General features: G+C 64.0%; 54 protein-coding genes and 1 tRNA gene (1 of these 55 only partly in view). 20 read left to right on the top strand and 35 right to left on the bottom strand.

Annotated elements, in window-relative coordinates:
• The 20 genes from BW994_RS09335 to hemE all read right to left on the bottom strand — a co-directional run.
• Positions 1-123, bottom strand: the 5' end (the start) of a protein-coding gene (locus tag BW994_RS09335) for an adenine nucleotide alpha hydrolase family protein (protein WP_029313980.1). It extends 603 nt beyond the left edge of the window; the window shows 123 of its 726 coding nt (coding positions 1-123); it begins with the start codon at positions 121-123; the stop codon falls past the left edge of the window.
• Positions 120-1187, bottom strand: a complete 1068-nt coding sequence (locus BW994_RS09340; protein ID WP_076454503.1) for an electron transfer flavoprotein subunit alpha/FixB family protein — start codon at positions 1185-1187, stop codon at positions 120-122. The genes BW994_RS09335 and BW994_RS09340 overlap by 4 nt, the downstream gene beginning before the upstream one ends.
• Positions 1184-3013 (bottom strand): DUF3483 domain-containing protein, encoded by a 1830-nt coding sequence (locus BW994_RS09345; protein WP_029313982.1) that lies wholly within the window; start codon positions 3011-3013, stop codon positions 1184-1186. The genes BW994_RS09340 and BW994_RS09345 overlap by 4 nt, the downstream gene beginning before the upstream one ends.
• The gene (locus BW994_RS09350; RefSeq protein ID WP_029313983.1) at positions 3013-5052 is read right to left on the bottom strand and encodes an oxidoreductase; all 2040 of its coding nucleotides are present in this window, start codon (positions 5050-5052) and stop codon (positions 3013-3015) included. Before BW994_RS09350 ends, BW994_RS09345 begins: the two co-directional genes overlap by 1 nt.
• Positions 5049-6050, bottom strand: a complete 1002-nt coding sequence (locus BW994_RS09355; protein ID WP_076454505.1) for a GlxA family transcriptional regulator — start codon at positions 6048-6050, stop codon at positions 5049-5051. Before BW994_RS09355 ends, BW994_RS09350 begins: the two co-directional genes overlap by 4 nt.
• Before the next feature lie 2 nt (positions 6051-6052).
• Entirely contained in the window at positions 6053-7141 is a 1089-nt protein-coding gene (locus BW994_RS09360; RefSeq protein ID WP_029313985.1) for a 2Fe-2S iron-sulfur cluster-binding protein, read from the bottom strand.
• On the bottom strand, positions 7138-8394 hold the full coding sequence (locus BW994_RS09365; protein WP_029313986.1) for an aromatic ring-hydroxylating oxygenase subunit alpha: 1257 nt from the start codon (positions 8392-8394) through the stop codon (positions 7138-7140). The genes BW994_RS09360 and BW994_RS09365 overlap by 4 nt, the downstream gene beginning before the upstream one ends.
• 140 nt (positions 8395-8534) lie before the next feature.
• Complete coding sequence (locus tag BW994_RS09370) at positions 8535-9626, bottom strand: GlxA family transcriptional regulator (RefSeq protein WP_051657641.1); 1092 nt, start codon at positions 9624-9626, stop codon at positions 8535-8537.
• Positions 9627-9975: 349 nt separating this feature from the next.
• Entirely contained in the window at positions 9976-11514 is a 1539-nt protein-coding gene (betC, locus tag BW994_RS09375; RefSeq protein ID WP_076454506.1) for a choline-sulfatase, read from the bottom strand.
• 11 nt (positions 11515-11525) lie between these two features.
• Positions 11526-12353 carry a phosphodiesterase gene (locus BW994_RS09380; RefSeq protein ID WP_029313882.1) on the bottom strand — a complete coding sequence of 276 codons (828 nt, stop codon included), beginning with the start codon at positions 12351-12353 and terminating at the stop codon, positions 11526-11528.
• Positions 12353-13141: an inositol monophosphatase family protein gene (locus BW994_RS09385; RefSeq protein WP_076454508.1), complete on the bottom strand. Its 789-nt coding sequence runs from the start codon at positions 13139-13141 to the stop codon at positions 12353-12355. The genes BW994_RS09380 and BW994_RS09385 overlap by 1 nt, the downstream gene beginning before the upstream one ends.
• A 70-nt stretch (positions 13142-13211) precedes the next feature.
• Positions 13212-14270 (bottom strand): ABC transporter ATP-binding protein, encoded by a 1059-nt coding sequence (locus tag BW994_RS09390; RefSeq protein WP_029313879.1) that lies wholly within the window; start codon positions 14268-14270, stop codon positions 13212-13214.
• Positions 14270-15055, bottom strand: a complete 786-nt coding sequence (locus BW994_RS09395) for an ABC transporter permease (RefSeq protein WP_029313878.1) — start codon at positions 15053-15055, stop codon at positions 14270-14272. The genes BW994_RS09390 and BW994_RS09395 overlap by 1 nt, the downstream gene beginning before the upstream one ends.
• A complete protein-coding gene (locus tag BW994_RS09400) occupies positions 15052-15936 on the bottom strand; it encodes an ABC transporter permease (protein ID WP_245594230.1) in 885 nt (294 codons plus the stop codon). Before BW994_RS09400 ends, BW994_RS09395 begins: the two co-directional genes overlap by 4 nt.
• Positions 15933-17036 (bottom strand): extracellular solute-binding protein, encoded by a 1104-nt coding sequence (locus BW994_RS09405; protein ID WP_029313874.1) that lies wholly within the window; start codon positions 17034-17036, stop codon positions 15933-15935. Before BW994_RS09405 ends, BW994_RS09400 begins: the two co-directional genes overlap by 4 nt.
• Before the next feature lie 118 nt (positions 17037-17154).
• Complete coding sequence (locus tag BW994_RS09410) at positions 17155-18303, bottom strand: outer membrane beta-barrel protein (RefSeq protein ID WP_245594229.1); 1149 nt, start codon at positions 18301-18303, stop codon at positions 17155-17157.
• Positions 18304-18857: 554 nt separating this feature from the next.
• Positions 18858-19307 carry a protoporphyrinogen oxidase HemJ gene (gene hemJ, locus BW994_RS09415; protein ID WP_029313872.1) on the bottom strand — a complete coding sequence of 150 codons (450 nt, stop codon included), beginning with the start codon at positions 19305-19307 and terminating at the stop codon, positions 18858-18860.
• Positions 19304-19987: an HAD family hydrolase gene (locus BW994_RS09420; RefSeq protein ID WP_035231445.1), complete on the bottom strand. Its 684-nt coding sequence runs from the start codon at positions 19985-19987 to the stop codon at positions 19304-19306. The genes hemJ and BW994_RS09420 overlap by 4 nt, the downstream gene beginning before the upstream one ends.
• Positions 19984-21072, bottom strand: coding sequence for a ferrochelatase (gene hemH / locus BW994_RS09425; protein WP_029313870.1), 1089 nt, complete (start codon positions 21070-21072; stop codon positions 19984-19986). Before hemH ends, BW994_RS09420 begins: the two co-directional genes overlap by 4 nt.
• Positions 21069-22142 (bottom strand): uroporphyrinogen decarboxylase, encoded by a 1074-nt coding sequence (gene hemE / locus BW994_RS09430; protein ID WP_051657628.1) that lies wholly within the window; start codon positions 22140-22142, stop codon positions 21069-21071. The genes hemH and hemE overlap by 4 nt, the downstream gene beginning before the upstream one ends.
• A gap of 292 nt (positions 22143-22434) precedes the next feature.
• Here hemE and BW994_RS09435 point away from each other — a divergent pair, with 292 nt between their 5' ends.
• The gene (locus BW994_RS09435) at positions 22435-23322 is read left to right on the top strand and encodes a pyruvate, water dikinase regulatory protein (RefSeq protein ID WP_035231440.1); all 888 of its coding nucleotides are present in this window, start codon (positions 22435-22437) and stop codon (positions 23320-23322) included.
• Between the two features lie 197 nt (positions 23323-23519).
• Here BW994_RS09435 and BW994_RS09440 read toward each other — a convergent pair.
• Positions 23520-23593 (bottom strand) — tRNA-Gly (locus BW994_RS09440).
• Between the two features lie 123 nt (positions 23594-23716).
• On the opposite strand from BW994_RS09440, the gene BW994_RS09445 reads away from it, so the two are divergent.
• Positions 23717-25801 carry a S9 family peptidase gene (locus BW994_RS09445; protein ID WP_029313574.1) on the top strand — a complete coding sequence of 695 codons (2085 nt, stop codon included), beginning with the start codon at positions 23717-23719 and terminating at the stop codon, positions 25799-25801.
• Positions 25802-25832: 31 nt separating this feature from the next.
• Here BW994_RS09445 and dnaQ read toward each other — a convergent pair whose 3' ends face one another.
• Positions 25833-26507 (bottom strand): DNA polymerase III subunit epsilon, encoded by a 675-nt coding sequence (gene dnaQ, locus BW994_RS09450; RefSeq protein WP_029313572.1) that lies wholly within the window; start codon positions 26505-26507, stop codon positions 25833-25835.
• 121 nt (positions 26508-26628) lie between these two features.
• Here dnaQ and BW994_RS09455 point away from each other — a divergent pair, with 121 nt between their 5' ends.
• Positions 26629-26844 carry a DNA-binding protein gene (locus BW994_RS09455; protein WP_029313571.1) on the top strand — a complete coding sequence of 72 codons (216 nt, stop codon included), beginning with the start codon at positions 26629-26631 and terminating at the stop codon, positions 26842-26844.
• A gap of 3 nt (positions 26845-26847) precedes the next feature.
• Positions 26848-27129 carry a hypothetical protein gene (locus BW994_RS09460; protein ID WP_029313570.1) on the top strand — a complete coding sequence of 94 codons (282 nt, stop codon included), beginning with the start codon at positions 26848-26850 and terminating at the stop codon, positions 27127-27129.
• Here BW994_RS09460 and coaE read toward each other — a convergent pair.
• Both coaE and BW994_RS09470 read right to left on the bottom strand, forming a co-directional pair.
• Positions 27119-27706, bottom strand: coding sequence for a dephospho-CoA kinase (gene coaE, locus BW994_RS09465; protein WP_029313568.1), 588 nt, complete (start codon positions 27704-27706; stop codon positions 27119-27121). The two genes, BW994_RS09460 and coaE, sit on opposite strands and share 11 nt — an antisense overlap.
• A complete protein-coding gene (locus BW994_RS09470) occupies positions 27703-28533 on the bottom strand; it encodes a shikimate dehydrogenase (RefSeq protein ID WP_029313566.1) in 831 nt (276 codons plus the stop codon). The genes coaE and BW994_RS09470 overlap by 4 nt, the downstream gene beginning before the upstream one ends.
• A 208-nt stretch (positions 28534-28741) precedes the next feature.
• Between BW994_RS09470 and purU the strand changes: the two genes are divergently transcribed.
• Positions 28742-29593, top strand: a complete 852-nt coding sequence (gene purU / locus BW994_RS09475) for a formyltetrahydrofolate deformylase (protein ID WP_029313565.1) — start codon at positions 28742-28744, stop codon at positions 29591-29593.
• A gap of 28 nt (positions 29594-29621) precedes the next feature.
• Here the strand turns inward: purU and BW994_RS09480 are convergent, their stop codons facing one another.
• On the bottom strand, positions 29622-30413 hold the full coding sequence (locus tag BW994_RS09480) for a class II aldolase/adducin family protein (protein WP_029313563.1): 792 nt from the start codon (positions 30411-30413) through the stop codon (positions 29622-29624).
• A gap of 227 nt (positions 30414-30640) precedes the next feature.
• On the opposite strand from BW994_RS09480, the gene BW994_RS09485 reads away from it, so the two are divergent.
• Positions 30641-31282, top strand: coding sequence for a DsbA family protein (locus BW994_RS09485; protein WP_081849204.1), 642 nt, complete (start codon positions 30641-30643; stop codon positions 31280-31282).
• Positions 31283-31426: 144 nt separating this feature from the next.
• On the top strand, positions 31427-32683 hold the full coding sequence (locus tag BW994_RS09490; protein ID WP_029313560.1) for a DNA polymerase IV: 1257 nt from the start codon (positions 31427-31429) through the stop codon (positions 32681-32683).
• A gap of 274 nt (positions 32684-32957) precedes the next feature.
• Here the strand turns inward: BW994_RS09490 and BW994_RS09495 are convergent, their stop codons facing one another.
• Entirely contained in the window at positions 32958-33386 is a 429-nt protein-coding gene (locus BW994_RS09495; RefSeq protein ID WP_029313559.1) for a CoA-binding protein, read from the bottom strand.
• A 102-nt stretch (positions 33387-33488) separates the two neighbouring features.
• On the opposite strand from BW994_RS09495, the gene BW994_RS09500 reads away from it, so the two are divergent.
• Both BW994_RS09500 and BW994_RS09505 read left to right on the top strand, forming a co-directional pair.
• Positions 33489-34739 carry a serpin family protein gene (locus BW994_RS09500; RefSeq protein WP_029313558.1) on the top strand — a complete coding sequence of 417 codons (1251 nt, stop codon included), beginning with the start codon at positions 33489-33491 and terminating at the stop codon, positions 34737-34739.
• A 47-nt stretch (positions 34740-34786) separates the two neighbouring features.
• The gene (locus BW994_RS09505; RefSeq protein ID WP_029313557.1) at positions 34787-36400 is read left to right on the top strand and encodes a glycoside hydrolase family 17 protein; all 1614 of its coding nucleotides are present in this window, start codon (positions 34787-34789) and stop codon (positions 36398-36400) included.
• A gap of 38 nt (positions 36401-36438) precedes the next feature.
• Here BW994_RS09505 and BW994_RS20410 read toward each other — a convergent pair whose 3' ends face one another.
• From BW994_RS20410 to BW994_RS09540, 7 genes are all read right to left on the bottom strand, one after another.
• On the bottom strand, positions 36439-38028 hold the full coding sequence (locus tag BW994_RS20410; protein WP_051657600.1) for a tetratricopeptide repeat protein: 1590 nt from the start codon (positions 38026-38028) through the stop codon (positions 36439-36441).
• Positions 38029-38081: 53 nt separating this feature from the next.
• The gene (locus BW994_RS09515) at positions 38082-38525 is read right to left on the bottom strand and encodes a DNA polymerase III subunit chi (RefSeq protein ID WP_029313553.1); all 444 of its coding nucleotides are present in this window, start codon (positions 38523-38525) and stop codon (positions 38082-38084) included.
• A 4-nt stretch (positions 38526-38529) separates the two neighbouring features.
• A complete protein-coding gene (locus BW994_RS09520) occupies positions 38530-39594 on the bottom strand; it encodes an Mrp/NBP35 family ATP-binding protein (RefSeq protein ID WP_245594213.1) in 1065 nt (354 codons plus the stop codon).
• A 120-nt stretch (positions 39595-39714) separates the two neighbouring features.
• The gene (locus BW994_RS09525; RefSeq protein WP_035230468.1) at positions 39715-40533 is read right to left on the bottom strand and encodes a class I SAM-dependent methyltransferase; all 819 of its coding nucleotides are present in this window, start codon (positions 40531-40533) and stop codon (positions 39715-39717) included.
• 10 nt (positions 40534-40543) lie between these two features.
• On the bottom strand, positions 40544-41047 hold the full coding sequence (locus tag BW994_RS09530) for a phasin family protein (RefSeq protein WP_029313548.1): 504 nt from the start codon (positions 41045-41047) through the stop codon (positions 40544-40546).
• Positions 41048-41218: 171 nt separating this feature from the next.
• Positions 41219-42139: a YihY/virulence factor BrkB family protein gene (locus BW994_RS09535; protein WP_051657598.1), complete on the bottom strand. Its 921-nt coding sequence runs from the start codon at positions 42137-42139 to the stop codon at positions 41219-41221.
• Between the two features lie 271 nt (positions 42140-42410).
• Positions 42411-44447, bottom strand: a complete 2037-nt coding sequence (locus BW994_RS09540) for a thioredoxin domain-containing protein (protein WP_029313544.1) — start codon at positions 44445-44447, stop codon at positions 42411-42413.
• 330 nt (positions 44448-44777) lie between these two features.
• On the opposite strand from BW994_RS09540, the gene BW994_RS09545 reads away from it, so the two are divergent.
• From BW994_RS09545 to BW994_RS09595, 11 genes are all read left to right on the top strand, one after another.
• A complete protein-coding gene (locus BW994_RS09545) occupies positions 44778-45131 on the top strand; it encodes a (2Fe-2S) ferredoxin domain-containing protein (protein ID WP_456303722.1) in 354 nt (117 codons plus the stop codon).
• Positions 45128-46417 carry a tRNA uridine-5-carboxymethylaminomethyl(34) synthesis GTPase MnmE gene (mnmE, locus tag BW994_RS09550; protein WP_029312385.1) on the top strand — a complete coding sequence of 430 codons (1290 nt, stop codon included), beginning with the start codon at positions 45128-45130 and terminating at the stop codon, positions 46415-46417. The genes BW994_RS09545 and mnmE overlap by 4 nt, the downstream gene beginning before the upstream one ends.
• A 15-nt stretch (positions 46418-46432) precedes the next feature.
• Positions 46433-48163 (top strand): tRNA uridine-5-carboxymethylaminomethyl(34) synthesis enzyme MnmG, encoded by a 1731-nt coding sequence (gene mnmG, locus BW994_RS09555; protein WP_029312384.1) that lies wholly within the window; start codon positions 46433-46435, stop codon positions 48161-48163.
• Positions 48163-48789: a 16S rRNA (guanine(527)-N(7))-methyltransferase RsmG gene (gene rsmG / locus BW994_RS09560; protein WP_139334058.1), complete on the top strand. Its 627-nt coding sequence runs from the start codon at positions 48163-48165 to the stop codon at positions 48787-48789. The genes mnmG and rsmG overlap by 1 nt, the downstream gene beginning before the upstream one ends.
• Positions 48779-49576 carry a ParA family protein gene (locus BW994_RS09565; RefSeq protein WP_029312382.1) on the top strand — a complete coding sequence of 266 codons (798 nt, stop codon included), beginning with the start codon at positions 48779-48781 and terminating at the stop codon, positions 49574-49576. The genes rsmG and BW994_RS09565 overlap by 11 nt, the downstream gene beginning before the upstream one ends.
• Position 49577: 1 nt before the next feature.
• Positions 49578-50453, top strand: coding sequence for a ParB/RepB/Spo0J family partition protein (locus tag BW994_RS09570; protein ID WP_029312381.1), 876 nt, complete (start codon positions 49578-49580; stop codon positions 50451-50453).
• Between the two features lie 121 nt (positions 50454-50574).
• The gene (locus tag BW994_RS09575) at positions 50575-51129 is read left to right on the top strand and encodes a type 1 glutamine amidotransferase domain-containing protein (protein ID WP_029312380.1); all 555 of its coding nucleotides are present in this window, start codon (positions 50575-50577) and stop codon (positions 51127-51129) included.
• Positions 51130-51199: 70 nt separating this feature from the next.
• Positions 51200-51655 (top strand): DoxX family membrane protein, encoded by a 456-nt coding sequence (locus BW994_RS09580; protein WP_029312379.1) that lies wholly within the window; start codon positions 51200-51202, stop codon positions 51653-51655.
• A 270-nt stretch (positions 51656-51925) separates the two neighbouring features.
• A complete protein-coding gene (locus tag BW994_RS09585; RefSeq protein ID WP_029312378.1) occupies positions 51926-52372 on the top strand; it encodes a cupin domain-containing protein in 447 nt (148 codons plus the stop codon).
• Entirely contained in the window at positions 52369-53274 is a 906-nt protein-coding gene (locus BW994_RS09590; RefSeq protein WP_029312377.1) for an SMP-30/gluconolactonase/LRE family protein, read from the top strand. The genes BW994_RS09585 and BW994_RS09590 overlap by 4 nt, the downstream gene beginning before the upstream one ends.
• The gene (locus BW994_RS09595; protein WP_029312376.1) at positions 53271-54020 is read left to right on the top strand and encodes a VOC family protein; all 750 of its coding nucleotides are present in this window, start codon (positions 53271-53273) and stop codon (positions 54018-54020) included. Before BW994_RS09590 ends, BW994_RS09595 begins: the two co-directional genes overlap by 4 nt.
• Before the next feature lie 155 nt (positions 54021-54175).
• Here BW994_RS09595 and BW994_RS20415 read toward each other — a convergent pair whose 3' ends face one another.
• Positions 54176-55243 (bottom strand): PEP-CTERM sorting domain-containing protein, encoded by a 1068-nt coding sequence (locus tag BW994_RS20415; RefSeq protein WP_281247770.1) that lies wholly within the window; start codon positions 55241-55243, stop codon positions 54176-54178.
• A 275-nt stretch (positions 55244-55518) separates the two neighbouring features.
• Positions 55519-57087: a GMC oxidoreductase gene (locus BW994_RS09605; protein WP_035229192.1), complete on the bottom strand. Its 1569-nt coding sequence runs from the start codon at positions 57085-57087 to the stop codon at positions 55519-55521.
• Between the last annotated feature and the right edge of the window lie 584 nt (positions 57088-57671).

The following is a 57671-nucleotide window of genomic DNA, read 5'->3' on the forward strand; positions in this document are numbered from 1 at the left end:
GGTGGGTGCGAGGTGGGTGGCCAAGGCAAGGGCGAGGGCGATCGCTTGCAGTTCGACCGGCACGGGCCGTGGCGTGCCGGATTGGGGGTCGCGCCCGGCGGAGAGCAGGACGATGATGTTCATAGCATGGCTCGCAGGGCCTGCATCACGTCCTGGGCATCGGCGATGATGGCGAGGCCGGCGCGGGCGATGATGGCGGCGTGGAGGTCGGTGTTGATGGCGACGATGTGTTCGACCGTGCCGATGCCTTGGAGGTGTTGCGGCGCGCCGGAGATGCCGAGGGCGATGTAGCATTCGGCATTGAGCACGGTGCCGGAGGCGCCGACCTGCAGGGCGCGGGGCAGGGCGCCGGCGTCGCACACCACGCGGCTGGCGCCCGGGGTCGCGCCGAGGGCGCGGGCGAGGTCGAGAAACCCAGCGAAATCGGTCACGCCGTTGCCGGCGGCGATGACCAGGGGCGCCTGATCGAGCGGGATGGTCGCGGCATCGACCGCGAGGGTGGTGGCGGCGCGGATGCCGCCTGGCGTGGCGGCGGCGGCGGGCGTCGGCAGCGGATCGGCGGCGTGGGGTGCGCCGTGATAGGGGGCGATGCGATCCGGCGCGATGCTGATCAGGCGGGGCGGGGTGGCGCGCAGTTCGACCCGCCCGGCCTGGGCCGGGCGGATGGCCTGGGTTGGGGTGAGGCTTTCGGCGCCGGCGAACAGATCGGCTTCGGTCAGGGCGGCGACGCGGCGGGCGAGGTCGCCGCCATCGGCTGATTCCGGGAAGACGACGTGGCGGGGGGCGTGATCGGTGATCGCCTGGGCGATCAGTGCGGCGCTGCGTTCGGGGTCGTAGGTCGGGGTGGGGAGCGTGATCGTGCGGTCGCCGCCGGCGGTACCGATGGCATCGGGCGCCTGGGAGGGCAGATGGGGCGTGAGCACGACCACCGCCGCATCGCGTCCCGCGAGCGTGCGGGCGGCGCCGATCACCTGGCGATCGTGCCGGTTGAGCGCACCGCCTGCGGCTTCGATGACGGCGAACACCAGGAATGCGGGTTCGGCGATGTGGATGATCGTGGGGGCGGCGACGGGTGCATCGGCCCGGGTAAGGGACGCGCCACCCCGGTGCGTCCGGTCCAGCCGCAGCCGGGGCGTGCGCGATACCACCATGGCGTCGCGTTCGGCGCGGGGATCGCGCCGGATCATTGCAGCGCCTCGTGCACCAGCTCGGCGATATCGCGCACCAGCGGCCGCGGGCCGATGACGCCTTCGAGCATGGCGGTACAGCCGGGGCAGGCGACCGCGACCAGGGATGCGCCGGTTTCGCGCGCCTGTTCCATCCGCAGATCGGGGATGCGCTGTTTGCCCGGAATATCGGTAACCGGCGCGCCGCCGCCGCCGCCGCAGCAGAACGAGGCCTCGCGCGCGCGCGCCATTTCCACCGCCTGGCCGGTGAGGCGCGCCAGCACCCGGCGTGGTGCGGCTGTCTCGCCGTTGTAGCGGCCGAGGTAGCAGGGGTCGTGATAGGTGATGACGGTATCGGTGGCCGGTCCGAGGGTGATGCGGTTGGTGGTGATCAGTTCATCGATCAGCGCTGTGTGGTGGACCACGGTGTAATGCCCGCCGAACGCGGGATATTCCTGGCGCAGCACGTGCAGCGCGTGCGGATCGGCGGTGACGATGCGGGTGAAGCTCATGGTGCCGAGCATCGCGACGTTGACCGTGGCCTGAGCGGCGAAGCCGGCTTCGTCGCCCAGCCGGCGCGCGAGGTCGCCGCAGTCGCGCTCGGCTGGTCCCAGTACCGCGAAATCGAGCTTGGCCGCGCGCATGATGCCGATCAGGGCGCGCAGGGTTGCGCCATAGCGCCGGTCGAACGCGCCATCGCCCAGCCACAGCAGGGTATCGACCGCCTCGCCGGGTGCGAGCACGCGCAGTTTCAGCCCTGCCGCGAAGTCGAGCCGTTGCGCCGGTGCGAGCCCGCCGGTGTTGCCGGCGTAGCGCAGGGCGGCCAGCACAGCGTCGGCCTTGCCGGGTGCGGCGCCGTGCTCGAGCGTCAGGTTGCGGCGGATATCGATCACCGCATCGACGTGTTCGATCATCATCGGGCAGGCGGCGACGCAGGCGCGGCAGGTGGTGCAGGACCACAGCGTTTCGGCGTGGAGCACGCCGAGTACGGGGCCGGGTGATGCGATGCCGGGGTGTGGGCTGCCAGCGTAGGCTGTGCCTCCCTTCCGGTTCGCCGCGCAGAAATCCTGGATCAGCGCCTTGGGGTTGAGCGGCTGGCCGGCAGCGAAGGCGGGGCATGCCTCTTCGCACCGGCCGCACTGGATGCAGGCATCGAAGCCGAGCAGCCGGTTCCAGGCGAAATCACCGATCGTGCCGACGCCGAGACGGGCGGCATCGAGGTCGAGCGGCACCAGATCGCTCGCCGCGCCGCCGGCAAAGCGGGCCGGGCGCGGGTGCGCCGCGAGGTGCAGCGCGCCGGCGACGGCATGGCGCATCGGGCCGCCGGTGATCTGAGCGACCAGCCCGATGCCGCCGAACGCGGCCAGCGCCACGCCGAGCAGCCCGGGCACGCCCGGCAGCAGTGTGGCGATCAGCCCGCCCGCCGCATAGGCACCGAGATAGGCGGGCAGGGTGAGAAACGCGCCGGCCGAGAGCGACGCTGGCTTCACCGGCACCCGCCGCCGCCGCACCAGCACCGCGCCGACCAGAGCGACCGCGAAGGCGAGCGCGATCAGCAGCCAGTAGAGCGCCGCCGCGAACAGGGCGGGGATCGCTGCCAGCAGCAGCAGCCCGGTTGCGGCCAGCAGGCCGCCGGCGATCGCCTGATGCATGACGGAGCTTGCCGGTTTGCGCGCGACGACCGCATGAACATCGACCAGGTAGCGCCGGGGCAGCGCGCGCAACCCGCCCAGCCAATCGACCGATGCGCCGGCACCGCGCCGCCACCGCAGCCCCAGCCGCCCCACCTGCACCGCGACGCCGGCCAGCAGCAACCATGCCAGCAGGACCAGCGCGCCGAACGCCATCAGAAATCCTTACACAGGCGGAGCGCGTCGTAGATGGCGGCGTGGATGTTGCGCCCGGCCGCCGCATCGCCGATCCGGTACAGCCGATAGCCCGCCTCACCCTGATGCGGCTGGGGCTGGCCCGCGATCAGCGCCGCCGCATCGGTCTGGCCGCGATTGACCGCGCCGTCTTTCAGATCGGTGAACACGGCATCGACCGGCAGCGTGCCGAAATCGACCACGACATGATCGACCACGCGTTCTTCCTCGACCATGTCCATCGTGTTGCGCAGCACCGCCACCAGCCGGTTGGCCTCGCGCCGGACCGCGACGATATCGAGGTTCGGCGTCACGATGACGCCGAGCTTGTACATGTTGCGCAGATGCACCGGCTGGTTGGTGGTGCCGACTTCCTCGGCCGCCATGCGGTCCGGTGTGGCGAGTTCGACCAGCGCGCCCCTGGTTGCGAGGTATTCCGCGCAGGATGCCGCATTGTGCTGGCCCATCGCATCGTACAGCAGCACCGAACCGCTCAGGTCGATGCCCTGGTGCAGCACGGCCTGGGTGGTGGTGACCAGATCGGCCCCCGGCATCAGCCCCGGGTTCGCGGCCCCGCCGGTTGCCACCACGACGATGTCCGGCCGTTCGGCCAGCACCAGCGCGGCATCCGCCGCGACGCCCAGCCTGATATCGACGCCCAGCTTGCGCACCTGTGCCGCCAGCCAGCGGGGAATGCCGGACAAGGCCTCACGCCAGCCGGCTTTGGCCGCGATGTTGATCTGCCCGCCCAGCGCGCTCTCACGCTCGAACAGAACGACGTGATGGCCGCGCTCGGCGCAGACGCGGGCGGCTTCAAGCCCGCCCGGCCCGCCGCCGACCACCACGATGCGCCGCGCGGTTGCCGCCTTTGCGATGACGTGCGGCATGGTCGCTTCACGCCCGGTCGCGGCGTTTTGGATGCACAGCGCATCGGCGCCGGTGTAGATCCGGTCGATGCAATAGCCGGCGCCGACGCATTGGCGGATGTCATCCGCGCGGCCTTCCAGCAGCTTGCGCCCGATATAGGGGTCCGCGATGTGTGCCCGCGTCATTGCCACCATATCGACATGGCCTTCCGCCACGGCGCGCGCGGCGGTTGCGAAATCGGTGATGCGTTGGGCGTGGAATACCGGCACCTCGACCTCGCGCCGGATCGCGCTCGCGAGATACAGGAACGGCGCGACCGGAAACGCCATGTTCGGCAGCGAGACCGCGTGCGCCATATGGTCGCGCGCCTGGCCGCCCATCACGTTGACGAAATCGACCAGGCCGCGCCTGGTGTGCTCGGCGGCGATAGTCACGCAATCCTCGCCGCTCAGCCCTTCATCGAACAATTCATCGCCCGACATGCGCATGCCGATCACGAAATCATCGCCGGCGGCCGCGCGCATCGCCGCCAGGACCTCGAAGCCGAAGCGCATGCGGTTGAGCAGGGAGCCGCCGTAGCCATCGGTGCGGCGGTTGACCGAGGGGGACCAGAATTGATCGACCAGATGGCCGTGGGCCGCCGAGATTTCGCAGCCATCCATCCCGCCTTCACGCGCGCGCCGGGCGGCTTCGGCGAAATCGTGCACCACGCGGTCGATATCGTCCTGGCTCATTTCGCGCGGGATCGACCGGCTGGCGGGTTCGCGCAGCGGCGAGGCGGAGATGGTCGGCAGCCAGTGCTCGGTATCCCAGCGGGTGCGGCGGCCCATGTGCGTGAGCTGGATCATCAGCGCCGCGCCGTGCGCGTGCACCCGATCGGCGAATTGCTGGAAATAGGGGATCACGCTGTCATCGGCGACCGAAACCTGATTCCAGGGGGCGGCCGGACTATCGAGCGAGACCGAGGATGAGCCGCCGAACATGGTCAGGCCGATGCCGCCTTTGGCTTTTTCGGCGTGGTAGAGCTGATAGCGCTCCTGCGGCTTGCCATCGCGCCCGTAGCCCGGCGCGTGGCTGGTGCTCATCAGCCGGTTGCGGATGGTCAGGCCGCGCAGTGTGAGCGGGCGGAACAACGCATCGGTGCTGGCGCTCATGACAGGCGCATCGCGCTGCGCGATACGGCAGCGATGGCGCGCAACTGCCGTTCGGCGCGCGGTGAATAGCCGAAATGCGCCCGATAGGCGCTGGAGAAATACGCACTCGACCCGAAGCCGCACGCCATGGCCACCTCCGTCACCGGCATTTCGCGCGCCTGCAACATGGCCTGCGCGCGCTGCAGTCGCAGCGCCTTGATGAAACTCGCCGGGCTTTCACCCAGGTGCGCGCGAAACAGGCGCTGCAACTGGCGCAGGGAAATTCCAAGGCGCGCTGCAATGTCGGTCAGTTTCGGCGGTTCGTTGATCTGATCCTCGATCATGGTCATGGCGCGCGCGAGGGTCGGCTGGTCGGAGCGGGCGCGGTCTTGTGCCGCGATCGGCTGACGCTCGCCGCTGGTGCGGATGCGATCGAGAATGAAGGTGACCGCGACATGCTCGGCCACCACGCGGCCGAGCTTTGCCTCGATCAAATAGAGCATCATGTCGAGCGGGCCGATGCCGCCGGTGCAGGTCAGGCGGTTGCGGTCGAGCACGAATAATTCATTGACCAGTTCGATCGCGGGAAACGCATCGCGCATCGATGCAGCATCTTCCCAATGCACGGCACAGCGATAGCCATCGAGCAGGCCGGCCTCGGCCAATGCGAAGGTGCCGGTGCACAGCGCGCCGAGCGGCACGCCATCGCGCGCGGCGCGGCGCAGCGCATTGAGCAGGGGCCGGCCGACCACGCTGCGCACATCGACCCCGCCGCACACGAACAGCAGATCCGGCGGGGCGGCGCGGCTTGGCTGATCGAGCGCGGCGGTGGGCGCCATCGTCATGCCGTTGCTGGCGGCAACCGGCGTGTCGTTCAGCCCGTAGACGGTCCAGCTGTAAATGCTCCGCCCTGCGCAGCGGTTGGCCATGCGCAATGCCTCGATCGCGCTGGTCACCGCGATCATCGAATAATCCGGCAGGGTCAGAAAACCGAAATGCGCGAGCCGGGCGATGTTCATGATCAGCGCTCGATCACCAGATCCGACAGGGGACGGGAACAGCAGATCAGGATCATGCCCTGGTCGATCTCGCGCTGGCGGATGCCACCCTGGTGCTGCATATCCACCTGGCCCGAGATCAGCCGGCTTTTGCAGGTGCCGCACATGCCCTTGGTGCAGGACGAGGGCAGCCGCATGCCCGCGCTGCGCGCCGCCGTGAGCACGAATTGGTCGGCGCCGACCGCGATGCTGCGGCCCGATTTGCTGAAACTGACCGCAAACCCCGTCGCGGTCGGCGCGGTCGGTTCGGCGGGTGCGGGGGCTTCGGTGATCGTGCCGAAATCGAAACTTTCTTCGTGATAGCGGCTCATGTCGAAATCGAGCGCGCCGAGCGCGGTCCGCACCGCGGCCATGAACACGGCCGGCCCGCAATCGAACACCATGCGCAGCGCCAGATCGGGCACCAGCAGCGCCAGCATGGCGGCACTCACCCGGCCGCGCGGGCCGCCCCAGCGCTCGCCGGGTGCATCGGCCTCGCAGACGGTGATGACGCGCAAATTCGGCATCATCTGCATCATCGATGCGAGTTCGTTTCGAAAAACAATATCGGCGGGCGTGCGTGCGAAATGCACGAACACGATATCTGTCTCGGGTGCGAGATCGTGATGCGCCCGCGCCATCGACATTAGCGGCGTGATACCCGAACCGCCGGACAGAAACAGATAGGCCTCGGCCGGTGCAGCGACGAAGCTGAAATCGCCCATCGGCCCGACCGCGCGCAATGATACTCCTGGGCGCACATGCTCGTGCAGCCAGGGCGACACCACGCCGCCGGCCTGGCGCTTCACGGTGATCGAAATCCGGTCCGGCCGGGTCGGCGTTGAGGCGATGGTATAGCAACGATTGACGCTGCCGCCATCGACCGGCACGTCGAACGTCAGGAACTGGCCGGGCAGGTAGTGGAACCGCGCCGGAGTGCGCGGCGCGAAGGTGAAGCTGCGCACGTCGGGCGTTTCATCGCGCACGGCGACGCAGACCAGCTCGTCATCGAGCTCGGCATTCCAGACCGGCAGACCATCCCGCAGTGCGATACTCTGGGCCGCCACGCTCATGCGAGGTGAGCGGCCAGTCGCTGCACGTACCAGTTCACGAATTGCTCGACCTGGCCTTCGGTTTGCGGCGAATAGGGGCCCGGTGTGTAGCCGCCGGTCGCTGCTCCGGCCTGCGCGAGACCGACCAGCCTGCCATCCTGCAGATTGGTCTCGCGCCAGACCTGGATCAGATTATCGAGGTCGTAATCGACGCCTTCGATCGCATCGCGATGGACCAGCCATTTGGTACGGAGCAACGTGCGGTCCGGCCCGAGCGGGAAGGCCGCGAAGGTGACGATATGATCGCTCATGAAATGATGCCACGAATTCGGCTGGGTGTGGAACGACAGATCACCCAGCCGTTTTTCCTTGGCCTGGCCGAGCAACTTGCGGCATGCCACCTTGGTGTCGAGCGTTTGGGACTCGCCATCGCGGTCCATCGGCATGCGGCCGATCCGGTAGCCGGAAACCACGTTGTCCAATTGCCCGATCTCGGCGGAGGGAAAGCCCGCACGGTGCCACGCGGCGCAGGATTGTTCCACCATCACATCGTAATTCTGCCGTTGTGCGACGCGCGCGGGATCGCTTTCATCGGCATCGAAACCAAAGCCGTACTCGAAGATCGACGCGGTGAGTTCGGGGTGGTTGAGTGAGCAATGATAGCACTCACGATTGTTCTCCATCGTGAGTTTCCAATTGCCCTCTTCGATCAGATCGATCTGATGGGCGATTTTGCAATTCGCAACTTCATGCGGCGCGATATAGGGGGCGACGATGTTTGCCATCTCGTCGAAATCGGCGGGCGGTGTCTCGGCGAGGCAGACGAACAGCAATCCCTCCAGCGACCGGACATGGATTTTTTTAAGGCCGTGGCAGGATGGATCGAAATCATCACCCATATGGTCGGCGTGCAGCAACGCGCCGTCCAGCCCATAGGTCCAGGCATGATAAGGGCAGACCAGACGCCCGACCGTGGCGGTTTCGGTCGAAACCAGGCGCGCGGCGCGATGGCGGCAGACATTGTGCATCGCGTGGATGGTGCCATCGTCATCGCGGCAGATCAGGATCGCGTTGTCACCGATATTGACCGTCATGACATCGCCAGGCTCGGCGATATCCGGCTCGACGCCTACGAAAATCCAATGCCGGCCGAAAATCAGATCGAGATCGGTCTGAAATATCGCGGGGTCGGTGTAGAACGGTCGCTCCAGCATATGGCCGGCGCGGCGCCGGGCGATGAGTTCCGCAATCGATACGGCAGCGACATCCGACATGGCGATGACTTTCAAAAAAACCGCAGATCAGCCGGTAAATACTGACGTGTCGCCTGACCGCAGTCTTTAGATTTTGCGACATCAGCGCATGTATTTATCAACGCAATATATCATGCCTGCCATGCGTCTTGATCATAACTTTAAAACGTTCGCTGGCCGGCACATTCCGAAGCGCCGACCGCGACCCGATCGTGATCGGCCCAGGCCGGTTCCGCCGCCGGGATCGCCGCCTCGCGCCGCAACGCCGGTCGCGCGAACGAGGGCGACAGGCCGTGCAACGCCTTGAACTGGCGGGAAAAATGCGCGCAATCGGAAAACCCGGCATCCAGCGCAATATCGGTCACCGAGCGCGTCGTGGTCTCCAGCAGCCAGCGCGCATACCGTAACCGCAGTTCACGATACAAATCGGACGGCCGCTTGCCCAACGCCGCATCGAACCGGCGCTCCAACTGACGCGTCGATAACTCAAGCCTCTGCGCAATCATCGAAATCTGCAACGGATTGCCGAGATTCTGCTCCATCATCAGCAACGCCCGCCGTACCTGCTCATCCGATACGTCATGCGCCATCGGCGGATGCGGCTGCACACCATCGGTGCCGCGCATCGGGGTCAGCAACAAGACCTGATGCGGCTTCTGCGCCAGCCGGCTGCCCAGATGCCGCTCGACCAGCGCCGCAGCCAGATCCGCCGCCCCCGCCCCGCCAGCACACGTGATCCGATCGCCATCGACCTCGAAAAACCGATCACCGATCACGGCATGGTCGGGGAACTCATCGCGGAAGTCCTGATAATGCAGCCAGCTCACACAGACCCGCCGGCCCTCCATCAGCCCCGCCCGGCACAGGATAAAACTGCCGGTACAAATACCGATCAGCTTCACGTCGAGCGCCGCCGCGCGCCGCAAATAACCATACAACGCTGTGTTGGCCTTCGGGTGATTGTGCAAAATACCGCCAACCACCACGACATAATCGAACTGCGCCGGATCGATCAGCCCGCTGCCAGGCAAAACCTCGACCCCGCAACTCGACCGGATCGGCGCATCGGTCTCAGCCATGATGGTCCAACGGCAATGGATCGGCCGTGAATAATCCGACTCGTCGGCGGCCAGCCTCAGCGTATCGACAAACAACGAAAACGCCGACAGCGTGAAATCCTGCGCGAGCAATAGTCCGACCGAAAGCGGCCTCGTTTCATGCCGCCGTAAGGCCGGTTTTGGCTGCGTACCCATCACCGATCTCCGAACCGGTCACAATTATGCGAATATGACCAAGGACGAATCTATATCAGACACCCCACCAATCACCAAAACGCATTTCTGCATTGCACGATGCCGTTGGGTCATGTCCACGGGTGAGGGGCACTGAGGCGAGGAAGCAAGGCGGGGGGCTTTGCCCCCTCGACCCCCACTAAGGGCGCAGCCCTTAGAACCCGCTAGTTTTAGGTAAGGGGAGGGCGCTGCCTCGGAGGTTCCGTCGATCTGGCCTGGGTCGCCCTCCCCTTGCCTAAAACTAATGGATTTTAAAGGCTCCGCCTTTAACGGGGTCCAGGGGCAGAGCCCCTGGCCTTGCTTCCTCGCCTCACTGCCCCCCAACCCGCGGAAATCGGGCCCGGCGTTCGAGGTCGGCGAGTTTGATGTGGTTGCGCATGTATTGTTCCGAGGCGTCGACGATGGGCTGGTAGTCCCAGGGTTGATAGGTGCCGTGCCGCAGCGCGGCGTTGACGAAGCGTCGGCGGGCCTGGCTTGCCAGCACATCGGCGTGGATGGTGGCGAGGTTCCAGCGTTGTGCGACCTCGTTGCGGAGGGCATCGATTGTTACGGCGAAGTCCGGGTTGGTGGCGAGGTTGATGCGCTCATCGGGGTCGGTGCGGAGGCTGAAGAGTTGATCGGGGTCGACCGGGCAATGGATGAATTTGAGATCGCCGCGCCGGATCATGATGATCGGTGCGATGGCGCCTTCGCCCATGTATTCGCCGAGCACCTCGTCGTGTCCGCCAGCGCCGGTCAAGTGGCCGCGCAGGGATCGGCCGTCGATCGTCAATCCTTGTGCAGCCGGGGTTGGGGCTTCGGCGAGGTCGGCGAGGGTCGGCAGGATATCGACCGATGATACGCAGGCGGCGATGCGGGCGGGGGCAAACAGTGCGGGTGCGTGCACGATCAGGGGAATTCGGCAGGCATCTTCGAAAAACCCCATTTTGTACCACAGACTATGTTCACCGAGCATTTCGCCGTGATCGGCGGTGACCATCGTGGCGGTGCGGTCCGCGAGGCCGCATTCGTCGAGCGCGGTCATGACCTTGCCGACCTGATCATCGACGTAGGAGATTGCGGCGTAATAGGCGTGGCGGGCGTCGCGGATGTTGGCTTCCGTCACCGGCTCGCGATCGGTGTTGCACACATGGCGAAGCCGTTTCGAATGCGGATCGAGTGTGGCAGGATCGGGGCGGTAGCGCGGCATGTCGATCGCATCGGGTTCGTATCGATTCCAGTATTCGGCGGTCATCGCGAACGGATCGTGCGGATGGGTCAGGGAGACGACCATGCAGAACGGCCGGTCGTCATCGTCCCTGGCGATATCGAACAGTTTGCGGCGCGCGGCGAATACTACCTCGTCGTCGAAATCCATCTGGTTGGTGCGCACGCACAGTCCGGCGTCACGCACTGAGCTCATGTCGTGATACCAATCGAGCCTGGTTTCGAAATCAGTCCAGTCCGGCGTCCAGCCGAAATCGGCTGGGTAGATATCGGTGGTCAGGCGTTCCTCGAACCCGTGCATCTGGTCCGGGCCGCAGAAATGCATCTTTCCGGACAGGATGGTTCGGTAGCCGGCCTGGCGCATATGGTGCGCGAAGGTTGGCAAGGTTGCTGGAAATTCCACGGCATTGTCGTAGGCGCCGATCTTCGAGGCCAAGCGGCCGGACATGAACACGTAGCGTGAAGGGCCGCATAGCGGTGCGTTGCAATAAGCGTTTTCGAACACCACGCCGGCGGCCGCCAGCGCATCGATGTGCGGCGTCAGCGCGACTTTGTTGCCATAGGCGGGCAGGGCGCGCGCGCCGAGCTGGTCCGCCATGATGATCAGAATATTTGGCCGTTTCGCCGCGTGCTGTTCGCGCATCGTTGTCCTCCTCAAGCCATGGTACGTCCGGGGTAATCCGCATCCACCGCGAAGGGAAACGGTCCCGCAAAATCGCCGATCGTCGCCAGATTGGCGGTGAGCGCCGATCCATCCCAGCGGAGCAGGAAATACCCGCCGGGTTCGAGATAAAAATAGGGGCGGGCCGCAGGATCAAATGTCAGTTCGCTCTGATGCCCGCCGATCGCGGCACCGGCGAGCAGCATCGCGCCGCCGTGCTGCGCCATGATCACCCGATGATGATGGCCGCAGAGCACCGCGAGCACCCGGCCGTGCCGTGCGATGAGTGCGAGCAACGCTTCTGGCGCGCGCAGGGGAATTGCATCCATCGCGGCAATGCCGGTCATGAAGGGCGGATGATGCAGGCCGATCAGCACGGGCCGATCCTGCGCCGCATCGAGCGCGCGTTCCAGAAACGCGAGGCGTTCGCTGCAGAGTTCGCCATGACCGGCACCCGGCACCACGCTGTCGAGCATGATCAGCCGGAGCGGGCCGATGTCCGCTGCGTAGTGCACGAATGCGGAATCGGTCCTCACGCCCGGCCAAGCGCCGAGCGCGCTGCGCAATGATGCGCGCCGGTCGTGATTGCCGGGCACGACATAGACCGGGCAGGCGAGCCGACCTTCGAGCAGGCGGCGCAATTCGGCGTATTCCTCGGGCAGTCCGTTCTCGGTCAGATCGCCGGTGATCACCACCGCCGCGGGTGCGAAGCCGGCGACCTGGCGCACCGCCCGCTCGACCATCAGATTGGTCTCGACCACGCGGTTGGTCGCCCGGCCGAACGGGCGCACGTGCAGATCGGTCAGATGCGCGATCAGCATCAGCCGCCCTGCAACGCGGCAAGGGCCGCATCGCGCAGCGAGGGATCGCCCAGGATCAGCACCGTGCCGTCATGGGCAGCATCGAGGCGCAGCTTGTTGCCAGACCAGTCACACATCATGCCGCCAGCCGCCTCGATGATCGGCACCGACGCCGCCCAGTCCCACGGCTTGTGCCCGGCTTCGGCGATCACATCGATCTCGCCGAGGGCCACCAGACCGGCGGCGTAGGCGTCATCACCCCAGGAGGCCCGGCGGCATGCGGCTTCCAGCCGGTGAAACGCCGCGCGTTGATCGGCATCGAACCATTCGGGTCCGGTGCAGGACAGTTCCGCATCGCCTAGCGCGCCCCGTTTGCGGCAGCCGATGCGCCCGCCGAACCGGCTGGTGAAATCGAGCGTGCCGCCCGCCGCCATCCAGCGCTCGCCGATCACCGGTTGATCGATCAGGCCGAGCACGGGCACGCCGTCTTCGACCAGGGCGATCAGCGTCACGAAGGTCGGCCGGCCGGTGATGAATTCGCGGGTGCCGTCGATCGGGTCGATCACCCAGTTGAAGCGACCCAGCCGCTGGTCGCCCAATTCCTCGCCGATCACGCCGAACGTCGGAAACCGCTCGGCCATCACCGCACGGATCGCCTGTTCGGCGGCACGGTCGGCCATGGTGACCGGGCTGTCGTCGGATTTATCGTCGGCGGTGATGCCGGAGCGGAAATATGGGCGGATGACGGCGCCCGCGGCATCCGCCGCGGCTTTGGCGGCTTCGATGGCGCCTGGGGGTAGGGGGGTCATGGGCGGTCCTTCGAGAACAAAGAAGCAAGTTGTTCTTTTTTGTAAAAAAGAACCAAAAAACTTTTGTTTGTCAGGCGACGAGGAGGCGGGGGGAATCTGGGTCCCAGTTGACCGAGACTGTGCTGCCGATTGCGATGTTCGCGGCGTCGCCGCTGGCCATCGCCGCGGTCACGCAATCGGTACCGCCGGTGATTTCGACCTTCAGGCTGGTCAGCGCGCCGAAGAAGGTACGCGCGATGACCGTGCCGTGCAGCATGCCGGCGGCATCCGGCGGGCCGAGCCGCACGGTTTCGGGGCGCAGCAGGAAATACACCCGCGTTCCGGCCGCCATGCCGCGCGCCCGGCTTGCCGCAACCTGCCGGCCGAGCACCGTGACCATGCCACCTGATCCATCCGCCACCACGCCTGGAAGTTCGGCGACGGCGCCGACGAAACGGGCCACGAAAATATTGGCAGGCTCGCCGTAGATCGCCGCCGGTTCGCCGACCTGTGCCAGCACGCCATCATGCATCACCACCACGCGATCGGAGATCGACAACGCCTCCTCCTGATCATGGGTGACGAACAACGTGGTGACTCCGGTTTCCTGCTGGATCCGGCGAATTTCATCGCGCAGCTGCACGCGCACCTTGGCATCCAGGGCGGACAGCGGTTCATCGAGCAGCAGCAACGCCGGGCTGATCGCCAAAGCGCGCGCCAGCGCGACGCGCTGCTGCTGCCCGCCGGACAGCTGATGCGGATATTTCTGGGCGTGCTCGGCGAGCCCGACCAGTTCGAGCACCTCGCGCGCGCGTTTCTGCTGAGCCGCGGCATCCTGGCGGCGCACCCGCAGGCCGAATTGCACGTTCTCCTGCGCGGTCATGTTGGGGAACAGCGAATAGGCCTGAAACACCATGCCCATCTGCCGCTTCGCCGGCGCCAGGCCTGAAATATCGCGCCCCTCCAGCACCACCCGGCCGGAATCGGGTTGATCGAACCCCGCCACGATCCGCAGCAGCGTCGTCTTGCCGCAGCCCGACGGGCCGAGCAGGGAGACGAACTCGCCGGCTTTCAGATCGATCGACACATCGCGCAGCACGGTGCGGCTGCCGTAGTGCTTTGCCACGGCATCAAGCTGCAAATAACTCATCAGCGCGCCCCACCGATCTGAACCTGGCCGCGCCCGCCACGTCCGGTGAACAACACGCCCAGCATCGCCAGCCAGGTGATCAGAAAACTCAGCAAGGTCAGCGCCGCCGCCTGGGTTGCCGAGGTCTGGCCGACATAGTCGATATAGACCGCAAACGTATTGAACAGCAGGATATTGGCAAAGGTGAACTCCCCCATCACGATCGCGATGGTCAGCAGCGCAGCACCGATCAGCGCCGTGGTCAGGTTGGGCACCACCACGCGGAGGATCAACGTCATCCAGCCGGCGCCGAGACTCTGCGAGGCTTCGGTCAATGTTTTCAGATCGAGCGCGCGCATCCCGACATCGAGCGCCCGATAGGTGTAGGGCAGCGCCAGAATTACATAGGGAACCACGAGATAATTGGCGGTGCCGACGAACCAGTCCGGCCCGGTGTAGAGCGTGGTCATGCCGGCGACCAGCGCGATCGGCGGTACCACGAAGGGCAGTACCGAGAGGAAATCGAACAACGGCCGCAGCCGTTGGACCCGCAGATTGAGCCAGAACACCGCCGGCACCAGCACTACTAGCCCGACCAGAATCGTTTGAATCGCAAGCCGCACCGAAAGGCCCAGGCTCTGCCACAATTTCGGTTGATGGATCAGCGCGGCATAGGCGGCGAGTCCGTATTTGTCGCCGCCCTCCCACAGGCTGAACGCGCCGGTCGCGACCAGGGGGATTACGAAATACAGTCCGATTACGCCGAGCCCGAGGCCGGGGATCAGATTATGGGTCGGCCGGCTCATCGCTTCACCCAGCGGCCAACCCGGCGCGCGATCAGCGCGTAGATGCCCATCACCACGACCATCACCACGATCATCCCCAGCGCCAGCGCGGCACCGGTCTGTTGCGATACCATCACGTTACCGGACAGCACGTTGCTGATCTCGACCGGCACGAGTGCCACGATGCCCGAGGTCAGCGCGTACGGCGTCGCATAAGCCGAGAATGCGTTGCCGAATAATAAAATATAGGCCGAGAGCAACGAGGGCAGCAGGATCGGCAGCCCGACATGGCGCCAGTAATCCCAGGTGGAGGCACCCAGATTCTCCGCCGCCTCCCGCCACTCGCGCCGCAACGCCTCGAGCGCCGGAGTGATGACGATGATCATCAGCGGCACCTGGAAATAGGCGTACACCAGCACGAGCCCCGGCATTGAATAGAGCGTGAATCCCATGCCGTACAGGTTGACACCGATATCCTTGAACCAGACCGTGATCATCCCGAGGCTGCCGAGTGTGGCAATGAACGCGAACGCCAGCGGCACGCCGGCGAAATTCGCGGCGACCGCGCCGAAGGTGGTCACCAGCGAGCGCAGCCCGCGCGGCATGCCCGGGCGCAGCACGAAATAGGCCGCCAGCCCGCCGACGACCAAGCCGACCAGGGCTGCGAGCGCAGACAGTTCAATCGAATTGCGGAACGCAACGACGGTCTGGCCCTGCCCAAGGGATGCGACGTAGTGCAGCGTCGGGCCGTGTTTGCCGAGAAACGCGGTGGCCAGCAGCATCAAGGTCGGCAGAATCAGGAACGCCGTCACATACAACAGGAACGGCGCCATGAAGACCAGGGTGAACAACCCGCCGGACCGGGCAAGCGGCCCGGCGGATTTAACAGGCCGCAGGCTCACGCCCTGACCATTTTCGTCCAGCTCGCGGTGAGGGCGGCTTGCGCCTTCGTGGTCTGCTCGATCGTCGCGAACAGCGCCTCGCCATAGGGTTTGGCGGGCGGCAGTTCGGCGAGCATCGACTTCGGAATGGCGCCGGATTTCACCATTTCGGAGAAGCGCGCGGGATGCGCGAAACCCTTCAGATAGAGCAGCTGGCCTTCATCGGAGTAGATAAACTCCTGCCACAATTCGGCGGCTTTCGGGTGCGGCGCGAATTTGCTGATTGCCTGACAATAGAACGCACCATAGGGCTTGGCATCGGCGGGGATGACGGTATCGATCTTCGTCATCGTCTTCGAGCCCTTGGCCTGCGCAAGATTGAGGTAATCCCAATTCACCACCACCGGCGTCTGGCCGGAGACCAGGCTGGCCGAGGTCGCCGCTGAAGGATCGAAATTGCCGCGCTTGGCGAGATCGGCGAAGAACTCGATACCGGGCATGATGTTATCGAGCGAGCCGCCGTTCGCCAGCGCCGCCGCAAACACTGCGGCAAACGCCGCACCGGCGCCGAGCGGGCTGCCGTTGAGGGCGACCATGCCCTTGTAGTTCGGCTTTTTCAGATCGGCCCAGGTCTGCGGTGCGACTTTGGCCACCGACATGTTGACGCCGAACGACACGAGGCCGAAGTAATCGCCGTACCACAGGCCGCTGGGGTCCTTCATCGATGCCGGAATGCTGCTCCAGGTCGCGACCTTGTAGGGGCGGAACAAGCCTTCCTTCGCGCCGTTCAAAGCGAACGCCAGACCGACGTCCACCACATCCGGCCCGCGCGACTGACCCTTGAGCGAGCGGATCGATTGCAGTTCCTGGGCGGAGGTATCATCCGGTGCCGCGTTCTTTATGGGGATCCCGTATTTCTTCTCGAACGTGCTGATGATCGCACCATAATTTGCCCAGTCGGGCGGTAGCGCAATGGTATTCAGCCCGCCCGCCGCCTTGGCCGCCTTGATCAGGGCGGAGCGGTACGTCGCCTCGGCGACGCCGGGCAACAGCCCGCCGACGGCGCCCGCCCCGGCCAGTTTCAGGACGGTACGGCGGCCTGGAGTGAAATCACCAATCATGTCGATATCCTCGATGTTCGAAAAAGTTGAACTTCAAGCGGGGGAACGCATTGCTCGATACGCCGCCCCGCCATCGGTCGCAATCACTGATCGCGCGAAAGTTCCAAGACAACCGTTGTCAGAATACGAAGCCCGCGCCGAGAATCCCGATCACCTGGTTGCGGCTGGTGCCGTTGCTGCCGAACCCATAGCCCGACCCGATGCTGGTCAGATGCAGCAATCCTGCCTCGCCGCGCACAAAGAAATGACCCTTCTGCCAGGTCGGCGTGATGCCGACCGCAACGCCCGCTGAATGAGCGTTCAAATACCACGCCTGCGGACCGACGTTGGAGAACGCATTGACCATGCCGCCAACCGACCATGGCGTTTTCGGGAACGTATAATTGGCGATGATCTCGGCGCCGAAGTTGCTGGTGAATTTATCCAGCCCGATCTTGTGGTCGACCTTCGAATAGACGTACTGCACTTCAGGGACGATGTTCAAATTGCCACTGGTGTAGTCGTAATAGGCGCCGGCCATGTTGGAATTCACATAGGCCGCGTTGTAGCCCGGATAACCTGTGCCGGTCGTGCCGTTGCCGTAGGCAAAGGTGTTCGGCCCGGTGCGGCCGAAATTCACTGTGCCATATAGCGAGAGCGCGTTGTTGGCATCAAACGCGTAGGTGGCAAGACCCTGCACCACGTTGAAAGCGCCGCTGTCGAAACCGTCGCCATAATTGGCGGAGACCGAAAGCTTGCCCACGGTGTAGGTTGCAGACACGCCGCGGCTCGATGAGTTTTCGACGTAATACAACGAAGAGTCAATCAGGTTGGCGTTGTTCCAGTCGGTCGAGGATTCCCAGCCTTCGAGCGAATAGATCTGACCGACCGAAATGCTCAGCGCCGGCGTCGGCGCGAGCGTCACATACGCGGCATACACCGGCCCGAGCGTGAAGGTGGTTGCCGTCATCGGGCTCGGATGGATACCGAAATAGACCGAATCATCGGGTTTGACTTCGATGGTGAACTGCACAAGGCCGGTCGGCTTGACCACCTTGATGTCGGCGACCCGCGGCTCCGCACCAACCGACTTGCCGTTGCCGAACAGGCTGTTGGTGCCGGCGCCGGAATAGCCGTAGAAAAATCCGTCGATGCCGCCGCTCAGATCGAGCGTGCCGAGTGGGCCGCCATCGATCGTCATTTTCGGCACACTGACCTGCGCCTGCGCCACACCGCCGGCAGCACTCATCGCTACGACGCCAAAGCCCGCGCAAAGCAGAGCACGCATTGAGATCCGTTTCATTATATTGATGCCTCACTGTTCTTGATTGATTATCGTCTCGTAAAGTCAAACACCCGTCGACACGGCTCCCCATGCGACGTTTGAGCCGCCTGATGCCCTACCTAATCAGGCCGCGCCGGGAAGATCGTCGAACCAAACGATGCAAGCCCCGCATTTCCACAGGACACAACCAAGGGTCAAACCCTGGTCCATGGCCGCAACCATGCAAGTCGCGCGGCAGTACACTGCAGTAACTGCCTTGCTTCAACATTATAAACACGCCAAAAGACCTCCACGATAACTGTGCATGAGAGCCAAGCCGCGTTCGTTTGTTACCCTTGTTGCCAACCCCTGCGCGATGCGGCGACCTTTTTTGTTTCGGGTCGGCCACCGCAGCACTTTTCAATTGCAGAGCCGTTCATGTATTGAATGGAAACGACACGCGGTTTGAATATCGTACAAGGGGCATACTCGTGCCGCTTCGGCAACACATTGTTGCCAATTGATCGGTCATTCATACTGACCTAAAAACGACAACCCACCAGCCGTATCAGCCGGCCTTACGGCTTGACAAACACCATGATGACAATGATCACCATCAGGATCGTCGGCACCTCATTGGCAATCCGATAGAATCGCTCCGGCTTCACGTTTCGATCGTTCAGAAAATTCTTCCGCCATTTCGACAGTGCGCCATGAAACCCGCTCATCAGAATCACGCTGATGAACTTCACCCACCACCACGGAGCCGACCATGAAATGGCCCCCGGTGTGAGAATCAGCAGAATGCCGAAGAACCATGATGATATCATCGCCGGTGTCGCAATCTGCTTGAGCAACCGCCGTTCCATCACCTTGAACCGGGCTGATTCCAGCGAACCGGGTGCCACCTGGCAATGATACACGTATAGTCGCGGCAGGTAGAACAACGCGGCCATCCACGCGATGATCGACATCACGTGAAACGCCAGTTCCCACTGGTAGAAAGCGGCCAGAAACCCGATCGTCATGCGTCGACGCTCTGCGCCATCACCAGACCCGGCACGAGGTCAAGCCGATCGATGATGCGATGCGCACCCGCCGCAAGCAGATGTGCACCATCGCCATGCGGCGCAAACCCGTAGCAAATCATGCCCGCCGCCACCGCTCCAGTCACGCCCGGTGGCGAGTCCTCGATTACCACGCAGCGATCCGGGCGCACAGCCTCGGCGCGCGCCGCATCCAGAAATACATCCGGCGCCGGTTTCGGCTGACCACCCTGCGCAAACAAGCGCGGCGCGCTATGGGTGCGCCCGGCGGTAAGGTCGAGAAACCCGGTTTTGCCGAATTTCGCATCCATTTCCTCATCCGCCGAGTTCGAGGCGATCCGCCACGCAATTCCCAGCGCGTTCAACCGTGCGAGCACCGCGCGCGCCCCGGGGATCGGCGATACATCCGCCGCCATCGCCTCGGCGATTTTTGTCACCATGCGGTCGTTCCAGTCATCGGGCAGCGGCGCACCACGCTCAGCCTCGATGATCGGTTTCATGTTCCTGAGCGAGGTGCCGACAAACCGCGCCAACGCCACGTCCGGCGTGGTCGGCAGCCCATGCGCCGTCATATCCGCCGCCACCACGCGCGCCGAGACAATCTCGCTGTCCATCAGCACGCCATCGCAATCGAAAATCACCAGGTCGAAATTTCGGCTCATGCCGGTACGAGTGCCCGATACCGCGCCCAAGGGCAATCGCTGTTGCGCACAGTGCAGGACCGTCCGCCGCGATGCGAGCACAAACCATCGCCATGAACAATCGCGCGGCGCGCAATTCCCGCCAATGCGGCAATGAACGCCGGATCATCGTTTGGCGCCGGCGCACGGTAATAGCCCGGCAAATGAAGTTTTTCGGCGACCTCGCGATACTCGACATCAAGTTCCACCAGCGTCTCGATATGTTCCGAAACGAAGGCAATCGGGATCACGACCACCGCGGTGCCGTCATGCGCCGCTTTCTCGATCGCCTGTTCGGTCGAAGGTTCGATCCATTGTTGCGGCGTCGCACGCGACTGAAAACACACCTGATAATCGACCCGCTCGCCCAAGGCGCGGGTAATCACATCCATCACCGCCTCGGTACAGGCCTCGACCTCCTCCTGATACGGATCGCCCGCCTTGATGATGCTTTCCGGCAAGCCATGCGCCGAAAACAGCAGGCGGATCGGCGTGCCCGCCGGCAATTCCGCCCGCGCGGTCGCGAGCGTGCGCATTACCAACCCCGCGATCGCCGCGGCAAACGCCGGGTCATCATACCAGCAGCATAGCGTCGTGGTCGGTACCACCAGCCCGGTTTTCGCCGCCGCATCGTGCCAATCGGCCAGCGAACTGCCGGTCGTGGTGGTGGAAAACTGCGGATACAGCGGCAACAGCAAAATCCGCTCCGGCGCCCAGGCCTTGACCGCCTGCGCCACCTCACCCGCAAACGGGTGCCAGTAGCGCATGGCGATGAAACATTTCGACCCCGGCAGGCTCGCCTCCAGCGCATCGGCCTGGCGCTGCGTGAGTTCGAGCAAGGGCGATTTACCGCCCATCATCGCGTAGCCTTCCTCCGCCTTGCTCTGCGCCGAGGCCGCGATCAGCCGTGCCAGCCAAAAGCGGATAAAAATCGGCGCGCGGATAATCGCAGGATCGGAAAACAGATTGACCCTGAACGGCTTGATACTGTCCGCCCCATCCGGGCCACCCAGATTGAACAGAACAATGGCTGTACGCGCGGGCAGGACGGGTTCGGTGTCGTTCATGAACCTGAAGTAGCGGCTTCCCGGAATTCCTCAAGCGGTGCCGGCTCCAACGAACGCAGCCGTTCGATCAACATGGCGACATGGTCGGGCGGGGTTTCCGGCACGATGCCGTGGCCGAGGTTGAAAATATGAGGCACGCCGGCCATTTCGCGGGCGATTCGTTCCACTGCGTGGTCGAGCGAAACCCCACCCGCCCGCAACAGCAACGGATCCAGATTCCCTTGTAACGCCACTTTGCGCGGCAGTAACCGCGCAAGGCTCGGCGCATCCGTGCCGGTATCCATACCAAATCCGGCAATCCCGGTCTCGGCAATATACGGCAGCGCCATCAACCCCGCGAGGCGCGGAAACCCAATGATCGGCACATCCGGATGCCGCGCCTGCAGCGCATCGACAATCCGCACCGTCGGGTGAATCACATGCGCACGAAACAAATCGGGCGGCAGCAACCCGGCCCAGGAGTCGAACAGCATCACGCAATCCGCCCCGGCCTCGATCTGCCAGGACAGGTAATCGATCGTCGCGGTGGTCACCAACTCGATCACCGCAGCCACCAGCCCCGGATCGCTGTAGATCAGTCCCATGGTGCGCGCGAAATTGCCGCCCTTGCCGTCGAGCATGTAACACGCAACCGTGAACGGGCTACCGGCAAACCCGATCAAGGTGCAGCGCGGCGGCAGATCGGTCCGCACGCGCGAAACCGTTTCCATCACCGATTCCGTGCCCGGCTTCAACCGGTTCAGATCGAGCGCATCCAGCCCCGCCAAATCCTCGATCCGCTCCATCAGCGGGCCTTCGCCCTCGGCATACCGCAGCTTCTGCCCCAGCGCCCAAGGCAGGATCAGAATATCGCTGAACAATATCGCCGCATCCATGCCGAACCGGCGCACCGGCTGCAGCGTCACTTCCGTCGCCATTGCCGGCGTCGTGCTCAGAGCAATGAAGTTCCCCGCGGTCGCCCGCAGCTTGCGATACTCCGGCAGATACCGCCCGGCCTGACGCATCAGCCACACCGGCGGCGGCCAGATCGCCTCCCCCGCAAGAACCCGCAAAATCGGCCGATCGATCATTTTCCCCGTCATGGACCCGGACTACCTTTTAAATGTTTTAGATTAAAGAATGGTTGTGGAAGTTAACCCTGTGAATCATGTGGAACCCCGCTCACCCCACAACAATACACAAACTTATCCACAGCCAGAGTCCGGTTTTAATCGGCTGATTCTACGTCAAACCCTGGATTTTTCCACATTTGCATAAACGCCAGCCCACAACAATCCACAGCGAATCAGGATTCCGGAGTTATCCGACTTCTCCACCGGCGACCCTATCCGGCTCCGAGTTATCCACGCTATGAGCAGGTTCATGGACGGTAAACGCCTCAATCTCCACCTCGTCTCGGACGCGACCGGCGACACGCTCAACGCCGTCGCCCGCGCGGTGACCGCCCAGTTCGAAGGGGCCGATATCCACCTGCACCGCTGGAGCCTGATCCGCTCACGCCTGCAATTGCACCGCGTGCTCGAAGGCATCGAAGCCGAACGTGGCCCGGTCCTGTCCAGCCTGGTCGATGAAGCCTTGCGCGGCGAACTCGCCCAGGCGTGCGAGCGCCTCGGCCTGCGCCTGCTCCATATGCTCGATCCGGTGTTCAAACTGCTGGCCGATGAACTCGGCACCCCGGTCCGCGCGACACCCGGCCGGCAATACGTGCTCGACGCGGATTACTTCCGCCGGATCGACGCCATGCACTACGTGCTCTCACACGACGATGGCCAGGCGATGCGCGGCCTCGCCGAAGCCGATGTCATCCTGGTCGGCGTCTCCCGCTCCTCGAAAACGCCAACCGCCTTCTACCTTGCCAACCGCGGCGTCAAAGCCGCCAATATCCCGCTGGTCCCCAGCCTCGCCGTGCCCGATGTGCTCGATGAACCACGCTGCCCCGTGATCGGCCTGTTCATCGACGCCGCCCCCCTGATCGAAATCCGCCGCCACCGCCTGCGCCTGCTCGGCGCCACCACCACACCAGGTGCTGCCTTCCAGCGCGACCGCGAAGACTACATCGATGAAGACGCCGTGGAAGCCGAACTCCTCTGGGCCCGCCGCCTCTGCTCCACGCGCGGCTGGCCCACCGTCAACGTCACCCGCCGCTCGATCGAGGAAACCGCTGCCGCCGTGCTGCGGATGATGGAAACGTGGCATGATCGGCGGGATAAGGAGAAGGCCAAGGGGCTTCGCCCCCTGGACCCCCACTAAGGGCGGAGCCCTTAGAACCCGCTAGTTTTAGGCAAGGGGAGGGCGCTGCCTCGGACTTTCCGCTGATCTGGCCTGGGTCGCCCTCCCCTTGCCTAAAACTAATGGATTTTAAAGGCTCCGCCTTTAACGGGGGTCCAGGGGGCAGAGCCCCTTGGCCTTCTTCTTAACCGACCAACCAAGCCAGATATCCATCAATCTGGAGCGGGTAGCGGGAATCGAACCCGCGCGTCGAGCTTGGGAAGCTCACAGGCTACCATTACATCATACCCGCCTCGGGGCGTGTTTTACGGCGCTGTTGAGCCGGGCGCAACTGCTCGCGGGTGTGTGTTGGCGGGGTCTGTTGCGTGCTGGGGTCGATGCGGGTGATGATGGGGCAGGTTTGGAGGAAATTCGGATGAACGATCATGTCATACCGTCTCTTGTGCCGCCGGTTGCAGTGCGCCAGCCGAAGCGCATCGAGCAGCTCGGCCGCGTGCGGACCGATGATTATGCCTGGATGAAGGACGACAACTGGCAGGCGGTGTTGCGCGACCCTGCCGTGTTGCGGCCGGATATCCGTGCGCATTTATTGGCGGAAAACGCGTACACCGCTGGTGTGCTGGCCGGCACCGAGGACTTGCAGGAAGAATTGCGAGCCGAAATGAAGGCGCGGATCAAGCAGGATGATGCATCGGTCCCGAAGCCGGATGGTCCGTTCGCTTATTATCGGCGGTATGATCCAGGTGCGGAGCATCCGATCTATGTCCGCACGCCGCGGGCCGGCGGTGCTGAGGCGATCCTGCTCGATGCCGATGCGCAGGCGAAGGGCCATGCGTATTATCGGGTGATCGGGGCGCGGCACAGTCCGGATCATGCCTGGTTCGCCTATGCCGAGGATGCTCAGGGCTCGGAAGTGTATCAGGTCCGGGTCAAATCTCTGGCAACCGGCGCGCTGTTGCCTGGCGTGATCGAATCCTGTTCGGGCGATTTCGCGTGGTCACCCTGTTCGCGCTATCTGTTTTGGACGTTCCGCGACGACAATGGCCGGCCGACCCGGATTTTCCGCCGCGCGATCGGCGATTCCGAAGATGTTCTGATCTATGAGGAACCGGACGAGGGTTTTTTCATCGGCGTCGAGGCGTCGGCGTCCGGCGGTTCCATTTTCATCACCTGCGGCAACCAGGAAACCAGCGAGATCTGGCGGATTCCCGGCGATGAGCCGACGGCGATGCCGGTTGTCATCGAGCCCCGCACGCCGGGGCTGCGCTATGAGGTCGAGGATTGGGCCGATCGGCTGGTGATCCGCACCAATGCCGATGGCGCGGTCGATTTCAAGCTGGTCGAAGCGCCGTTTGCCGCACCGGGCCGGGCGCAGTGGCGCGACATCGTGGCGCATCGGCCCGGCCGGTTCATTGTTTCTGCCATGGTTCTGCGGGATTATCTGATCCGGGTCGAGCGGATCGAGGCGAACAACCGCATCATCCTTCGCACGCGTGCCGGCACCGAAACGGCCATTGCGGTCGACGAGGCGGCTTATGTACTCAGCCTCGATCCCGGCTACGAGTTCGATACCGCGACGATCGGGTATATCTATTCATCGCCGACCACGCCGCGCCAATGGTTCGACTATGATATCCCGAGCGGTGCGCGGACCCTGCGCAAATCGCAGGAAATCCCCTCCGGCCACGATCCGGCACGCTACGAAACCCGCCGCCTCACCGCAACGGCGGCGGATGGTGCGACGATTCCGGTCACCGTGCTGCTGCGCCGGGATACGCCGACCGATGGTTCGGCGCCGGTGCATCTCTACGGCTATGGCTCGTATGGTTTCGCGATCGACCCGTGGTTTCAGCCGAACATCCTCAGCTTGGTCGATCGCGGCTGGATTCACGTGATCGCGCATATCCGCGGCGGCACCGAGAAGGGCTGGAACTGGTTTCTCGACGGCCGTGGTGCGAAGAAAATGAACAGTTTCACCGATTTCATCGCGGTGGCGGACCATCTGATCGCCCAGGGCTACACCAAACCCGGCCGCATCGTCGCGCATGGCGGTTCCGCCGGCGGGTTGTTGATGGGGGCGGTCTATAATTTCCGCCCCGATCTCTGGGCCGGCGTGATCGCGGCGGTCCCGTTCGTCGATGTGCTCAACACGATTTCCGACGATACCTTGCCGCTCACCCCGCCGGAATGGCCCGAATGGGGCAACCCGCTGATCGACCCGGTCGCCTACGACACGATCGCCGCCTATTCGCCCTATGACAACATCGGACCGTACGCCTACCCGCCGCTGCTGGCGACCGGCGGCCTGTCCGACCCGCGGGTAACCTATTGGGAGCCGGCCAAATTCGTCGCCAAACTGCGCGATTTCACAACCGGCGATGCGCCGATCATGCTGAAAATCGACATGGATGCCGGACACGCCGGTGCCGCGGGACGGTTCGATGCGCTCAAATTGATGGCGACCAATTATGCATTCGCCATCTGGGCCATACAAAGATGAAGAAAGGGTTCTTTTTGAAAGAAAAGAACCCTTATTCCCGCCGCCAGACCGCATCCTTGATCGTCGCCACGAACGCGTCATGCGCGGCGCGGTCGTCGTCGCTTACCGGCATAAACCGCGCCGTTCGCGTGCCGCTGTGCTGATATTCCACCAGCGTCAGCCCGGCATCGGCCGCGAGATCGAAGCCGCGCTGCCGCCCGCCGGTGAGTTCGACGTAGACTTCCGCCAGCAATTTGCAGTCGAGCAGCGCATTATGGGTGGTCCGCGCCGACAGATCGATCTCGAATCGCCGGCATAGCGCATCGAGGCTGTTCGGCATGCCGGGAAACCGCGCTTTCGCCAGCACCAGCGTATCGATCATCCGGCCCCGGTCCAGCGGCGGCCGCCCGATCCGGCCGAACTCGGCATCGAGGAACCCGAAATCGAATGCGGCATTATGCGCGACCAGCGGATCATCGCCGAAAAACGCCAGCAGATCGGGGGCGATCTCGGCAAATTTCGGCTTGCCCGCGACATCGGCGTTGGTAATGCCGTGAATCCGGCTGGCATCGCCCGGAATATCGCGCTCGGGATCGATCAGGCGGTGAAACGTACGATTGGTCGGCAGATCGTTGTGCAACTCGATCGCCGCAACCTCGATCACCCGATCCCCGTGCAGCGGATCGAGGCCGGTGGTCTCGGTGTCGAACAGAATTGAGCGCGTCATAACCGAGTCTTGCGCCGGCATGGACTCCGGTTCAACCAGCACGATCGACGTCGATTATACATATATTATTGACATAAACATTACCTGATTATACATATAATAACCACACAGGAGATCCACCATGGCCGAGAAAGTACGTCTGAACCTGCTGGTCTCACCCGAGTTGAACGACCGGCTCGATACCATCGCCGCCTCCGCCGGAGCCACCAAGACCGATGTGATCCGCCAAGCCATCGCCTTGATGGAGGTCGCGCATCAAGCCAAGCGCGAGTCCAAGCATATCGGCATCGCCTCCGACCGGAACAAACTCGAAACCGAGTTCGTCGGCCTGCTCTGATCCATGCCGCCGCAGGAAATCGATTTTTCCGGGCGTCTCGCGGCTGAAATCATGGTTCGACCGCCGGAACCCCCCGAAGACGCCGCTTTGCGCCGCCGCAAGGACTGGCTGGTGTTTCTGCTGATCTTCGGTTCGATCATCCTGCTCGGCCTGCTCGCCATCTACGAAGGCTTTCTCGATCCCACCGCCAGCGCCTCGTCGCGCCATTGGGGCCAGACCGCGGTATCCGCCCTGTTCACCGGCGGCATCAGCTTCATCCTCGGCCAGAAAACGGCTACGCGATAAACTGCCGTGCAATAAACCGCTGTACCGCCCGCACCGTTGCCCCGCGCGACAAACCGGTGAAAATGACCACCTCCGCCCGCCGCCGCTTCTCGGCATCCGGCATCTGCAGGCCAATGATCCGTGCAATCTCCGCCTTGGCCAGCCCGCGCCGGCGCACCCGCGCCACCTGGACCGATCGCGGGGCCGAAACCGTCACCGCGACATCAACCCGCCGCTCACCACCGGTCTCGAACAGCAACGGAATATCCAGCACCACCGCCCGCACCCGCCGGCGCCGCGCCTGGGCCAGAAACCGCCCCTCCGCGCGCCGCACCATCCGGTGCATGATCGCCTCCAGCCGCCGCCGCGCCGCGCCATCGGCCAGCACCACCGCCCGCAGCGCCGCCCGATCCAGCACGTCCCCGCGCACCACGCCGGGAAACGCCGCCGCAATCGCCGGGAGCGCCGCACCACCCGGCGCCTGCAACCGCCGCACCACCGCATCCGCATCGAACACCGGCACGCCACGGCGGCGAAACATCGAAGCCACCGTCGATTTGCCCATCCCGATCCCGCCGGTCAGGCCAATGATCCTCACGTCAGCAAATCGCCCGCAACCACGCGATACAGCGCCTCATCCACCACCGGCGTCACCCCGAACCACGCGGCAAACCCCGGCACTGCCTGATGCAGCAGCATCCCCAACCCCTCCACCGCCCGCAGCCCGCGCGCCCGCGCAGCCGCCAGCAACGGCGTTTCCAGCGGCACATACACAATATCCGCCACCGCCAGACCCGCAGGCGCCCGCGCCAGATCGAGCGTGAGCGACTGATGCCCCGCCATCCCGAGCGATGTCGTGTTGATCACCAGCGCATGATCACCGAGCGCCGCCGCCCGATCCTCCCACCCGATCACACCGCCGCCGATCGTCGCCGCAAGCCGCGCCGCCCGGTCCTCGGTCCGATTGCAAAAATGCACGACCACCCCGGCATCGAGCAGCGCCGCGCCGATCGGCCGCGCCGCACCGCCCGCCCCCAGCACCAGCGCAGGTCCCGCCGCCGGATCAACCCCATGCGCCCGCAGATTGGCCATGAACCCCACCCCGTCGGTGTTGGAACCGACCATCCGCCCGTCGCGAAACACCAGCGTGTTCACCGCGCCCGCCCGCCGCGCGCTGGGTGCCACCTCATCGCACAAGGCAAACGCCGCCTCCTTGTGCGGAATCGTCACATTCGCGCCGACAAACCCCATCCGCGCCAAAGCCGCCACACACACCGCAAAATCCTCCGGCCGGATCGGCAGCGGCAGATACGCCCCATCGATCCCATGCCGCTTCAGCCAGGTGCCATGCAGCAACGGCGAACGCGAATGCGCCACCGGCCAGCCAATTACACCTGCTAGGGACGCCCGCGCTGTGATAGTCATGCTCTGGTTCGATCACGCCGGGCGGCGTGGGGCAAGGAAGGGTAGGGCTTCTTTTTTGAAAAAAAGAAGCAAAAAACTTTCTTGAATCTGGGCCACGGGTCTTTTGGGGGCATGAGGCCACTCACAAAAAAGACGGTGCTGCCCTCTCACGCAATCGTCCTAAATCTGCCAGCATCGCGTCAACCGAACCACGGAGCGATGCCGACCCATGACCACCGCCATCCTGACCCTGTCCTGCCACAACCGCCCCGGCATCGTCGGCGCGGTCGGCAATTTCCTCTACGAACACGGACTGGACATCCGCGAAGCCCAACAATTCGACGATCGCGCCAGCGGCCAGTTCTTCATGCGCGTCGTCTTCGCCCCGCTCGACGCCGGCACCACCCTGCCGCCGGCCGATTTCACCCCCATAGCGACCCAGTTCGGCATGAATTGGGCGATCACCGACCCCACGCACCGCCCCCGCGCCATGATCCTGGTCTCGCGCTTCGATCATTGCCTGGTCGATCTGCTCTACCGCCAACGCACCGGCGAACTGCCGATGGACATCGCCGGCATCATCGCCAACCACGAACGCAGCACCTACGAACATCTCGACCTCGATGGCATTCCGTTCCACCATCTGCCGATCACGCCGGACACCAAAATGGAACAGGAAGGCGAAATCTGGCGCCTGGTGCGCGAATCCGGCGCCGAGCTCGTCATCCTCGCCCGCTACATGCAGGTGCTGTCAGACGCGCTGGTCGCCAAACTCGCGGGCCGCTGCATCAATATCCACCACTCGTTCCTGCCCGGCTTCAAAGGCGCCAAACCCTACCACCAGGCCTATGCGCGCGGCGTCAAACTGATCGGCGCCACCGCGCACTACGTCACCACCGCGCTCGATGAAGGCCCGATCATCGAACAGGACGTCGAACGCATCTCCCATGGCGACACACCCGAAGTCCTGGTCCGCAAAGGCCGTGACATCGAACGCCGCGTGCTGGCCCGCGCCGTCCTGTTTCACGTCGAACGGCGCGTCTTCATCAGCGGCAGCAAAACCGTGGTCTTCCCCGGCTGATCCGCGCAAGCGCGGCCGTGTATTTTATTCAGGTGCGATACGCACCATCGGCCTCGATCAGGCGCAGGGCGGATTGCCAGGCCATTTCGTAATGCGCCATGCGGTTATCGGTATCGCGGCTGAATTGCGCGGCGGTGTGCTCGCAAACTTCGCGCGGCGGAATCACCAGCTTGACACCGCCGGACAGCGCGGCCACCTGCGCCTGACAGGCGCGTTCGAGGAAATAGATTTCGTGGAAAGCCTCGGGGATGGTGCGTCCGCCGACCAGCAGGCCGTGGTTGCGCAGGATCATCGCCTTGTTCTGACCAAGATCGGCGACGATGCGGTCCCGCTCATCCAGGTCGAGCGCGATGCCCTCATAGCCATGATAGGACAGGCAGCCATAGAATTTCATGGCATGCTGGCTGATCGGCAACAGCCCCTGTTCCTGCGCCGCAACCGCAATGCCGGCGGCGGTGTGGGTGTGAATCACCGCCATCAGGTCGGGCCGCGCCATATGGATGGCGGAGTGGATGGTGAAGCCCGCCTGATTGACCTTGGCCGCCGTAATGCCAGGGGTTTCGATGCGATTGCCCTCGAGGTCGATTTTCACGAGGTCGGAGGCGCGCATCTCATGGAACATCGTGCCGTAGTCGTTGATCAGAAAATGATGATCGGGGCCGGGCAGGCGGGCACTGATATGGGTGTAGATGAAATCGGTCATCTTGAAATGCGCGACAAGCCGATAGAGCGCGGCCAGATCGCAACGGACCTGCCACTCCTCGGCGCTGACGCCGGGATGCGGGCTGGCTGCGGGCGCAATGCGGGTGGTGACGTTCATGATGATGGTCCTCCTTGCCGGATGGTTGAGCCGATTGCCGCTTAGGTCAAGTTAAACAATTTCCGGACGCGTTAACGAGTTGTTCACCTCGGAGGAGTACCACCAGAACGCGTGATCATGTTTAGTTACTCACGCAGAGATATTAAATAAGTTTATAGAGACAATCACCAAAAACTGGGACATGTTGTCATTTCTGATGATGATAGACGGTTTATTGGAGATTGATCATGCGAGCTCAACGGTGGCTGGCGGCAGTCGCGGTGGCGGTGATGGGCGTTATTGGCGGCGCGACGGCCGCATCGCCGGGCGCCGGGGTCGTTTCCGCGGCAAGTCTGGTCCGGCCGGGGGATGTGGTGCTCGGCAACCCGAACGGGTCGATCACCATCGTCGATTTCTACGATACGTCTTGCGCCCCCTGCCGCGCGATGAACCGGCGGATCGAGCGGTTGATCGCGCGTAACAAGCAGATCCGCTACGTCCCGATCGACGTGCCCATTCTGGGCTGGCAGAGCAAGCTCGGCGCTCAGGCGCTGGTGGCGGCGCGGCTCCAGGGGCGGTTCGATGCGATGCACACCCTATTGATGAGCCAGGCCCCCTTGCCGACCTTGGCATTGCTCAAGGCGGATGCCGCACAGCTGGGGATGGATGTGCCCCGTTTCATGCGCGACATGACGCGCCCTGCAACCATCCGCGCGGTTGATGCATCCTTGCAGCGCGGTGCAGCACTCGGGATCGACGAAGTGCCGATGGTCTATGTCGGACAGAGCCGAATTCCAGGCGCAATGGGCTATCGCGACCTCCGCTGGCTGGTGCGCCAGGCCCAGAAGCCGGAAATGAGCCAGGTCGCAACCACCAGGGATCACTCCTGAGCCCAGCATAAGCACCGATCACCCAAATCAAAAAAGTTTTTTGCTTCTTTTTTACATAAAAGAAGCCTTTTTCTTCCTCGGACCAGCGGCAAGACGATTTCCGCCCATTAACGAGCCCAACGACTTGGCTTACCCTCGGCACCGATGCCCACGCTCTGCCGCGATTGCGATGCCGTGTTGATCCAACCCGGCGCCGAGCTCAGTGGCGCCTGCCCCCAGTGCGGCGGGCGGCGCTTGATCAGCCATGCCGAGCTTGGAACGCTGGCGATCGCGCATATCGATTGCGATGCGTTTTTCGCCAGCGTCGAAAAACGCGACCGTCCCGAATTGCGCGACCGGCCCGTGATCGTCGGCGGCGGCACCCGTGGGGTCGTCGCGGCGTGCTGCTACGTCGCGCGCCTGTCCGGCGTGCGGTCGGCGATGCCGATGTTCAAGGCATTGAAACTCTGCCCGGATGCCACCGTGATCCGCCCCGACCTGTCCAAATACGGCGCCGTGGCGCGCGAAATTCGCGATATGATGCAACGCCTGACGCCGCTGGTGCAGCCGCTCTCGATCGATGAAGCCGCCCTCGACCTCGCCGGCACCGAAGCGCTGCACGGCGCGCCACCCGCCGCCGTGCTCAGCCGGTTCGCTCGCGATGTCGAGACCAACGTCGGCGTCACCGTGTCGATCGGGCTGGCCGCCAACCGCCTGCGCGCGAAACTCGCCGCCGAACGTGACAAGCCGCGCGGCTTCGCCATACTGGGCGCCGATACCGCCGCCGTGCTCGCCCCCGAACCGCTCGGCACGCTGCCCGGCATCGGCCCCGCCCTGGTCCGCAAACTGGCCGGCCTGGGCATGACCCGCATCGGCCAGCTAGCCGCGCTCGATCCACGAACCGCGCGGCAGCGCCTGGGCGACGACGGTCCATCCCTGGTCGCCCGCGCGCGCGGCGAAGACAACCGCCGGGTCAACCCGGTGCGCGAAACCAAATCGATCAGCGCCGAAACCACCTTCGCACACGACATCACCGACCCCGTCCTGCTCGGCCGCGCCCTCTGGCCACTCTGCGAAAAACTCGGCCGGCGCCTCCGCGCGGAACAATTCGCCGCCGCCGCACTCGTCCTGAAACTCAAGACCGCCCGCTTCGAAACCCACACCCACGCCGTCCGCCTGACCGCCCCCACCCAGCTGCCGGAAACCATATTCGAAGCCGCCAAACCCATCGTGCACCAGGCCGCCGGACCCGCATTCCGGCTGATCGGCATCGGCGCGGCCCGGCTCGTGCCCGCCAACCTCGCCGACCACGGCGACCTGATGGACCAGGAAAGCCCACGCCGCGCCGCACGGCAACAAGCCATGGACACAATCCGCGCCAAATTCGGCGCGGATATCATCCGGCGCGGGACCGTGGAGTGAGGTGAGGGAGAGCAAGCAAGGCCAGGGCCTCTCCCTCCGGAGCCATTCCAGCGATGAAGAGCATCGCTGGAACCTTCGGCTCCTCCGCCCCTGGACCCCGTTAAAGGCTGAGCCTTTAAAATCCATTAGTTTTAGGCAAGGGGAGGGCGCTGCCCCGGTGGTTCAACTGATCTGGCCTGGGTCGCCCTCCCCTTGCCTAAAACTGGTGGGTTCTAAGGGCTAAGCCCTTAGTGGGGGTCGAGGGGGCAAAGCCCCCCGCCTTGCTTACTCTCCCTCACCTCTCCGCGATCCCAAGCCGGGCGATTTCGATCAGCGGGCAGCGGTTCATTACGATTGTCAGTCCTGCGTTGCGGGCGAGGGTGGCGGCTTCGTGGTTGATCACACCGAGTTGCATCCAGATGGTTCGGGCGCCGAGGCGGATGGCGTCTTGCACGGCGGGCAAGACTTTATCGGACGCGCGGAACAGATCGACCATATCGAGCGGGGCTGCGGCGTCGAGTGAGGCGACGACGATGCGGCCGTGCAGTGTCTGGCCGGCGAGGCCGGGGTTGACCGGCGTGACGTCGTAGCCACGCGCGAGCAGGCTGTGCAGCACTTCGTTCGACGGCCGTGCCGGATTGGCCGAGGCGCCGACCAGGGCGATGCGGCGTGTGGTGGTCAGGATGGTTCGAATGGCGGCATCGGTCAGTCCATCGGCGGACATTGTGCGTGTTCCTTGGCTCAGCGTGGACGGTCTTATCACGATATGGGATCAATCCTTTCACACTGAGCCGTAACAGCGGAGGCGTCTTTGAAATTGATTCCCATGATGGCAGCGGTCGCCGCCGCATGCCTGATTGCCGTAGCGGTCCCCGCGCAGGCCGCGCCGAAGCCGGTTCCTCCGCTTGTTCGCGCCGAGACCCACTTTGCATTCGACGTGTTTGCCCAGTTGCGCCACCATCGAGGCAATTTATTTTTCTCACCCTACAGCCTCTATTCAGCGATCGGGATGGCTTATCTGGGTGCCCGCGCAAATACCGCGGCGCAGATCGCCAGTGTGCTGCATCTCAACAGGATCGACAGCGGCAGCGTCGGACCCCGATTGCAATCGTGGTTCGGCCATGATTTTGCGCAGGCCGATATGTTTGGCGGGCAGCAGCCAATGGATTTTCATTTCCATGCCGCCAACGCGGTCTGGACCTCCGCGCATGACCCGATCGAGCCGCGCTACATCGCGGCGGTAAGGCAGGATTTCGCCGGGAGGGTCGATCGGGTGGATTTCGGTCAACCGACGGATGCGGCCGCCCGGATCAACCAATGGGTCAAACGGGCGACTGCCGGGCGGCTCGATCATTTGATCGATCCGGACACGCTATCACCACGGACCCGCATGATTTTGACCAACGGGGTCTATTTCCGGGCCCGTTGGAGTCTCGAGGAGATTTTCGATAAAAATCTGACCAAGCCAGGACCGTTCTATCTGGCGGGGTCGCGGTCAGTCATGGTGCCGATGATGCACCAGACCTTCACACTGCCGATCGCCCAGGCCGACGGCGTAAAAATCCTGCGGCTCGACTATGATGGCCCTGCATCGATGATCATCATCCTGCCGAATCACGCATCCGCTCTGGACCGTATCGAGGTCGGACTCAGTGCTGCGGAGCTCGATCGCTGGTTAAAGATGCAGAATGAAATCTCCTACAATTCCCCGTCGGTCGTCGTGACGATGCCGCGTTTCGCCGCGCACAGCCAGTTCCGACTGGCCAATGTTCTGAAATCACTTGGCATGCCGGCCGCTTTTTCACCTGGGGCCAATTTCACCGGCATAGCCGCTGACCGCAACGCCCCCTTGGTGCTCGATGATGTCGTCCAGCGGGCGGCGATTACCGTCGACGAAAAAGGCACGAAAGCAATGGCAGCGACCGGGATGGAGGCAGCTTCCGCTTCGGCGTCGAATCCCTATGGGCCGCCACCGATCATATTTAACGCCGATCATCCGTTTCTGTACGTGATCCGCGCGGATACCACCGGCGCCATACTGTTTGTCGGCCGGGAAGACGATCCCGCAGCGGGTTGATGCCAAGCTCTGTTCGCCGTGCCGCCGCTCCTGTAAGCCTGCGCCCGATGCGATCGGCAAGACCTTATCTGGTGTTTATTTTCGGCCTGCTGACGCTGGCTGGTTGGTACTGGCCCAACCGGCCGCAGGCGGCCGGCGTTTCGATGCCGGATGCGCGGTTTCATTCGGTGTCTTACGCGCCGTTCCGCGCCTGGCAATCGCCCTTGACCAAAAGCTTTCCCACCGCGTCGCAAGTGGCGCAGGATTTGAAGCTGGTGGCGCGCCATGCGGACGGGATCAGGACATATTCCTCGCTCGAGGGCGATTACGATATCGGGGCGCTGGCGAAACAGGCGGGTTTGAAAGTCTGGGTCGGGATCTGGCTGGGGTCGAACACAGCGGACAATGCGCGCGAAATGGCGGCCGGCATCGCGCAGGCGAACGCGCATCCGCACACCGATACCAGGGTGGTGGTCGGCAACGAGGTGTTGCTGCGGCGGGATCTGTCGCCGGCCGATCTGATCAAGGATATCGACTATGTGAAGGCGCGGGTGAAACAGCCGGTCGCCTATGCGGATGTCGCGAGCTTCTGGTTCGAGTTTCCGCAAGTGGCCAAGCACGTGGATATCGTGATGATCCACCTGCTGCCCTATTGGCAGAACCGGCCGGTCAATGTCGATGACGCCATCGCCCGGATCGGCCGCACCATCGCAAAAACCGAAGCACTGTTCCCGGGCAAGCGGATTTCGGTGGGCGAAACCGGCTGGCCGAGCCGCGGCCGCTGGCGCGGTGATGCAGCGCCATCGCGCGTCAACGAGGCGGTGTTTCTGCGCAAATTCGTGACGTTGGCGGACCGTGATCACGTCGATTACAATCTGATCGAAGCCTTCGACCAGAACTGGAAATACCACGACGAAGGCATTGCCGGCGCGAACTGGGGCATCTGGAACGCCGAACGCGCGCCAAAATTCCCGCTTACCGGCCCGGTGATCGAAATGCCGCATTGGCCGCTCTACGCCGGCATCGCGATCGTCCTGGCGGTCGGGCTTGCAATCATCGGCAGGGCGTCGAAATTCGGCGCCATCGCGCTCGCGTTCGGGCTCGGCAACGCGCTGGCATACGCCGGCGCAATCACCTGGCATGTCCTCTATGACGATGCTTTGATCGTCTGCGCGTTGGTAAACCTGCCCGCGCAGGCCGCGCTCGCCTGGTTCGCGGTGCGGCGCGCCGTGATCGGGGCCGCGCTGCCGGCAGCTGCCGGTGCCGAAACCATCGGGTTGCTGCGCGGCACCCTGGCCGGACGCTTTCCCTGGCGCACGGCGGCGGCGCGGCGGTTCGATCATGTCTGGTTCGGATTCCTGTTCACCGCGGCGATCGTGCAGGCCTTCCTGGTGTTCGACCCACGCTACCGCGACGCACCGTTCGCGATTTTTGCGGTACCCGTCGTGGTCGCGCTCTGGCGGCTCGCAACGCGGGATCTTCCAGTCGTGCGCGACTGGCGCGACTGGCTGCCCAGCGCCGCAATCGCCGCCGGTGCGCTCGCGAGTATCCTGATCTCCGGCTTGCTGAATACCGAGTTTCTGATCTGGAACGGGCTGGGTCTGATCCTCGCAGCCCCCGGCCTGATCGGCTGGTTGCGATCGCCCAAAGCCGCGACGCCAGCGAAGTCCAATCAGCTTTGAACAAAACCACCGGACGCGCCCGCGCATAATCTGCCGCATTAACCCCCGCTCCCGCCGCTCACCGCCCAGCCGCTGAGGGCGGTGACCACGGCGCCGATCACCCCGTCCCAATCCAGCGGCGCCGCCTGGCGGAAAATCCGCATCTGCGGATACCAGGGTGTGTCGCTCTGCCGGTCACCCCAGCGCCAGCAACCATCATAGCGTGACAGCAGCCACACCGGCTTGCCCATCGCCCCGGCCAGATGCGCCACGGCGGTATCTACCGCGACCACCAGATCGAGCTGCGCGATCACCGCGGCAGTATCCGCAAAATCCTCGACCCACGGCATCGGATCGATCATGTCGAAGCCCGGCATCATCGCCGCCGGTTTCTGCAAACTGACGAACCGCACACGATCGACCGCGCCCAACGGTGCCAAAGCCGCCGCCGGAATCGAGCGCCGCCGATCGATCAGATGCGAATCCATATCGTCCAGATGCGTACCACCCGCCCACACCAGCCCGACCAACGGCCGCCGATCTCCCGGCCGCCCCGCCAGCGGCCCAATCACCGCATCAGCCACCGCCCGATTATCCGCCGCAAGATACGGGATCGCCGCCGGAATCGTCGCCATCACTGTCCCGAACCGCCACGGCAGGCTCATCAGCGCGCAATGCGTGTCATACGCCGGCGCGGCCTCACCCCGCGGCACCACCTGCGCAACCCCAGCCACCGACCCCATCAGCCGAACCAGCGGCGCCGGCACCTCCAGCACCACCCGCGCGCCCAACCGCGCCACCATCGGCGCGTAGCGCACGAACTGAATGGTGTCGCCGAACCCCTGTTCCGCGTGCAGCAAAATGGTCCGCCCGGCCAGGCTGCCGCCATCCCACGCCTCACCCCGGTCGATCGCGGCGTTCATCATCCGCGTCCGCCGCAGCCGCCACTCATGCTCTGCCCAGCCGCGTTCGTAATCCCCGGCCGCCAGCAGGCTGAGCGCCCGGTTGTACCGATAATCCGCCTGATCCGGCGCCGTCGCATAAGCCCGCTCATGCACCACCAGCGCCGCATCCAGCCGCCCGGCCCCCTGCAACGCGTTCGCGAGGCTGCTCAGCACCCCGGCATGTCCGGGTGCCACCGCCAGCGCCTGGCCATACCACTCCACCGCTGCCGCGAACGCGCCCTGATCATAAAGCAACCCCGCCAGGCAGGCGAGCGCGTCGACATCGCGCGGCATCAACTCGACCGCCGCCTCCGCCATGATCTGCGCCTGATCCAACACCCCCAGCGCCCGCAAACTACCCGCCAGATTGACATGGCAAGGCCCGAACGAGGGTGCGAGTCGCAGGCATTGCACGTAAGCGCCCACCGCCTCGATCAACGATCCCGCCTGACGCAGCGCATTACCCAACGCGAACCACCGGTCGACATCGCCGGGCACCAGCGCGAGATATCGCCGATACGCCGCAGCAGCCTCGCCAAACCGTTCCGCCTTCACCAGCGTATTGGCCAGGTTCACCAGCACCGCGGTATTGTCCGGCACCAGCGCCGCACAAGCATCGAACGCCGCCACCGCAGCATCGAACGCGCCACGCTCATCATGGCGATTCCCGGTATCGAACAACGCTTCAGCTTCCACCACCGACATAAGACCCTCTTGGTCGTCTGCCCCGATGATCACCCAAAATGTTTAAGATCCGCCTAATTTTTCCGCGACCAGCCCCGATCCGTTTGCTGCCAGTAGGTCAACTCATGCCCCGCCGCCTTCGCTGACCCCCAGCGCACCCGCGCCGCCGCCACCGCCGCCGCATCATTACCGTCGAACAGATCGAACACCCGCTCGAACCCCGCCAGCTCCGCCGCCGCACCATCGATCAGAAACAAAAACCGCGCCCCGTTCGGCACATCCGCGCCGGTAGTCAGCCAGATCGGCTGATCCGCGCCAAACCCGCTCGCCGCCGTGCCGTGCGGCAACCAATCCGGGTTGGCCGAAAGCCACAGCGATGCATCGAGCGCCTCGATCAAGCCGGCATCGGTCGCCCGCACCACCGCCCGCTGCCCGGCCGCGAGGGTGCGGCCCAGCAGAGCGGGCAGGGCGGCCGCCACATCGGTCCGGGTCAGATGATAAAACCCGATCGCCGCCATTGCCTCATTCGATCACGATGCGCGGCCCAGCCGTCCGCTCACCGCCCATCTGCGCCATCACGGCCTCGGCCACCGCCATGAACGCACGCGCCGCCTCGCTGCCCGGCGCGCTCACCGCAATCGGCGTGCCCGCGTCCGATGTTTCGCGGATCGCCGGCAGCAACGGCACCTCGCCCAGAAACGGCACACCGATCCGCGCCGCTTCCGCCCGCGCCCCGCCATGGCCGAAAATCTCGGTCCGCGTGCCGCAATTCGGGCAACAGAAAAAACTCATGTTCTCCACAATGCCCAGCACCGGCACCCGCACCTGCTGGAACATCGAAACCCCGCGCCGCGCGTCGAGCAGCGCGATATCCTGCGGCGTCGAAACCACCACCGCCCCGGTCAGCTTCAACCGCTGCGCCAATGTAAGCTGAATATCCCCCGTGCCCGGCGGCAGATCGATCACCATGACATCGAGCGCCGGCCACTCCACCTGCGTCATCAGCTGCATCAGCGCATTCAGCACCATCGGCCCGCGCCACACCATCGCGGTTTCCTCGGCCACCACATGCCCGATCGAAATCGCCTTCAGCCCCCACGCCTCCACCGGCACCAGCTTGCTGCCCACCATGTCGGGCTTGCCTTTGGTGCCCAACATGCGCGGCAACGACGGCCCATAAATATCTGCATCCAGCAGCCCGACGCTCAGCCCCTTGGCCGCCAGCGACACCGCCAGATTGACCGCAACGGTCGATTTACCAACGCCGCCCTTGCCCGATGCCACGGCAATGATCGATTTCACCTGGCTCAACAGCCCAGCTGCCGCCGGCTCGGCCGGCGCCGCCGCGCTGCGCGGCCCGGTCAGCATCACCGTCGCATTCCGCACGCCCTCCACCGCCGCAAGGCTCTGTTCCAGCGCCAGCCGCAGCGGCTCCAGCCGCGGTGCCTCCGCCCGCGTCACCGCCAGCGCCACCTGCACCAGCCCATCGCGCACCGCGACGCTGTCGATCATCGCCGGCGGCACCACGGCGCCGTCGGCGGCCCGAAATTGTCCGATCCGGGCGCGAATTGTGGCTTCATCAATCATGTCAGACATCCTCATCAATTCGCCGCGTTCTACGCTGGAATCGGTCCGACCGGAACCAGGGCGCACTCCGAAACGGCAGGGCGCTGTTTCGTGAACAAAACGGCGGGCTTGAACGGATATTCACAAAAACCGGGTCTGAACCAGGCATGGCAACTGATTGCGCAGAAACGGCGCCGCCGTCACGAACTCATCGAGGCCCGGAGGCATCCCCCGTGGCATGCGGTAGGGCTGCATCACGATCGGGCCGATCGCCGCGCACCAGCGCCGCATGGTCGGCTCGATGTCATCACGCGCGATCCCCCAGGGCATGCCGGGCAGGCGATACGCCATGGTCTGGTGCAGCCCGCGCAATGTGAGCCGCGACAGCCAGGGCGGAATCGTGTCGAACATCAGGCCGGCCCCCGCCAACCCCGCCGCCATCGCGCCGAACAACCGGCCGACGGCTTCGGGCTCCAGATACATCAACAACCCCTGCGCCACGACAAACACCGGTCCGGTGGTATCGACGGCGGCGATCCAGCCCGGATCGAGCGCATTCATCGCCAGATGACGAAACCGCTCGGTCGGCGGCAGAAACAATTCCCGCAGCCGGATCGCCTCAGGCAGATCGACCGAAAGCCAGCGCATCCGGCCATTATCGACCCGCCGCGACTGCGTTTCCAACCCTTCGCCCAGCGAAACCACGAGCCCGTCCGGATGAGCCTCGAGCCATTGCACAACACAGCGATCGATTTGCGCGGCCCGGCCCGCGAGCGCCCCACCCGGCACACCGAAATGGCCGGGGAAATCATAATCCAACCCCTCCATGATCCGGACACTGTCAGGATCGGCGAGCACCCTATCCGCCCGCCGGGCTTCCGTCGCCCGATGATACAGCGACCAGAGCATGGTCTCCGGCACATCATTCAGGCCCGGCGCATGCCTCGTTGCCGCGCTCACGATGCGTCTCTCACCGGCGCAGCCGCGCCGCGTTTTCGGTCGCGGTCCGATGAATCGGCGCCATCGCAGCCCCCTGCACCTCCAGCGAGCGCAGGCACATCGCCTCCGATTGCGCGGTCATCCGCCCGAACCACGAGATCGCGCCATCCGCCTGCGCCGCCATGAGCGCCGCCGGAGAACGGCTCGTCCAGATCGCCATCACGGTGTCGGCGGCATGGGTGGTCTCATCGGCCAGATACCGCGAAACCCTCTCGCCGATCCGCATGGAGCCAGTGAACAGGACCGATCCTGAATCGGAAAACGCCTGGGTCTTTTCCGGCACCATCCGCGCGAATTCGTCGTGATCCGCGAGCACGGGATTGAGCATCGCAAACCAACCGAGCGTCACCCGCCGGAACACGACCTCCGCGGCCGCGACGCTGAGTTGCCTCGTCTGCGCGGCGTTTTTTCCCGAGATCGATGCAAACGCGGTCAATGCCGGTACACTGCCGATGCCAAGTGCGATATTTTTCATTTATCCAAGATCCATCAATATTATGTTGCGGTGCAATATATCTGAATGAACAGTCTAAATACACAATAAATACGTGGTCGTCGTATTAAATTCATAATATAATTGGATGTAATTCAAGGCCACTAATATCGGCAAATCGGCATCGGAAACCGATGCGCCCGGTGCCATGAGTCACCCCGGCGTCCCTGGCGAATGATTGTTCAGGGTACGCAATCCGGCTTGACGTTCCGCCTCGGCGTTCATCTCGGCACCGAGCAAGACGAGATAAATCGAGGACCATAGCCACGACAGAAACACCATCACGGCGCTCAGGGAGCCATAGATCCTGTTGTAATCACCAAAATTCGAGATATAGACATAAATCATCAGCGTCCCGATGGCCCAGAGCGCCGAGGCCACGCCAGCACCCGGTGATGTCCATCGCCAGCGGGGTGCCGGGCGGTCCGGACCAAAATGATAGAGCAACGCCAGCAGTCCGGCCATGAATAAAAGCAGAGCCAGGCACCCGGCGATCAACATGATCCATCGAAGAACCGGATTGAGGCTCGCGTCGATTGCCACAATGCTCATCGCGCCGACCAGCGTAAGCGCGACCACCCCACCGCCGACGAACCCCAGCGCGGTCAGGGTGAGCCGCATGACACCCCGCCGTTCGGTCTCGCCATAGGCTATATCCAGCGCCGCGATCATCCCGCCCATGCCGCGGCACGCCGTGTACACAGCGATGAAAATCCCCAGCAAGGCACCCAAACCAAGAGTGCGCGGATTTGTGGCAACGATCATGCGCAAGTGGTGATCGATCGTCGCTCGCGCCGAGGGCGCCAGCAACCCGGAAATTGCGTTGGCCTGCCGTTCGATCTGGTGGGGGTTGGCAAGCAATCCATAGACGGAAATGAGCGACGCAACGCCGGGTGCCAGCGCCATGATGACATAAAATGTCACCCCGCCGGCGACCAGGGCAATATTTTTGGCATTGCTCCGTCGCCATGCAAGCAGCAGGATCGCCGTCCAACCTCGCGCCGAAATGTCCTGCGGCGAGGCGTGTCGGTCGCCGCGCTGGGTCGGGTCGCAGCCGGATCGCTCTGTCGCCATCGCCCGATGTCCCACGCCTTGCATAGTAGCGCGTTATGCGTTCAGCTTAACGCTCCAGCTCTATATTTTGTCAGTCGATCTCAAGCGATTAGATTGCCGCTGGCGCGTCAACTTAATCGCATTTTGCTCTAGACGACCAAGCCGGAGCACCGATAGACTCGGAGATTACGTACGGCCCCCCGCCGCACCGTAAGGCACCCAAATCGGAGCGACCGGCGCTCAATCTGAAAATATCCTGGTATTCTTCGCAAACGCGGAGTGGTTCTGGCCATCACGCGGGTCGCCGCCCGATCGCCTCCCGCAACGCCGCCGCGTCATGCACTGGCAAGCTGCAAACCTGCCCCCGACACACGAACGCCGCCGGCGCGCCGCTGGTCTTGCCATGCGCCGGATGGTCGATCGGCAAATCCGCTGAGGTGCCCACCGGCACAATCACCACCGCCGGATCAAACCCTGCGCGCGCCGCCTGGTGCAACGCGCCGAACCGCGCATCATCCCGCGCACCGGTCAGCACCACCACAATCGCCTCCTCCAGTAGCGCCGCCGCCGCCAGAATCGTCGGATACGCCGGCAGATTACGCCGCTCGCCGGCATGCGCACTGATCAGCGCCGCCGCGGCATCGCGATAGCCGGGTTTGCCGGTCAGGTGATACAGCCGCGCATAAGCCTCCGCCATCAGCCCCGCGCCGGCCGGCGTCGCGTTGTCGGTCGCGGCCCGCGGCCGCATACCGCCCGGCAGATCCACCGCATCGTCCGCACTGGCGTAAAACCCGCCGGCGCCATCGCCGAAATGATCTGCCGTCAGCGCAATCAGCCGCTCCGCCCGCGCCAGATACAAGCCATCGCCGGTCGCCTCATAAAGCCCGATCATTGCCCGCAGCATCCCGGCCTGGTCATCGAGCAACCCCGCCGCCGAAACCGCGCCGCGCCGATACGCATGATCGAACCGACCATCCGGCCGGCCCAGCAACGCCACCACCGCCCCGAACACCCGCACCGCCAGCGCCAGCCACTCATCCCGGCCGAACACAGCGCTCGCATGAACCAAAGCGGCGATTGTCAGCCCGTTCCAATCGGCCAGAATCTTGTCATCCCACCCCGGCCGTACCCGCTGGTCACGGGCCACAAGCAACCGGTCCCGCAACACTGCCAGGTCCCGCTCAATCGCCGCGTCCTCCGGATGTGTCGCCCGGGTCAGAATGATACGCCCCTCCCAATTCCCCGCCGCAGGGCAGGGGTAATGGTCGGTGAAACGCGCGAAATCATCGCCCAGCACCGAGGCAATCTCATCGCGCGTCCACACATAGAACTTACCCTCCACCCCCTCGGAATCGGCGTCCTCGGATGCAGCGAACGCCATCGCGCCATCCGGCGCCGCATCGTGGCGGGCGAACATGTCGCGGGTCAGCCACGTCACGATCTCAGCCGCCCGCGCCGCCAGCAACAAATCAGGCTCGGCAGCCTGCGCGAACGCAAGTAAATCAAGGATCTGCGCATTGTCGTACAGCATCTTTTCGAAATGCGGCACCAGCCAGGCCTCATCCGTCGCATAGCGCGCGAACCCGCCGCCGACATGATCGTAAATGCCGCCCTGCGCCATCCGCGCCAGCATCAACGCCACCGCCGCACCCGCCTCATGCCGGCCGGTGCGGGCATATTCGCTCCATAAAAACCGAAAAATCGGCGGATTCGGAAATTTCGGCGCACCCCTCAACCCGCCATCCTCCCAATCCACCATAGCGACGAACCGCTCCGCGACATGATCCAAGTCGGCCGGTGCCACCCGCCCACCCGCCGCCGGCTCCGCCTGATGCGCCACCCGCCGCAGCAACGCCGCACCGCTGACAAGCAACTTCTCCCGATCCTTGTCCCACGCCTCCGCCACCCCCGCCAACACCTGCCGAAACGAGGGCCGGCCCCAACGCGGCTCCGGTGGAAAATACGTCCCGCCGAAAATCGGCGCGCCATCCGGCGTCAGAATCATCGTCAGCGGCCAGCCACCCTGCTCGCCCATCGCCTGCAACGCACCCATATAAATACTGTCGATGTCCGGCCGCTCCTCGCGGTCGATCTTGATGTTGATATACCGCTCGTTCATCAAAGCCGCCGTCTCGATATTCTCGAAACTCTCATGCGCCATCACATGACACCAATGACAGGCCGCATACCCGATCGACAACAGAATCGGCTTGCCCTCCTCACGCGCCCGCGCCAACGTCGCCGGCAACCACATCTGCCAATGCACCGGATTGTCGGCATGTTGCAGTAAGTAAGGCGACGAAGCAGCGGCAAGCGTATTGCTGGTCATGTGTCCACGGACTTTCCGATGTTGGATGGTATCTGGTAGGGTACGGTTGTGTTGGGGATGGTAAGCAAGCAAGGCGGGGGGCTTTGCCCCCTCGACCCCCACTAAGGGCGGAGCCCTTAGAACCCGCTAGTTTTAGGCAAGGGGAGGGCGCTGCCTCGGATTTTCCGTCGATCTGGCTTGGACAGCCCTCCCCTTGCCTAAAACTAATGGATTTTAAAGGCTCCGCCTTTAACGGGGTCCAGGGGCAGAGCCCCTGGCCTTGCTTGCTTACCGTCCTCACCACGTCCGACCCCTAATAGATAGCAGCCAACACCGAAAGCGCGAGTGCACATGATGACCGATGACGCGATCCAGCCGGCTTATTTTAGTCACCATGTGTTTGTGTGTGGCAACCATCGTCCGCCGGGTCATCCGCGGGGATCGTGTGGCGAGAAGGGTTCGGAGAAGCTGCGCGATTACATGAAGGTGCGGGCGAAGGAGTTGGGTTTGGCGGGGGTTCGGATCAATGCGGCGGGGTGTCTCGACCGTTGCGAGCATGGTCCGGTGCTGGTGATTTATCCGCGTGGCACCTGGTATCGTGTGGCGGACACGGTGGCGGTGGACCGTGTGTTGACCGAGGATATTCGTGATGGAAGGCCGATTCCCGAATTGATGTTGCCGGCCGAGGTGGCGCCGGCGAAATGACCGATGTGATTTTCGCGACCGCCAGTGGTGTTGGTGGTGCGATCGCGGTGGTGCGGCTGAGTGGTGCAGGGATTGATCCGATCGTGCGGGCGCTGAGCGGTACGTTGCCGGCGCCGCGCCGGGCGAGCGTGCGCCGCTTTCACGATGGTGAGGGCCGACTGATCGATCAGGGACTGCTCATCCGGTTTCCTGGGCCCGCGAGTGTCACCGGCGAGGATTATGCGGAGTTGCACACGCACGGCGGCCGTGCGGTCGCTGCGGTTCTGACCGCGACGTTGATCGCGCTGGGCGCGCGACCGGCGGAACCGGGTGAGTTTTCACGGCGCGCGTTCGGCAACGGCAAGCTTGATCTGTTGCAGGCGGAAGGTATCGCCGATCTGATCGGTGCGGAGACCGAGGCGCAGCGGGTTCTGGCGCTCGATCAGGCCGGTGGTGCGATGAGTGAGGCGATCGGTGCCTGGCGGGGGCGATTGGTCGGGTTGATGGCGCGGCAAGCGGCGCTGATCGATTTCGCGGATGAGGATCTGCCGCCAGATGTCGAAGCGGCGATGTTGGCGGATATCGATGCGTTGCACCTTGATGTCATGGCCGCGATCGGCGCGGGTGTGGCGGCCGAGCGGTTGCGCGAGGGGGTCGATATCGTCGTGCTTGGCGCGCCGAACGCGGGGAAATCGACGCTGGTGAATGTGCTGGCGGGCGAGGATGTGGCGATCGTTTCCGATACGCCGGGCACCACGCGTGATGCGATCGGGGTGCGGCTGGACCTTGGCGGTGTGCCGGTACGGCTGGTCGACACGGCCGGCCTGCGCGAGGCGGCGGATGCGATCGAGGCGGAGGGCATCCGCCGGGCGGAGGCGCATGCGCGGCGGGCGGATTTTCTGATCCTGTGCGCAGCGGCGCCCGATTTCGTGGTGCCGGCGGCGCCAGCGGGCGTGCCGGCGTTGATCGTCGCGACCAAGGCCGATCTGGCTGGTGCGTGTCCCGCCGGAGCCTTGGCGGTGAGCGCGCAAACCGGGGCAGGGGTGGCGGCGCTGGTTGCCGCGCTGACTGAGCATGTGGCCGCGCTGGTGGCGCGCGGCGCTGGCCCTGCATTGCCGCGACCACGCCAGATCGCCTGCCTGCGCGACATGGCGGCGGCGCTGGAGCGGGCGATGGCGGTTGCCGAACCCGAGTTGCGTGCGGCCGATTTGCAGGCGGCCGCCAATGCGCTGGCCAGGCTAGTCGGGGTAATCGGGGTCGAGGATGTGCTGGATCAGGTGTTTTCCAGCTTCTGCATCGGCAAATGATGCTATAGGGCCGGCATGAGCGTGAATCATATGAATTTCGATGTTGTGGTGATCGGTGGCGGGCATGCGGGCTGCGAGGCAGCGGCGGCTTCGGCGCGCGTCGGGGCGCGGACGGCGCTGCTGACGCATCGGGCCGATCGAATCGGCGAGATGTCGTGCAACCCGGCGATCGGCGGCATCGGCAAGGGGCATCTGGTCCGTGAGATCGATGCGTTGGACGGGTTGATGGGCCGCGCGGCGGATGCTGCCTGCATTCATTTCAAGATGCTCAACCGCACCAAGGGACCGGCCGTTTGGGGGCCGCGCGCGCAGGCGGATCGGGCGCTGTACCGCGCGGCGATGCAGGGCATGATCGCGGCGCAGGATGATCTGACCGTGCTGGAAGGTGAAGCGGCTGATCTCGAAATCGGGCCGGATGGCGCGTTGCGCGCGGTGATCACGGGTTCGGGCCAGCGGCTTGCGTGTCGTGCCGCGGTGCTGACGGCGGGGACGTTTTTGCGCGGTATGCTGCATTTCGGCGAGCGGACCGAGGCGGGTGGCCGGGTCGGCGATGCCGCATCGAACGCGCTGGCGGCGCGGCTGCTGGCCCTCGGCCTGCCGCTCGGACGGTTGAAAACCGGCACGCCGGCGCGGCTGGATCGGGGTTCCATCGACTGGGATGGTCTGCCGGAGGATCAGGGCGAGGTGGCGCCGGTGCCGTTCAGCCTGATGACGCGCGCCGTAACCAATCCGCAGATTTCCTGCCGGATCAGCGAAACCACGGCGGCGACCCACGCGATTATTACCGCCAACCTGCACCGCTCGGCGGTGTATGGCGGTCGAACCGAAGGGGTCGGGCCGCGCTACTGTCCATCGATCGAGGACAAGGTGGTGCGGTTCGCCGATAAATCGCGCCACCAGGTTTTTCTGGAGCCCGAGGGGCTTGATGACGCCACGGTGTATCCGAACGGCATTTCCACCAGCCTGTCGGTCGAGGTGCAGGAGGCGTTCATTCACACCATGCCGGGCCTGGAGCGGGCGGTGCTGTTGCGGGCGGGTTATGCGGTGGAATATGACTACGTCGATCCGCGCGCGCTCGATCATGCGCTGGCGGTGCGCGCGCTGCCGGGGTTGTATCTGGCCGGGCAGATCAATGGCACGACGGGGTATGAAGAGGCTGGGGCACAGGGGATTCTGGCCGGTATCAACGCCGCGCGGCGGGCCGGCGGCCTGGTTGCGGTGACCGTGGGGCGGGCGGAAGGGTATATCGGCGTGATGATCGATGATCTGGTGACGCGGGGCGTGACCGAGCCATACCGGATGTTCACGTCACGCGCGGAGCATCGGTTGAGTTTGCGAGCGGATAACGCGGATTTGCGGCTGACGCCGTTGGGGGTTGGCTGGGGGTGCGTCGGGACCGCGCGGCAGGCGGCGTTTGCGGGGCTGCGGGCCGCGGTCGATCGGACGCGGCGTGGCGAAGCGGCAGGGGCCGCGGCGGTGGGGATTGTTGCGGCGGATCGGCTGTATGCCGGCTATCTGGATCGGCAGGCCGGCGAGATTCGGGCGCGAGCGAAGGATGAAGCGGTGAGTATCCCGCCGGCGTTCGATTATCGGTCGGTCGGCGGGTTGTCGGCCGAATTGGTTGGGCGATTGGAGCGGGTGCGGCCGGCGTCGCTGGGCGCGGCGGGACGGCTGGAAGGCATGACGCCAGCGGCGATGGGGGCGATTTTCGCGGCGCTCCGCAAATCGCCTGCGCTGGCAGCTTGATGCTGATGGAAGAGGATAAAAAGGTCCGTTCTGGGCCCTTTGTTTCACGTGAAACAAATGAACCACTTCGGACCTATTCGGCGTCGATCAAAAAATGGACCGGCAAGATCAATCTAATCGCCCGCAAGGATGCGACTGATGAGGCGATCTGGGAGCGGCATATTCTTGATTCACGACAGATCTTGCCACTGATTCCGGCCGGGGTGACGCACGCGATCGATCTGGGGTCTGGTGCCGGGTTGCCTGGCATGGTGGTCGCGATCGAGCGGCCGGATATTCATGTGACGATGATCGAAGCGGATCGCCGCAAGGCTGCGTTTTTGCAGACCGTGGTGGCGGCGCTGGGTTTGAGTGCGACCGTACTGCCGGAGCGGATCGAGGCGGCGGTGGTTGCGCCGGCCGCGTTGGTGATGGCGCGCGCGCTGGCGCCGCTGCCCGATTTGCTGACGTATGCGATGCCATTGCTGGCACCGGGGGGGATTTGTTTGTTCATGAAGGGGCGCAATGCTGAAGCAGAGATTGCAGCGGCGGCGGCCGATTGGCGGATGGCGGTGGAGCGATTTGCCAGCCAGACGGACCCTGAGGCCATGATTCTTCGCATTTCCGAGGTACGCCGTGCAGGCTAAAATTATTGCCATCGCTAATCAGAAGGGCGGCGTCGGCAAGACCACCACGGCAATCAATCTGGCCACCGCGCTGGCGGCCAGTGGTGAGCGGGTGTTGCTGATCGACATGGACCCGCAGGGCAACGCCAGCACCGGCTTTGGTATTGCGGCCGACGAGCGTGGACTTGGTAGTTATGCGCTGCTGACAGGGGAGGCGCCCGCCGCTTCGCTGGTGTTGCCGACCGAGGTGCCGGGTCTGCTCATGATTCCCGCGACCGAGGATTTGATCGGCGCCGATCTGGAATTTGCGCAGGTCGATTCGCGAGAACACCTGATCGAACGGGCTTTGGCCGAACCAGGGCTGGTCGGACAATTTGGTTATGTGTTTATCGATTGCCCACCCGGCCTGGGCCTGCTTACATTGAACGCTCTGGTTGCAGCGTCCTCGGTGTTGATTCCGTTGCAATGCGAATTCTTTGCGCTGGAAGGGATCAGTCAGTTGATGCGAACGATCAATCTGGTACGCCGCACGCTTAATCCGCGCCTGGCACTGGAAGGGGTGGTGCTCACCATGTTCGATCGGCGGAACAATCTGGGGCAGGCGGTGGCGGATGATGTGCGTGCCTATTTCAAGGCGGATGTGTTCGAGACCGCGATTCCACGCAGCATCCGTGTGACTGAATCGCCCAGCCACGGCAAGCCAGTGCTGCTGTATGATTATCGCTCGCCGGGGGCGCAGGCCTATGTGAGCCTTGCGGTGGAGTTTTTGCGACGGCAGACATTGCCGGCCGGCTTGGGGGCGGCGTGATATGGGTTTGAAGGAACAGCCGCGCAGACTGGGTAAGGGTCTGGCCGCGTTGATGGGTGACACGACGATGGATGCAGGCATTGGACCCACCGAAGGGGCGCGGCATCTGGCGATTGCCAGTCTGCTCCCAGGCCCGTTTCAGCCGCGCCGGGCGATGGATGAGGATGCACTGGAAGAACTCGCCGCCTCGCTCAAATCGCGCGGGGTGTTGCAGCCGTTGCTGGTGCGGTCGTTTCCGGGGCAGGCGGGGCAATATCAGATTATTGCCGGGGAACGGCGTTGGCGCGCGGCACAGCGGGCCGGGTTGCATGAAGTGCCGGTGCTGGTGCGGGAACTATCCGATACGGATGCGATGGCGGCCGGGTTGGTCGAGAATTTGCAACGCCAGGACCTCGACCCGATCGAGGAGGCGGAGGGCTATCAGCGGTTGCTCGATGAGTTCGGCATGATCCAGGAAGATCTGGCGACCGCGGTGGCCAAATCGCGCCCGCATATTACGAACATGCTGCGTCTGTTGAACCTGCCGAGCGATGTGCAGGCGTCGCTGCGGTCGGGCGATCTAAGCTCGGGCCATGCGCGCGCGCTGATGCAGCACCCGGACCCGCAGGCCGGGGCGCGGACGATTATTGCAAACCGTTTGACCGTGCGCCAGGCAGAAGCGATGGTCGCTGCGGCGCTGACACCCAAACCGGCGCCCCCCGCGCCGCTGGCGCCGGATGTGAATTCAGTGACGCGGATGCTGGAGCGTGAGTTGATTGAGATCCTCGGGCTGCGCGTACGGATCAGGTTCAACGGTAAAAGCGGTTCGGTGAACCTTGCATATGAAAATCTGGGCCAGTTGGATGGCATTCTGGCATTGCTACGCGGGCATCAGTAGGTATAACGCACTGCACCCAACCGCAGGGTGAACAATCGGACATTTCGCAGATCGGCGCTTGCATCTGGCGCATGTGGTTCTGACCTTGAGAAGCCTATCGCTTCTGGAAAGGGAGAGTCGCATGACACTCGAATCAATGAAAGTCGCCATCCTCGCATCGGATCGGTTTGAACTCGCGGAACTCGAATCACCGATGAAGGCCCTCAAGGCCGCCGGGGCGCATGTGTTTGTCGTCGCACCGCATCATGGTGAGATCGTCGGCATGAACCACAACGATGTGGGCCACAGCGTCAAAGTCGATCGTAGCCTTGCTGACACCAAAGCCGATGAATTCGATGCGCTATTGCTGCCGGGCGGCGTGGCCAACCCCGATGAGCTGCGCACCATGCCGCGCGCCGTCGCGTTCGTGAAGCATTTTGCCGATACGCAGAAACCGATCGGGGTAATCTGCCACGGCTCGTGGACGCTGATCGAGGCGGATTCGGTCAAGGATCGGCACATGACGTCCTGGCCGTCGCTGCAAACCGATCTGCTCAACGCCGGGGCACGGTGGGTCGATCAGGAAGTCGTGGTCGATCATAATCTGGTCTCTTCGCGTAAACCCGATGATCTGCCGGCCTTCAACAAAGCCTTCATCACATTGCTGCAACACCAACCGGTGCGCCGCGCGGCGTGATCGGGTACCGCCTTGTCCGGCATGATCGGGGCGACCATATCCCGGTCGTGTCGGGACAAGGTACAAGCTAATGCTGATCACTCTGGCGGTGCGCTACCTGCTGGTCATGCTGTTTTTTCCGTTCAGCGCGCTCGATAAAATCATCAACTTCCGCGGCGCGGTCGCTCAAGCCACACAGGTCTTTACCGCACCGCTGCTCGCCACCGGCTCGATCCTGGTGGGTCTGTTCATTGAAATCGTTATGTCGATCGGCGTGCTGACCGGTATCGCAGATCGGCTCGCAGCACTGATCCTGGCACTTTACTGCATGGCAACCGCTGCCCTGTTCAAGCAGTTCTGGAAACCCGGCGATTTCTGGCACGCCGGTACCAGCCACGGGCGCGATCTGCTCTGGGATTTCCTGAAAAACTTTTCGCTCGCCGGCGGCTTCCTGCTGATCACCTTCGGCACCACAATCCATGGCACCAGCGCCCTGTTTACACACCCGCTCGGCTCCACCCACCCGTATCTGCCACATCGGCCCTGAGCCGATGGTGGGTGGGGGTGGGGGTTGGGGCAAGGAAGGCCAGGGGGCTCTGCCCCCTGGACCCCCGTTAAAGGCGGAGCCTTTAAAATCCACTAGTTTTAGGCAAGGGGAGGGCGCTGCCTCGCACTTGTCGTGTGTCTGGCTTGGACAGCCCTCCCCTTGCCTAAAACTAAGGGGTTCTAAGGGCTCCGCCCTTAGCGGGGTCGAGGGGCAGAGCCCCTCGCCTTCCTTACTTCAACCGCACCCCCACCCACCATCGGAGCAGATCGGATGACGGACGAGACGCCGCGTGTGCCGTATTGGCATTTATGGACCGATGGTGAGGGGGTCAGTCATCAGACGCGGTGTGCGATGACGGATTTTGTCATGAAGGCGATGGGGGCTGGGGCGGCGCCGCAGTGGCAGGGCAGCCGGATGCATGGCGGGATGACGGTGATGGTGACGGTGCAGCCGGTGGGCTGGGTGGGTGAGTGGCATGAGAATCCGAGGCCGCAGTGGATTATTCCGTTATCGGGGCGGTGGTTTGTCGAGTCGATGGATGGGACGCGGGTGGAGATGGGGCCGGGCGAGGTTTCGTTTGGCGAGGATCAGAACACGCGGGAGGCTGGGGGGCGACAGGGGCACAGATCGGGCACGATCGGGGATGAGCCGGCGGTGTTGATGGTGGTGCAGTTCGATGCGGCGCCGACGATCGGGCAGGTTTGCCGGTTTGCATGAGGGTGTTCGAGGTGATCGACCCGCGGTTCGGCCGTTATGTTTTGTCGAATGCGGAGTTGGAGGTTTTGGCAGACGGGTTTCGGTGGATCGAGGGGTTGGTGTGGGTTGGCGATGCGGATTGCCTGTTGTTTCAGGATCTGCCGCGCAACCGGACGATGCGGTGGAGTGAGGATCAGGGTGTGTCGGTGTATCGGGCACCCTCGGATTATGCGAACGGGCAGACGCGGGACCGGCAGGGGCGGTTGGTTGCGTGTTCGCATCAGGGGCGGTGTTTATATCGGACCGAGCATGACGGGCGGGTGGTGCGATTGGTGGGGCATCATGCCGGGCGGCGATTGAATGCACCGAACGATGTGGTGGTGAAGTCGGATGGGACGATCTGGTTCACCGACCCGTTGTATGGGTTGTTGACCGATTACGAGGGTGGGCGGCAGAGTTCCGAGCAGGGACCGGCGGTGTATCGGTTCGATCCGGACCGTGGCGAGATTACGGTGGTGGCGGATGATTTCGAGGGGCCGAACGGCCTGGCGTTTTCGCCTGATGAGCGGTTGTTGTATGTCAGTGAGACGGGGGATCAGACGAAGCCGGAGCCGCGCCAGTTCATTCGGGTGTTCGAGGTTGGCGGGGATGGGCGGACGCTGCGGGGTGGTGGCGTTTTTCACAAGGTGATGCCGGGTTATGCCGATGGGTTCAGGGTGGATGAAGACGGCAATGTGTGGAGCAGTGCCGCGGATGGGGTGCATTGCATTGCGCCGGATGGGGTGTTGCTGGGGAAGGTTTTGATCCCGCATCGGGTTTCAAACGTGACGTTCGGGGGGTTGCACAAGAACCGGCTGTTCATTGGCGGGTCGCGGGTTTTGTATGCGGTGTTCCTGAATACGCGCGGGGTGCAGGCGCCGTGATTGCGGGTGTGGTGCTGATGGCGCGGGATGTGGCGGGGCTTGCGGACTTCTATTGTGCGGGGCTGGGGTTTCGCCGAATTGGTGATGGCGGGCCGCTTGCGTTGGGGGCGCAGTGGGTGGTGTTGGAGGCGGCGACCGGGGTGGATTATCCGCGTCCGTGGGCGAGCAATGATCCGTGGTTTCAGCATATGGCGATCGTTGTGGATGATATGGCGGCGGCGCATCGGCGGGCGTTGGCGGCGGGTGCGATTGCGGTTTCGCTCGGCGGGCCGCAGGTGTTGCCGGCATCATCGGGCGGGGTGACGGCGTGGAAGTTTCGTGATCCGGAGGGGCATCCGCTGGAGTTGTTGGCGTTTCCGGCGGGTGGTGCGCCGGCGTGCTGGCGGGGTGAGGGCGCGTTGTTTCGCGGGATCGATCATACGGCGATCGTGGTGGCGGATACGGCGCGGAGTGAGGCGTTTTATCGGCGGTTGGGGTTTGAGCGGTCCGGGGGATCGGTGAATGTCGGGGCGGCGCAGGCGGCGCTCGATGGGTTGGAGGCACCGGAGGTGGTGGTGACGGCACTTTCGGTGCCGGGACAGGCGGCGCCGCATCTGGAGTTGTTGGAGTATCGGGCGCCACCGGGGGTTGGTGCGGGGCGTTGGGCTTTGGGTGACGTGGTGGCGACGCGGGTTTTGGTGGCGGGCGTTGATGGGGTCGTGCGTGATCCGGATGGGCATTGTCTCGATGACCGGGCGGTCCGGTAAGGCTAGTCTCCGCGAGGCCGTGCATGCCCCCCCGGCGCAAGGTTATATCGCCGTGGTTGGGGCCGACAGTATGTGATGTCGGCCCTCGCCTGTTTGATTGCCGGCAATCATCCGGCACCACGGCCCGATTCGCGGGCGCCTGTGCCGGGCGTTGGCTAGCGGGTCGCTTTGCGGGTGCGGCGACGGCTGATCAGGCCGATGCCGACCAAGCCGGTACCGAGTAACACCAGCGACCCCGGTTCCGGCACGGCGGTGGGTATGGGCGACAGGAGTTTGAACGTTACCTGGCCGTCTGCGCCGGCGCCGCTCTCGGCTCCGGATGCGCCGGCGACCAGTACGGGGTTGGTAGCATCGCTGGCCAGGAACGATCCACCGCCGCCGCCGCCGTAGCCGGTGGATCCGACTGGGGCACCGCCAGCACCACCGCTGTAACCGCCGCCACCGCCGCCGCCACTGAAACCGGTGCCGCCGCCACCGCCGCCGAAGCCGCCGCCGAACCCATTGGCACCGCCATTCAAAAAGCTGCTGCCACCGCCGGTTCCGCTGGCGCCGGGCTTGCCGTTACCGTTAAATCCGCCGCCCCCGCTACCGGTGCCATTGAAGGCGCTTGCGAAGGCGCCGCCGCCGGATCCGCCGGTGCCACCTTTGATGTAGCCAGCATTCGTGCTGAGACCGCTTGTACCGTTGTTACCGCCGGTACCGTTGTGGCCATTCGATTGGTATTTGCCGCCGCCGCCGCCGGCGATGACCAGCGGCGTATTGGCCGGTGCGACCACGAAGCTGCCGCCGCCACCGCCGCCCAATGATTGGCCGCCACCCCCGACCAGGATCGCCAGGATTTCGCCGGCGGTCAGGCTGAAATCGCCGGTTATGGTTGCACCGCCGCCACCAAGGCCGCCGTTACCTCCATCGCCACCGCCGCCGATGGCTTGGATTTGATAAGTTCCGGCCGTCTGGACTGTGTAATCGACGATGGCGCCCGTGTATTTGATGGTGGTGGGTCCGGTGCCGATGGTGCCCGCTTGCGCCAGTGGCGCGAGCATTGCCAGCGCGCCGCAGACGAAGCCGGTTCTTGCCGCGGAGAGGATCAGTGGCCGGGTTAGCCGGCGGTTGATCGGCATGGTCGATGGTTCCCTTCGTTGAAGTTTTTCAATCGGATCATAGCAATAAAAGAACGTAGCAAAAGGCGTGCCAGAAATTTTTCGATGGGAATTCAATATCATAACGGAACGACACGAGTGCATGTGTAAAGAATCCCGACACATCGGGGCGGGTATATTCCAGACGCGTCGCGGATCGGTCCGCATGCGCCGATTTACGCAGACAAGCTCGGTATCGGGTTTGCCTAAATGGCCGGCTTGAACATATGTTATTTTACCTGACCCAAGTTTTGCGATCGTACCGGCTTGCCTATACTGTCAAGCTTATCAGGTCGTGTGCCTATAAAAGTTTTTTGGTTCTTTTTTACAAAAAAGAACTACTTCCTGCCTAGACGCTCCTATGGATCGATCCTCTGCTTGATGTGATCCGCCACCCGTAGAGCGTTGGCGATGATCGTCAGCGTGGGGTTTACCGCGCCGATCGAGGGGAAGAAACTGGCGTCGGTCACGTATAGGTTGTCGATCTCGTGGGTTTTGCAGTTCAGGTCGAGCACGGATTGGGTGGGGTCGGTGCCGAAGCGCAGTGTGCCGGCCTGGTGGGCGGTGCCGCCGAGGGGGATGTTTTTGCCGAGGTAGAGTGAGCGGTCGAGCATGGCGAGGTTGGGGCCGGCCTTGCTCATTGCGGCTTCGAGCTTTTTTTTCAGGCGGTGGTGGGCTTCCATGTTGTTCGGCTCGAGATCGAGGAAGACGCGGCCGTCGTTGGCGAGGGTGATGCGGTTTTCGCTGCGGGGCAGGTCTTCCGAGGAGAGCCAGAAATCCATCGAGTGGCGGGCCATGGTTTCGAACGGCATTTCAGGCAGGAAGCTCAGCCATGACGGCAGGGATTCGCCGCGGATCTGGTCGGCGTGGGAGGTTGCGCACATCTGGATCAGGCCAAGCGGATAATCCCAGTCATCCGTGCCGAAATAAAAATCGCTCACGGCGAGGGTCTTCTGGAACACGGTGTCGTTGGGTTCGCGCAGCAGCGCCATCAGGACCGATTGGTTGTGGCGCATGTAGTTGCGGCCCACCTGGTCCGAGCCGTTGGCAAGGCCGGTCGGGTGGGCATCGTTCGCCGAGCGGAGCAGCAGCAGCGCCGAACTCAGCGCGCCGCACGCAGTGACCACGATATCCGCCTCATAGCGCTCATGCGCGCCAGCGCGGATGACGTTGACGCCGGTGATGCTGCGGCCCCGGGCATCGGTCTCCAGGGTTTCGGCATAGGCGTTGGTCAGCAGCGTGACGTTCGGGTGCAGCGCCAGCGTGGGGTCGATGCACATGACCTGCGCATCCGCCTTGCCGTTCAGCAGGCAGGGATAACCATCGAACGCATCGCAGCGGATGCAGGTGCTGGTGGGGGTGGGCTTGCCGTCGCGTTCGTCGAGCAGGATGCCCAGCGGCAGATGGAACGGGTGCAGGCCATCGCGCGTGAAACTGGCGGACAATTCCTCGATCCGCGCTTCGTGGCTGACCGGCGGATGCGGGAAATCGCCGCTCGACCAAGGCTCGTTCGGGTCCTCGCCACGCTTGCCGTGGACATGGAACAGGCGCTCCGCCTCGGCGTAATACGGCTCGAACACATCGTATTTGACCGGCCATTCGGGCGATATGCCGTCCTTGTGGACGATGGTTTCGAAATCGCGCTCGCGCAGTCGGAACAGGGCGGCACCGTAGACCTTCGAGTTGCCGCCGACGAAATAATGCAGGCCGGGTTGGAACTTGTCGCCCTTGCGGTTGTGCCAGGTCTCCTTGGTCTGGTACGCGCCATCGACAAATACCGTCTGGGAATCCCAGTTTTTCTGGCTGCGCGGCAGATAGTCGCCACGCTCGATGATCAGAATGCGCTTGCCGGTCGGCGCCAGACGCTGCGCCAGCGACGCCCCACCCGGCCCCGATCCGATAACAATAACGTCATACCGCTCACTCACCACGAACCTCCATGCCTGTGGATTGGGTGTCTGACAGAGGGGATGGGGCGTGTGGAAAAGAAGAAGGCGAGGGGCTCTGCCCCTCGACCCCGTTAAAGGCGGAGCCTTTAAAATCCACTAGTTTTAGGCAAGGGGAGGGCGACAAACGCCAGATCAGTTGAACCACCGAGGCAGCGCCCTCCCCTTGCCTAAAACTAAAGGGTTCTAAGGGCTCTGCCCTTAGCGGGGGTCCAGGGGGCAGAGCCCCTTGGCCTTTCTTCTTTCCACCAGCCCCATCCCATCCGCCAGACATGCGATCACAGGTAGGGTGGCGTTTGGGGATATGCGACAATTTCATGGCGGGTTCACACAAACGGGACTTCCAATACGCTATAGAGGGCATATCTCTTGCGTAGGCTGTTAGAGCAGCCGTGGAATTCGGCATGGGCGTGTGTGCTTGTGTCGTTCGATATCCGGCCCTTACCGGCCGGATGGGGACCTTCGGGTCCCAACGTCTCCCAGACGTGAAGCCTCCCTGTTAACTTGCCCCGCCGGTTTACCGGCGGGGCATTTTTTTGTCCCCAGGGTGACGTAGAGGGATGTAG

The organism is Acidiphilium rubrum (genome assembly GCF_900156265.1).
GTDB classification, from domain to species: Bacteria; Pseudomonadota; Alphaproteobacteria; order Acetobacterales; family Acetobacteraceae; genus Acidiphilium; species Acidiphilium rubrum.

Coding starts and splice junctions, on each gene's coding strand:
- BW994_RS09340 (WP_076454503.1), bottom strand. CDS start 1,187: ATGATCCGGCGCGATCCCCGCGCCGAACGCGACGCCATGGTGGTATCG.
- BW994_RS09345 (WP_029313982.1), bottom strand. CDS start 3,013: ATGGCGTTCGGCGCGCTGGTCCTGCTGGCATGGTTGCTGCTGGCCGGC.
- BW994_RS09350 (WP_029313983.1), bottom strand. CDS start 5,052: ATGAGCGCCAGCACCGATGCGTTGTTCCGCCCGCTCACACTGCGCGGC.
- BW994_RS09355 (WP_076454505.1), bottom strand. CDS start 6,050: ATGAACATCGCCCGGCTCGCGCATTTCGGTTTTCTGACCCTGCCGGAT.
- BW994_RS09360 (WP_029313985.1), bottom strand. CDS start 7,141: ATGAGCGTGGCGGCCCAGAGTATCGCACTGCGGGATGGTCTGCCGGTC.
- BW994_RS09365 (WP_029313986.1), bottom strand. CDS start 8,394: ATGTCGGATGTCGCTGCCGTATCGATTGCGGAACTCATCGCCCGGCGC.
- BW994_RS09370 (WP_051657641.1), bottom strand. CDS start 9,626: ATGGGTACGCAGCCAAAACCGGCCTTACGGCGGCATGAAACGAGGCCG.
- betC (WP_076454506.1), bottom strand. CDS start 11,514: ATGCGCGAACAGCACGCGGCGAAACGGCCAAATATTCTGATCATCATG.
- BW994_RS09380 (WP_029313882.1), bottom strand. CDS start 12,353: ATGCTGATCGCGCATCTGACCGATCTGCACGTGCGCCCGTTCGGCCGG.
- BW994_RS09385 (WP_076454508.1), bottom strand. CDS start 13,141: ATGACCCCCCTACCCCCAGGCGCCATCGAAGCCGCCAAAGCCGCGGCG.
- BW994_RS09390 (WP_029313879.1), bottom strand. CDS start 14,270: ATGAGTTATTTGCAGCTTGATGCCGTGGCAAAGCACTACGGCAGCCGC.
- BW994_RS09395 (WP_029313878.1), bottom strand. CDS start 15,055: ATGAGCCGGCCGACCCATAATCTGATCCCCGGCCTCGGGCTCGGCGTA.
- BW994_RS09405 (WP_029313874.1), bottom strand. CDS start 17,036: ATGATTGGTGATTTCACTCCAGGCCGCCGTACCGTCCTGAAACTGGCC.
- BW994_RS09410 (WP_245594229.1), bottom strand. CDS start 18,303: ATGCGTGCTCTGCTTTGCGCGGGCTTTGGCGTCGTAGCGATGAGTGCT.
- hemJ (WP_029313872.1), bottom strand. CDS start 19,307: ATGACGATCGGGTTTCTGGCCGCTTTCTACCAGTGGGAACTGGCGTTT.
- BW994_RS09420 (WP_035231445.1), bottom strand. CDS start 19,987: ATGAGCCGAAATTTCGACCTGGTGATTTTCGATTGCGATGGCGTGCTG.
- hemH (WP_029313870.1), bottom strand. CDS start 21,072: ATGAACGACACCGAACCCGTCCTGCCCGCGCGTACAGCCATTGTTCTG.
- hemE (WP_051657628.1), bottom strand. CDS start 22,142: ATGATCGATCGGCCGATTTTGCGGGTTCTTGCGGGGGAGGCGATCTGG.
- BW994_RS09435 (WP_035231440.1), top strand. CDS start 22,435: ATGGACGGTAAACGCCTCAATCTCCACCTCGTCTCGGACGCGACCGGC.
- BW994_RS09445 (WP_029313574.1), top strand. CDS start 23,717: ATGAACGATCATGTCATACCGTCTCTTGTGCCGCCGGTTGCAGTGCGC.
- dnaQ (WP_029313572.1), bottom strand. CDS start 26,507: ATGACGCGCTCAATTCTGTTCGACACCGAGACCACCGGCCTCGATCCG.
- BW994_RS09455 (WP_029313571.1), top strand. CDS start 26,629: ATGGCCGAGAAAGTACGTCTGAACCTGCTGGTCTCACCCGAGTTGAAC.
- BW994_RS09460 (WP_029313570.1), top strand. CDS start 26,848: ATGCCGCCGCAGGAAATCGATTTTTCCGGGCGTCTCGCGGCTGAAATC.
- BW994_RS09470 (WP_029313566.1), bottom strand. CDS start 28,533: ATGACTATCACAGCGCGGGCGTCCCTAGCAGGTGTAATTGGCTGGCCG.
- purU (WP_029313565.1), top strand. CDS start 28,742: ATGACCACCGCCATCCTGACCCTGTCCTGCCACAACCGCCCCGGCATC.
- BW994_RS09480 (WP_029313563.1), bottom strand. CDS start 30,413: ATGAACGTCACCACCCGCATTGCGCCCGCAGCCAGCCCGCATCCCGGC.
- BW994_RS09485 (WP_081849204.1), top strand. CDS start 30,641: ATGCGAGCTCAACGGTGGCTGGCGGCAGTCGCGGTGGCGGTGATGGGC.
- BW994_RS09490 (WP_029313560.1), top strand. CDS start 31,427: ATGCCCACGCTCTGCCGCGATTGCGATGCCGTGTTGATCCAACCCGGC.
- BW994_RS09495 (WP_029313559.1), bottom strand. CDS start 33,386: ATGTCCGCCGATGGACTGACCGATGCCGCCATTCGAACCATCCTGACC.
- BW994_RS09500 (WP_029313558.1), top strand. CDS start 33,489: ATGATGGCAGCGGTCGCCGCCGCATGCCTGATTGCCGTAGCGGTCCCC.
- BW994_RS09505 (WP_029313557.1), top strand. CDS start 34,787: ATGCGATCGGCAAGACCTTATCTGGTGTTTATTTTCGGCCTGCTGACG.
- BW994_RS20410 (WP_051657600.1), bottom strand. CDS start 38,028: ATGTCGGTGGTGGAAGCTGAAGCGTTGTTCGATACCGGGAATCGCCAT.
- BW994_RS09515 (WP_029313553.1), bottom strand. CDS start 38,525: ATGGCGGCGATCGGGTTTTATCATCTGACCCGGACCGATGTGGCGGCC.
- BW994_RS09520 (WP_245594213.1), bottom strand. CDS start 39,594: ATGATTGATGAAGCCACAATTCGCGCCCGGATCGGACAATTTCGGGCC.
- BW994_RS09530 (WP_029313548.1), bottom strand. CDS start 41,047: ATGAAAAATATCGCACTTGGCATCGGCAGTGTACCGGCATTGACCGCG.
- BW994_RS09535 (WP_051657598.1), bottom strand. CDS start 42,139: ATGGCGACAGAGCGATCCGGCTGCGACCCGACCCAGCGCGGCGACCGA.
- BW994_RS09540 (WP_029313544.1), bottom strand. CDS start 44,447: ATGACCAGCAATACGCTTGCCGCTGCTTCGTCGCCTTACTTACTGCAA.
- BW994_RS09545 (WP_456303722.1), top strand. CDS start 44,778: ATGATGACCGATGACGCGATCCAGCCGGCTTATTTTAGTCACCATGTG.
- mnmE (WP_029312385.1), top strand. CDS start 45,128: ATGACCGATGTGATTTTCGCGACCGCCAGTGGTGTTGGTGGTGCGATC.
- mnmG (WP_029312384.1), top strand. CDS start 46,433: ATGAGCGTGAATCATATGAATTTCGATGTTGTGGTGATCGGTGGCGGG.
- rsmG (WP_139334058.1), top strand. CDS start 48,163: ATGCTGATGGAAGAGGATAAAAAGGTCCGTTCTGGGCCCTTTGTTTCA.
- BW994_RS09570 (WP_029312381.1), top strand. CDS start 49,578: ATGGGTTTGAAGGAACAGCCGCGCAGACTGGGTAAGGGTCTGGCCGCG.
- BW994_RS09575 (WP_029312380.1), top strand. CDS start 50,575: ATGACACTCGAATCAATGAAAGTCGCCATCCTCGCATCGGATCGGTTT.
- BW994_RS09580 (WP_029312379.1), top strand. CDS start 51,200: ATGCTGATCACTCTGGCGGTGCGCTACCTGCTGGTCATGCTGTTTTTT.
- BW994_RS09585 (WP_029312378.1), top strand. CDS start 51,926: ATGACGGACGAGACGCCGCGTGTGCCGTATTGGCATTTATGGACCGAT.
- BW994_RS09590 (WP_029312377.1), top strand. CDS start 52,369: ATGAGGGTGTTCGAGGTGATCGACCCGCGGTTCGGCCGTTATGTTTTG.
- BW994_RS20415 (WP_281247770.1), bottom strand. CDS start 55,243: ATGATATTGAATTCCCATCGAAAAATTTCTGGCACGCCTTTTGCTACG.